Here is a 55,831-nt window from a genome sequence, read left to right as displayed (position 1 = left end):
TTTGGTAACGCGGGGCAGACGAACTATTCTGCGTCGAAAGCCGGCATCATCGGCTTCACCAAGGCCTTGGCCAAGGAGGTAGCGTTGCATGGCGTTCGCGCCAATGTAGTGGCGCCGGGCTACATTGAAACTGATATGACCTTGGATCTGGGCGAGAAGATCAAGACGGCGATGCTCGAGCGCATTCCGCTGAAACGTTTCGGTCGCCCCGAGGAGATCGGCGCGATGATCCGCTTCCTTGCTTCCCCGGACGCCGCATACATCACTGGGCAGGTCTTCCAGGTCGATGGCGGAATCATCATTTGATGCCACACGCGTTTCCCTCCCGGAAGATCAGATCATGAACCTGTTCCCCAACTCGGCTGCCGGCATGCGCTTGCACGATCAGGCCCACGCGCTGTCCGAACGGCATTGGGTTTTCATCTGGCATTTTTCCCAGACCGATGCCGTGTTCGACGGGCACTTTCCGCATCAACCAGTGCTTGCCGGAGTGTTCCTGATGGAAATGGCGCAACGTGCCATGGCGCATGCGGTGCTGGCGACGGATGGCCGGGCCGTCCGTCTACGGCGGGTGAGTCATCTGCGTTTCTTCAACGCAGTGTTTCCAGGGGAGACCTGTGCGCTTACCGTGACATGGGAGTCGGCCGCAGGTGATGATGGGCGAATCGTGGCCGAAGTACGCTTCGCCAAGGGAAGGACGAAGGTGGCCGCTGGGCTGCTGGAGTTGGCAGTCGTCGCGGAGCAGGTGTCGGCGAATGAAAGGGAGGGCGCAGATGCGGTTTGAGCCCATGGAGATCCTGCGTCAAATGCCGCATCGAAATCCGATGCTGCTGGTGGACGCGGTGGAATTGGGAAGCGATCCGGCCACGGCGCGCGCCTTCAAGAACATCACCTTCAGCGAACCCTGCTATCGCAGCGCCGACGCCGCGCAGCGTGCCGATCAACTCGCTTATCCGGTATCCCTGCTGGTGGAATCGTTCGGGCAGACGGCCGGCGTGCTGTTGGCGCGGCGCGGCTTCCTCGTTGCGGGCGACACCAGTCGCGCCGTCGTGTTTGGCGAATTCTCGGACATTGAGTTTCTCGGCGACGCCTTCCCCGGCGACCGATTGCAGCATCAGATCAGGCTCGATTTCATCGGCACCAGGCTGGTGAACCTGTCTGGGAGGACGGAAGTCGATGGCAGGCCGATAGCCACTTACACGAACCTGAAAGCGATCCTGGTGGACGTCACAGATCTTGCGAGGAATCCATGAGCGACGCCGTCAGACCGGATAGCGTGCGACATGGCCGGGCGGATGGCCGTGCGCGCGCTATTGACATCTATATCATCGGCCTGGGTGCGGTATCGCCGCTCGGGCACGGCGTCGCGGAACTCTGGCAAGCATTGTTCCGGCCGCCGCCGGCGCCTGCGCGCAACGCCATTGCCGGATTTCCTGATGGGGATGCTTCTTGGCGTCACGCCTATGCTCGCCCGGGAGAACTGCCATCGGCGCCCGGCGAAGCGCTCGGAACCTTCGAGAAAATGGCGCTGTCGGCAATTGAAGAGGCCTGCGCTGACTGCGAGTGCATGGACGACGGCCTGGCCGCGCTGCTGGATGAAGACTTGATAGTCGGGATGGCGATCGGCACTGCGGCGGGCGACTCCGAGCGCGCAGAGGCGCGTCGTCTCGCCGGCGGGTTGGACCGCTTGGCTGACTGCAATCCATATCGCGTGGCGGATGATCTGCCGAGGCGCACCGGTCTTCCGCTGAGTGGTCCGGTGTTGACCATCGCCAACGCATGCGCGGCGTCGCTGTACGCGCTGACCGAGGCAGCCGATCTGATCCGTGTCGGCGCGGCCGACGTCATGCTGGTGGTGGGGGCCGACTTGCTATCCCGCGTCACGCAAGCGGGATTCCAGAAGATGACGGCGCTTGACCCAGACCGTTGCCGGCCGTTCGACACCGAGCGCAATGGAACGGTCCTGGGCGAGGGCGCCGCGGCGCTGGTCCTGGCATCGGCCGAGGTCGTGGCTCGCTTGCCGCGATCGCCATACTGTCGACTGCTGGCATCCGGAACCAGTTGCGACGCTTTTCATCCCACGGCGCCGCAGCCGCAGGGGCGCGATATCCGCGGTGCGGTGAATCGCGCGCTGACGCACGCGGGTCTGGATGCGCGACAGATCGGCTTGGTCGTGCCGCATGGCACGGGTACGCCGATAAACGACCGAATCGAGGGCGAGATGCTGGGCGAGACGTTTGGCGCGGCGGCGGCGGCCTTGCAGGTCATGCCGATCAAGGCTCATCTCGGCCACAGCGCCGGTGCGTCCGGCGCGTTCTCGGTGCTGGCCGCGGCGAAGGCACTGGCCAGCAGACGCGTTCCGCCCGTCCTGTATCTGCGAGAGCTCGACCCGATGGTGCCGCTATGCCTGCACGCGGAGGCCGCCGATCTGCGGACCACCGCATGCGACGATCCTCCCCGGGCATTGGTGAGTGCCTACGGCTTCGGCGGCAACAATCTTTCGGTGGTGCTGGAGGGCATGTGCGATGGCTGATGCCTTCCTGACCGCCTTGACTACGCTCACGCCGAGGTTGCGCAGCGACTGGTTGCACGACGCTGGCATGCCGATGCGGCTACCGTTCCCGGGCCGACCCGTGGCTAACCTTGCCGCGATGGACCCATGGTTCGACGCCGCACGCGACCTGCCTGGGGTCAAGCATCGCTATCTGAACAACACCACGCGCTACGGACTGGCAGCGACGTTGGCCTGCCTGCGCATGTCCGGAAATACCCATTGGCGTGATGCGGACGAAGAGCGGCGCGGGGTGTATCTCGGCACCGCCGTGGCCGACTATGCGGTGCGCCGGCAGGTCGACCAGGCGGTGCTGGCGGCAGGCGCCAAGGCGCTCAACACGGTGTCCGCGCCGAATATCTCGGCCAACATCGCCGCCGCGCATCTAGCTATCGCCAGCCGCAGTCGTGCATTTGCCACAACCCTGCCATCGCCGCTGCTGGCGGGATTCGAGGGCCTGTACTTGGCCGTGCAGGCCTTGCAGATGGGCCGGATCGATACGGCGCTGTCGATTGCCGCAGAGGAAACGGTCTCCGACGCGGACGGCGCACAGGTCATGCCAGGTGCCGTGGTGTTGCAATTGCACTCGGGACATTCCGGCGGCGGCCGTCGCATCGCGGCGACAGCATGGGGTTCGCTGGATGATCCTGCCCTCGCCGCACGCGGCAGTACGGGCCGCCTGCTGAAGCAGGCAGGCGCGTTCGCGGGCATCGCGCAGCTCGTTGTGCTTCGCGATGCGTCGGAGACCGGCGCGGCTTGCGCCACCTGCTGGCTGCGCTGGCTGAACGCCGCTGGTATGTCCACTTCTTCCCGTGTCGAACTCGCGTTCAGCAGCATCGGTGCGGTCGAACCGCTGCTTTGGGCCGCATATTGGCTGACGCAGGATCGTCCAATCCTGTTGATCGCCATTCATCAACGCCGCTACCTGGCATTTTTATCCACTCCCTGAAGTCTTGTATATCGCCATGAACAAACTCGTCAGCAAAGAAGAACACCTGTCCCTGATCAAGCAGATCGTGTCGGACATCCTGGAGATCGAGCCGGCCGAGATGACGCCGGAAAGCCTATTCAAGGAAGACCACGATGCCGACTCGCTGCGCGCGATTGAGATCCTGGCCAGCCTGGAGAAGGCCTTCGGCGTCGAGATTCCGCAAGAGGCGCTGGCCAGAATGGTCAACCTGCAAGGCGTCTACCAGGTCGTGCAGGAAGCCGCCGGCTGGGAAAGCTGAGCGCGCTTGAGCCGATCTAGATACTGCAGGACCGTCAACCCATCATCCGTATGAATCCTCCCGCGCCACGGGAGCTATCCGATTAGGAGTCGAAGATGAACAAACTCGTCAGCAAAGAAGAACACCTGTCCCTGATCAAGCAGATCGTGTCGGACATCCTGGAGATCGAGCCGGCCGAGATGACGCTGGAAAGCCTATTCAAGGAAGACCACGATGCCGACTCGCTGCGCGCGATTGAGATCCTGGCCAGCCTGGAGAAGGCTTTCGGCGTCGAGATTCCGCAAGAGGCGCTAGCCCGAATGGTCAACCTGCAAGGCGTCTACCGGGTCGTACAGGAAGCCGCCGGTTGGTCGGAATAAGGAGTGATGACCGAAGATAAAAACAGGGCGAAAGGGAGAGCGTTCATGCGAAGAGTCGTCGTAACGGGCATCGGCGCCGTCACGAGTGTCGGCCTGGGTGTCGAGGCATTTGCCAAAGCCATGCGCGATGGGGTTTCGGGTGTCTCGGAGATTACCTCGTTCGATACTGCGGGCTTCGCCACGAACAAGGGGTGTGAAGTACGTGGTTTCGAGCCGCAGCAGTGGGTTCATCGGCTCAACCCGGCCTCGCTTGGTCGCAGCGCGCAATTTGCCGTGGCAGCCGCGGTCATGGCGGTCAAGGATGCTGCGATCGACCGGAAACAACTTTCCGCAGGGCGATGCGGCGTCTCGATCGGTACCACCGATGGCGAATCGCAGGTCATCGACCGCCTGACCGAACAAGCGGTCCGCGGCGGCTATGCATCGATCTCCTACGATCTGATTCGACAGGTGCCGTCGCACCACATCTCCTTCGCCATCTCCCGTGAGCTGGAACTCGACGGTGGCGCCGTGACCATTCCGACGGCCTGCTCGGCGGGGAACTACGCCATCGGTTATGCCTACGACAGCATCAGCCTGGGCGATACCGACTTCATGCTATGCGGCGGCGCCGACTCGATATGCCGCAAGACGTTCGCGGGGTTCTATCGCCTCGGCACGATCGCGCCAGAGGTCTGCCAGCCGTTTGACAGTGCCCGCAAGGGCATCCTGACGGGGGAGGGCGCTGGCGTGATACTGCTGGAGTCGCTCGACAGCGCCTTGGCGCGCGGCGCGCGCATCTATGCCGAAGTGCTGGGCTACGGCCTGACCTGCGATGCGGACCACATGGTGGCGCCCAACAAGTCCAGTATCGCGCGCTGCATCCGTCTGGCGCACAAGAACGCGGGCATCTCGGCGAACGATGTCGACTATGTCTGCGCGCATGGCACTGGCACGGTGGCCAATGACATCACGGAGGCCGGCGCGATCCATGAGGTGTTCGGCGAGCGCATGCCGCCAGTATCGTCGATCAAATCGATGATAGGCCACACCATGGGCGCGGCCAGCGCGCTGGCGAGCATCGCCTGTGCGGTCGCTGTCGAGGAAGGCTTCATTCCGCCGACGATCAATCACCGCGAAACCGACCCCAGCTGCGATCTGGATTGCGTGCCGAACCGGTCGCGCGAGGCGGAGCTGCGCATCGTCCAGAACAACGGCTTCGCCTTCGGCGGCAACAACGCCATCACCGTCTACGCGCGCTACGCACATTGAAAGGAATTCAATCATGGCATCACTAGGGATTGCCGTAGCGGGCTGGGAAGCGATCTCATCGCTGGGCATTGGCGCCAAAGCGTTCAATCAGGCCGAAACCCCGCTCTCCGAGGAAGCGGACGGGCATCCAATACATGACGCGGACGCAGCGTTTCCGCGCGACGTCGACTATCGGCCAGCCCACTTCAAGGTGGCCGCGCTGCTCGGCGGCAAGGGTATCCGCACCATGGACCGCACCACGGCGCTGGCGGTGTGCACGGCCAAGCTGCTGCACGAGCGCCGCCCGCCGATTGGTGACGAATCAGCATCGGAACGGGTCGGATTTGTGATCGGAACCAGCACCGGAAGTATTCGCAGTACCAGCGATTTCACCCGCGATTCGCTGGTGCAAGATCGCCCGTTCCTCGTGAACCCCGCACTGTTTCCCAACACGGTGATGAACTGCGCGGCTGGGCAGTGTGGCATTTGGTTCAAGGCGCGCTGCATCAACGCCACCATCTCCGGCGGTCGGCTGTCTGGCCTGCTGGCGATCAAGTACGCCGCGCAGATGTTGCGCCGGCACTATGCCGATACGTTGTTCACCGGCAGTGTGGAGGAGCTGTGCCCGCAGACCGCGTGGGCACACCGGATGCTGATCGAAAAGGGGCGCCGCCACGCGGTGCCGCTGGGCGAGGGTTGCGCCATGTTCACGTTGGAGCGCGCCGCCGACATGCAGGCGAGAGGCGAGACGCCGCTGGCGGAGATTGTCGCGCTGCAGTATGGCCGCTACTTCGATCCGCCAGACGGCGGCGAGGCCGACCAGGTCGAAGGAATTTCGGCATGCCTGGCGGAGGCGGTCGCGCAATGCGGAGTCGCGGCAGGCGACGTCGCCGTTTGCAGCTTGTGCGGCGCCGCGGACGTTGGCAGCCGGGAAGCCGAGTTGCGCGCGGTCACACAGGTATTCGGCTCGAACGTACGCGTCCACTGCGATGACCTGACCGAGTCAATGGGTGACACCTACAGCGCCACCTTCTCCCTGGCGCTTGGCCGCCTGCTGGTGAGCTTGAGGGACGGTGCGGACCGGCCGCGCATCGGGATCGCGCTGGTCAGCGGCGATGACGGGCATGTCGGCTGCCTCGTGGTGCGCGCCTGATGCTTAGGCCACCATTCCTGCGAAACTTTGGAGAAAGGGTATGAAACTAGCCGTTACCGGTTCGGCGATGGTGACCAGTGTCGGGGAGGACAAGCACCGCTCGTTCGAGGCGCTCTGTGCAGGTCAGTCCGGCAGAAAGCCGCTGCAATCGTTCGACGCCGACAGGTTCAACGTCAGCTATGCCTACGAGATCGCCGACCGTCCGAACCGGCAGGATCGCGTGTTGCGGGCTTCGGAAATGCTGGCGAAGGCGGTTGCTGCCGCGGTCGAGGAGGCACGCCTGTCAGTAAGGGACGCCGCGATCGGCATCATCGTTGGCACTGGCCTGCGTGAGCTGCGCTCGCTGGAGTTGTTCTGGACGACGGGTGAGCCGCTGACCATCGACCAGCTTCACTTCGAGCGGATACTGAACGAAACATTGGGCAGCGCACTGCCGGTCATCACGGTGTCGAATGCGTGCTCCGCGTCGAGCTTCGCATTGGCGCTCGCCGAAGACTTTATCAGCGATGGCACGTTCAGCCACGTGATCGTTGGCGGTTGCGACGCGATTACTGAAAGCATGTTCGGTCTGCTGGATCGCGTGAATCCGCTGCACCCGGACCGGGTCCAGCCATTCGAACGAGACCGTAAGGGTGTGCTGATGGGCGACGGTGCGGCTGCAGTGGTGGTGGAAAGTGTGGAGCGTGCCGCCGCGCGCCAAGCCGACCTGCTTGCCGTCGTGCGTAGCGTAGGCACCAGTTGCGATGCCATTCATGAAACGGCTCCCGACACGGGCGGCCTCGTCCGCGCAATTCGGGACGCCTATGCACGAGGCGGCGTGGCGGCCAATGAAGTCGATCTGGCGATGGTGCATGGCACCGGTACCAGCCTGAACGACGAGGCGGAGGCCCAGGCCATGCACGAAGCGATGGGCGAGGCGGCCAATGCGGTGCGCGTCTCGGCGCTTAAGTCGATGACCGGGCACACCTCCGGCGCATCCGGACTGGTGGGTGTGGTGACGGCGATCGAAGCGCTGAACAACGGCGTGGTGCCGCCCACGATCGGGCTGGTGAACGTCATGGACGGGGCACGCACAATGAACTTCGTCCGCGAAGGATGGAATTCACTTTTCAGCGGAACGATTGCGCAGGTCAACGCCTTCGGCTTCGGTGGCGTCAACGCGGTGGTGATCCTGGAGAAAGAGGCATGAGTACGAACCGCGCACCGATCGCGATTACCGGTTTCGGCTGGGAGATCCCCACCTTTGGCGTTCAGCCGTCGCTGACGGAGGCGTTGCAGCACGCACAGGTGGACAACCCCGTGTTTTCCCCCGAATTGACGCTGGGCAAGAAGGGATTGCGCTACAAGGAGCGCTCAACATTGATGGCCATGTGCGCGGCAAAGCTGGCGCTGCAGCATGCCGGTCTGGTCGATGATGCCAGTCGGAAGCTCGATGACCCGGGCTTCGGTGTCGCTGTGGCGTCGAATACGGGCAATCTGGATACGGTCTGCCGCGCAGCGGAAACGATCCGGCGGGAGCATGTGAACGCGACCAGCTCGATGGATCTGCCGAACGCGTCGAGCAACATCGTCGCTTCAACGATCGCTATCCGATTCGGCCTGAAGGCGTTGAATCTGATGATCTGCTCCGGGGCATCGGCATCGCTGGATGCACTGATCGTCGCGGCCAACGCGATTCGCAACGGCCGGGCCCAGCGGATGCTGGTGGCCACGGTGGAATCCGGCGGCAGCGCGCTTTGCAGCTTGCTGGCCGGGGGGCGGCAGGAGCTGGACGAGGCGGAGGCGCCGTTGCTCGAAGGCGCGGGCGCCGTCGTGCTCGAGGCTCGCGACTATGCGCTAGACCGTGGCGCCATCATTCACGGCTATCTGTCGGATCACATGTACGCTCATGCGGATGCGCACGACGCACAGCCCGCGAGCGACTGGTTTGCACGCCAGCAGAGCAAGTCCATATATCTGCCAGGTGGATCCTTTCTTTCCCGAATGGCGAGTGGGCACGATCAGGTGATCGACCTGGGCGGGCCGATCACCCGTTCGTATGGTTCGGCGGCATTGCTTCAGCTCATACATGCGTGCGAGCAGCTGCGCGGCGCCGCGCCGGTCAGGGGCTTCGAGCCCGCCGGGGACGGTGTTGTGATCGTGGGCGGCGGCAACTGGATGGATCGTCGCGGCGGGGCTGTGGTGGTCGATGCCCCTGGGCGCGCCGATGGGACGGCGCGATGAGAGATGGTACCTGCCATATTCACGGCTTCGAGGTCACCGCGCGCGTCTATGGCCCGGACGACGACGCGCCCGTGGTGGTGCTGGTCCACGGCATGATGGAGCCGCCGGAAGTCTGGAGCGGTGTGCTGGCACGGTTGCGCGACCGCTACCGCTGCGTGGTGCTGGATTTGCCGTGGAATGGCCGGCAGGGCGGATTCTGGGGGGAGATCCTGCGCTCGGAAGACTGGTTGCGCGAGGCGCTCGACGCCTTCCAACTGCAGCCCGATGCCTGGGTCGCCCATTCCTTCGGTGCGAGTACCGTGCTGGCACTGCTGGCGCGGGATGCTGCGTTCGACCGTGTGCCGGTGGCGCTGATCTCGCCTTTCTACAAGGTCTCGCCGCAGGACGTGACATGGCCCTTGTTCCAACGCTATGTCAACGAATTTACCGACTTCGTCGAGCTGAGCATCCGCCTGCGCAGGCGCCGCGCGGCGCTAGATCCAGACGTTCTGCGCCGCATGACCGAAGCCGCGCGCGATAGCTTCGGCTGCTATGTATGGATGAACTTCTGGCAACTATTCGCCCGCATGCCGTTCCTGCCGTTGCGCCATCTGACGCAGCCTGTGCTGGTACTGAGCGGTGATGAGGACTTCTCTTCGCCGCTGGCCGATGCGCAGGCGCTGCGTGCCGCATTGCCGAACGCAGCGTTAGAGGTGCATCGCGGATGCGGTCATTTCTTGCTCAGTTGTCGCGAGCAGGAAAGCGCCGTCGCGATCGATCGATTTCTGGTCCGCACATGCCAGGCGCCTGAGGTGTTCTCCGCTGCGGCCTAGCCGGACCATGTCCAACCCGTTTTGTTCAATCATCCTTAATAGGAAACCACATACCATGAATGATGTGACCGCCACCTACCAGATCGCGATGGAACGCACGACCCATTTGGTCAAGCCTCGTTTCGAGGGATCGAATATCTGCACCTGGATCGGCTTCAAGCACGTGATGTATTGCGTCGAAGAGGCCGTTCTGGAGCATTTCCGAACCCAGGGATTGTCGCCGCGCCCGCTCTACGAGGAGAGCGGTCTCTGCCTCGAAATCGTCAACTCGAACGTGCGAATCCTGCACGCGCTGCATATGGACGACAGCGTCAGCATCCACGTTATCCCGAAGACCAAGCCGGCCGATACGGAAATGGTGATGGGCATCGAGCTGATGGTGAATCGCGACGGCAAGGAGATCAAGGCGCTGACCGGCACGGTCAACGTCATCTTCCGGCTCGATGACAGCGTCGTCACCGCGCACGCCGGCACGGCCCGGCACGATGCGCGCATCGAACGCTACACGGTCTCGCGCATCCAGCGTGGCGAACGCAAGTCGATCGACGGCCTGAACTTGACTCGGGAACCCGGCGTGGTGCCGCCGGACGTGCTGGCCGCGCTGGGCGCGGACCAGACCAATTCCTTTGTCTGGAAGTGGCACGTGCCGTATTTCTACTGCCATTTCAACGACCGCATGCAGCATTCCGGCTATCTGCGATTGATGGAGGAGGTGCTGGATCTGTTCGTCGCCGACCGCGGCATATCGATCCGCACGTTGCTCGAGAACAAGAAGTGGATTCCGGTCGTGCCGGCCGCCAATCTGCAGATGATCGACGAAGCCATGATGGAGGAGACCATCTACACGGTATTCACGGTCGAGGACATCTGCAAGGACACTACCTACAAGTCTCGGATGGACTGCTATGTGGAACGGCATGGCCGCCTTGTGCACACAGCTACCGGCCATATTACCCACGGTTACGCGGTAGTGAACAGTCGCCGCGACTGGTCACTGGTGCAGTTCGATGCCGAAGTCGTCGCCGCCATCCGCGGGGACAAACGGCTTGGCAAATGAGGGGACTCCTTACGTGCCCGGACGGTTCGCGAACGGCACCGCCGGGTGTCGCGCGCGCGCCGGATTCCGATCAAAGCACGATGCATATGTCCGAGCCGGTCTTCTATTTTTCCCTGCGCAGCCCGTACTCCTGGCTGGCGATCCACGACCTGAAGACGCGATATCCGAAGTTGCTGGAGCGGCTTGCGCTAAAGCCGTTCTGGGAGCCTGACGAAGAGCTCCGGGGAGCGTTGGGCAAGCATGGCGAAGCGTTCTTATACACCGCCATGTCCAAGGAGAAGCACCTCTACATCTTGATGGATGTCAGGCGTCTGGCACGCAAGCGCGGCCTGACGATCGCCTGGCCTCAGGACAAGTCGCCGCGCTGGGAGGTGCCGCATCTGGCCTACTTCGTCGCCGAGCGGGCGGGCAAGGCACTGGAGTTCATCGAGGCCGTCAAGGATATGCGATGGAAGCTCGGCCGTGATATCTGCGATCCCGGAGCGATGCAGGAGGTGGGCTGCGTGCTCGGCCTGGACCCGATCGAACTGCGCGATGCACATCTGGATCCGCAGATCCGCGCCGAGGGCCTGCAAGCCCTGCGCGCGTGCATCCGCGCCGGCGTGTTCGGCGTACCGTTCTTCACGGCCGGACGGGAGAAATTCTGGGGCATCGATCGTTTGCACGAGTTCGCCGGTAGCGTCGGGCAGGAGGCCGCGCCCGTTGAAATGCCCACCGCGATGACGGGCAGCGCCCTGCTGGACCACGCCGGAGGCTGCGGATGAACACCGTCTCGAACGCACGCCCGGGGACGGGTGAGTCGCCGCTGATGCTGCTGGTGGAATCCCGCTCGCCTTGGGAGTCCGGCGACGTTGGGGATTTTCTCGATATGGCGCGCTGCCTGCTTGCCAGCGGCAACGCGGTGCATCTGCACCTGATCCAGAACGGCGTGCTCTGGCTGCGACGCGACGCCAACGCGCTCCAGATGCTACGGAGCGACTCTGCCGGGCGTGTGCGGATCTCGTGCGATGAATTCTCTCTGGCGCAGCGTGGAATCCCGCTCGATCTGGCGCAGCAGCATGGCGACGTGTGGGCCACCGACGCGCTGGTGGCCGAGATGGCGGGCCGAGGCGTCAAGACCATATGGCATTCGTGAGCGGGAGCCCCTAATCCAATGATCCAAACGCATCTAACCGATACCCGGGCGGTCTGCGATGACGAATCGTCATGCGCGCCTCGGGAGTCCGTTGGCGGACGCCCCAGCTTCTTCTTCGGCATGATGGGTACGCCGTTTCAGACGGACACCGTGACGTCGCTGTTCCGCATGGTCGAGTCCGCGCTGCGGCAGGGCCACAATGTCACGGTATGGAACTGCGGGCACGCGACAGGCCTTTCGCAGAGCACGCTGGTCCGGCCTCGGGATTTCTTCGCGGCGAGAGATGCCGGAGACATCAATCCGACTACTGCGGAGCTGATCCAGGCCCTGTTCCGCCGTTACCCGGGTAGCGGCCAGCTCGAATGGCTGGTGTGCCGCTACTGCATGGAAGAACGTGGAACGACCGCTCAGATTCCGGAGATCAAGGTGAAGATTCCCTTCTCATTCCAGCACTACCTCAGTGCCGCCGATGTGTCTCTCGTACTGGGGGTCAAATCGTGAGCGCAGGAGCGAAGACGAAGAGCGCCGGGAAGGCGGGCGGGCCGCGCAAGGGCCGCTCCAAGAGTTCGCTGACCATCATCGAGCGCGCCTACCGCGGCGGCCTGGAGGAGCAGTACGGCCATATCCTTTGGCTGACCCGGATCATGAAGGCGATGGGTGCACCAACCGCGCTGCTGCTGAAGGGAGATACCGTGAACTTCGCCCTCCGCGAGCAACCCAGGCTGGTACTGCGGATCGGCGATGCGAACGTGAGCGGTCTCTCCCACCACGAAAGCGGAGTGGTGGCACTGCTCGAAGCCGGCGTTCCGTTGTACGCCTGGCATGCCGACATCGAACGCTTGCATCTTGCTGCGGATGACTTGCTGCCAGGCGTCTCGGTGCTGCACGAGGCGGAATTGTCGCCCTTGATGAACCAATTCGATTGCGTCTGGTACTGGTAACCGTTATGAACACGACACTGCAACTTCCAACTAAGGCCCGGGACGCCGCTGTCGGCAGCGAAATCCACGACCACTTTCTGGTCAGCGGGACCGACATCTTCGCGCTTGGGCACTATCCGGGCAATCCGATCTATCCGGGGGTCTTGATCGCAGAGCGGCTTTGCCGCCTGGCCGAGACGCTGCTGCATGGCGAGACCGGCGAAGTCATGTCGGTGGATGCCATCAAACGCATCCAGTATCTCGATGCGGTGCTGCCGGGAGACCGTGTCGAGCTATCCGCCAGCCTCAGAACGATCACGGAGTCCGGGATGGAAATAAGCGCGACGGCCCGCGTCGGAGACAAGCTCAAGGCACGGGCGACCCTGCGCTGCATCGCAAGGGGCAAGGCCGCCGCCGACGGGGGCGAGGCACAACGATTGGATCCGGGCGGGAAGGCCGGCAGGGCGATGAGCCATCGGCAGATAGCAGGCGTGCTGCCACATCGCTACCCGTTCCTGCTGTTGGACACCATTGAGGACTATGAACCGGGCGCCTGGATCCGCGCCCGCAAGGTGGTGAACCGGGCATCGCCACTATTCCTCGAGCAGCCGCCGCCGTGGTATCCGCAAGGCCTGATCATCGAATCGATCGGGCAGGCCGGTATCGCCCTGTTCTTCATGTCGCGGGACGCGTCGGAGCCCCAAGACATTGTGCTGGGCTCGGTTGGCGATACGACCCTGCAGCACCACGTTCCGTTCGACGTGGCGCTGACTATCGAGGCCAGGATCGACCGCATGCTGCAGAACGGCGTCGTGTTCAGTGGTGAAGCGCGAATCGGGAACCAAATCGTCACTCGGGTTGGCAGTCTGGTTGCCATGATCGATCCGCGCTGATCCCGGCCAGACCAGCGCCTTAATGGGCCCTCCGGGTCCTTCTAGTCCCAATCATTCAGGACAACTGCTATGCGTATCGAAGGCATTTCGTTTCTTCCGGCCTCGCGGAAGATGAGCAACGCCGATGTGCTCGAGGAAGTGAGAAAGAACAGCGCCCAGCGCTTCGAAGGCGATCTCGACAAGGCGCTCAACTACATCAAGTGGATGCTCGATGGCACCTCGATTGAGAGCCGCTACTGGTTCGCCGACGATGAGCGCCCGCTGGATCTGATGGTGAGGGCCTGCCGCGACGCGATGAATCAGGCGGAATGCGGGCCCGAGGACATTGACCTGCTGATCTACACCGGAAACTGCCGGGGGTTCATCGAGCCGGGGGATTCCTACTTCGTTGCCAATGCCCTGGGCATGGACCGGGTGGACTGCTTTGACGTTCTGGACGCCTGCATGGCGTGGACCCGGGCCTGCGACATTGCGCAGAGCCACTTCGTGTCCGGACGTTACAAGCGCGCGCTGATAGTCAACGCCGAGTCGTATTTCGTACCGGGTGGAGTCGCCTATCCCAGCAACTTCCAGCTCACGAATCTGCGCGACATCGCCTACTGTTTCTCCGCCTACTGCGGCGGCGATGGCGCATCGGCGACGATCCTGTCGGCGGACGATGACAACCGCTGGTTCTTCAAGTACCTGTCGGTGAAGACCGGGGTCGATCTATGCACTATTCCGCTAGGCGGTTACGAGAAACGTTCGCCGCCGAGCAACAAGATTGGTCTGAACGGCATCGGTGCGTTTACATCCTTCAGCTCGCAGGTGTTCAACTACTCTGCCTATATGGAGGAAAGCCTGCGGCTACTCACGCCATACCGCGACCAGATCAAGATGGTCTTCCCGCACACCGGTGGATCGGTGCCTGCTTACCAGAAATGGGCGGATACCTGCGGTTTCGGCGACCGTATGCGCTACATTTTTCCGCAGTACGGAAACGTCGGCTCGGCGTCGATCCCGGCAGCGATCGCCGTGCACGCCAGCAACGGCGAACTGCAGCGCGGTGACCGGATCGGGTTCTGGGTCGGCAGTTCAGGCATGTCCTTCGTTGCCTCGACGTTCCATTTCTGATCCGCTCGCCAGCATACTCACCACTACGGAGCTTCACGATGATTGCAGGTATTTCCCTGGTGCCGGTCGGATTATGGAATGCGGCCGCCTATTACATCAAGTCTGCGGGCAAGCCGCAGGCGGCCCGAGACCAGCTCCTGGGCAAGCGCATCGTCAGCTTCTGCACTGCGATGGGACCGCTGTATGTGAAGTTCGGTCAGATCATGTCGACGCGTTCCGATGCCTTCAGCGAGGAGACCATCAAGGAGCTGCAGCGTTTGCAGGACGATGTGCCGGCGACTTCGCAAGCAGAGGTGCGCCGCGTCCTGCGCGACGAATTCGGTGACGGGTACGAGAGCATCTTCGCCGAGTTCAACTACACGCCGCTGGCCAGCGCATCGATCGCGCAGGTTCACGAGGCCCGTCTCAAGACGGGGGAGCGGGTAGCGGTCAAGATTGTCAAGCACAATGTGCCGCGCCGCCTGCAGGCCAACCTCAACTTCCTGGGTGGCATGGTTGGCCTGATGCATGCGCTGGTGCGGCCGATTCGGCATTTCAACGGCCCGGCGCGGATCGCCGAGCTGCGCAATCTGCTGCTGCCGCAGCTCGACATGCGGCAGGAAGCACGCAATATAGAGAACGTTGGCAGAAATTTCGCCAATCATCCCTTTGTCGTTATTCCCAAGGTGTATGGCGAATACACCCGGAACAGCGTGCTGGTAATGGAGTTTGTCGACGGCATACCGGGCAAGCACTTCCATAAGGTTGACCTGCCGCGACCGCAGTTGTCGCGGCGCCTGCAGGATGCCGTCTACACCATGCTCTACATGCACGGCGTGGCGCATGGTGATCCGCATCCGGGCAACGTCAAGTTTACGCAGGATGGCAAGATCGTCTTTCTCGATTTCGGCATCACCGTCTACGTCACCGAGGCGGAAAAATGGGGACTGGCGTCGTTCTTCTTTGCATCGATCCGGCAGGAATGGGATCTGGCGACGGAGCGATTCCTGACGTACTTCGTGCTGAAGAAGGAGCGTGCCAAGGACTATGGCCGCTTCTTCGGAGAGGTGAAGGCGGTGATCTACCGATATTTCTTCGAGATCGCCGACGAATGGAAGACGGCCGATTTCTTCCGCGACGTCACCGCTGTTCTGAAGAAGCACGGCGCGGAGTACACGCCGAACTTCACCAAGGTCGAACTGACGTTGGCGTCCTGCGAAGGCTTCGGCACGCAGATCGACCCTGATATCGACGTTTGGGAGAACTCCCGCCGCTTCTCGGACCGCTACTCGCCGTACATGAACGAGGACGTGCGGCAACGGTTCGACGACCATTTCAAGCGCGAGACTCCGCAGGCGCTCGCAATGCGCAGCGATGCCGAGCGTTTCATGATCGCGTCGATTCATATGAACCGCTACTTCTTCCCCTGCACCTATCCGATGTTCGCGCAGAAAGGGCAGGGGTGCCGGATCGAGGATGTCGACGGCCATTCGTACATCGATTTGACGGGCGGCTACGGGCCGCACATTCTCGGCTACGCGCATCCCGAGATCGTCAAGGCGCAGCAGGCGCTGGTAGCAGATGGAAGCCTGAATGCGATGGGCAACCGCTCCGAGGTGGAGCTTGCGCGCCTGCTGGTGTCGGCGTTCCCCGGGGCTCACTATGCCTGTTTGTCCAACTCGGGTACGGAGGCGGTCATACATGCGCTGCGGATCTGCCGGGCTTATCGCCGGCGGGGCAAGGTCGCCAAGTGCGAGGGCCATTATCACGGCTTCTCCGACCAGGCGATGGTCAGTTCCTGGTTCCAGCAACGGGGCCCGCTCGAGCGTCCCGAACCGGTAGCCGGCTGCCCGGGGACGCCGCAATCGACGGTGGACAACACGATCGTGCTGCAGTACGGCCACCCGGAAAGCCTGAAGATCGTACGCGAGCGCGCGGAGGAGATCGATTGCGTCATCCTGGAGCCGCTGCCTTTCTCGATGGGGCGCCTGGATGTCGATTTCCTGCGGCAGATGCGCGCCTTGTGCACGGAATTGGATATTCCCCTGGTCTTCGACGAAGTCGTCAGTGGTTTCCGTGTGTGCTATGGCGGTGCGCAGATCCTGGCCGGCGTCGTGCCGGATCTGACCGTGCTTGGGAAGATCATTGGCGGTGGTATGCCGTGCGGCGCGGTGGTTGGTTCGAAGAAGCTGATGGAGATCGCGCGAAGCACCACCGATCCGTTCCGTGACTATGAAACCCGCGTGTTCCTCGGCGGCACGATGAGCGGAAACTCGCTGTCTGCTGGCTCTGGGGTCGCGATGCTGAACTACCTGAAGGCACATCCGGAGGTCTATACCTCGTTGCACGAGCATACCGAATGGCTGCGTACGCGCCTGGTAGAGATTGCGCAAAGACTGCAGGTACCCGCCAGGATCAAGGCGGTCCGCTCGATCTTCACGGTCAGCTTCTCGCATCGCGAAACCCGTTTCTATCGCGAGATCCAGGGGGGCAGCGACTACAAGTCAAGCATTGCGCTGGCGTACTACATGCGCAAGCAGGGCATATATATGCCGGAGCTTCATTTCCTCGCACTGTCGTATGCGCATACGCGAGAGGATCTGGAGATCGTCTGCGATGCGTTCGAGAAGTCACTGGGTGAGATGAAGGCGGATGGATTCTTCGTCAACTAATGGTACGCCCTGCGTATGTCTCGAGTATTTGGCAATCAACCAGAAGGGCATGAATCCGGTGGCTTTGGTGAACATGGAAAGAAAACGGAGGGACTGCGTCTCCGACGCTACGAGGAAACAAGGCGGTGGGGAGAGGCAGTCGCGCACCGAGTGCAAGGGCGGTGCTTTTCCCTATGCGATCGGCGAGGTCTATCTCGCGGCGTTGCCTGAATTGCGGGAGGTCGAAATCGAGGACATCGCCCCAGCCGCCTCGGCAGTGAAGATCAAGCGCGAGGGATGGATGGATCTGGCCGCGCTCCGCGATGTCGTCAAGGCGAAGCTTGGGCGAGCGGAGTACTCCGGTGGCTTGCTTGGCAATCAGCGCAAGGTGGTGCGCGAGATTTGAGCAAGGCAGGTTCTTCGGTGGCGCATGTCTCGATAGGCTGGCGCCGCCATCAGATTTTGGAATGACAGGCAAGGGAAGATTATGGTGAAGTATGCAGACTGGATTATCCGCTGGCGATGGTGGGTCATCGCCGGCTCGGTATTGGTGACCCTGGCATTCTGTGCGGGTCTGGATAAAGTCAGGTTTAGCGGCGACTACCGGGACTTCTTCAACAGGAACGATCCGCAGTTGAAGGCTTACGAGCTGGTGCAGAACGCGTATTCGAACGACAGCACTGCCTTGGTGGTGTTCGCCCCTAAGGGGGGGACGGTGTTCGAGCCGCGCACGCTCGAGGCCATCCACCGGTTCACCGAGGCTGCGTGGACGTTTCCGTTCGCGCGTCGGGTAGATTCGCTGACCAACTTCCAGCATGCCGAAGTGCGGCAGGATGACCTGGTGGTGCGCAACCTGGTAAAGCACCCGGAGCGACTAGGTCCGGCGGAACTGCAGACGATCTCCAAGATTGCGTTGAATGAACCTTTGCTCGTCAAGAAGCTCGTGTCTCCAAGCGGCCATGTCGCTGGCGTGAGCGTCAGCTTCACCTTGCCCAAGAAGTCTGAGAGCGAGATCCCGACGGCGGTCAAGGCCCTGCGCGAGCAGATCTCGACGATCAAGGCGGACTTCCCGGAACTCCAGATCACCGCGACCGGCAGCCTGTTATTGGACAATGCGTTCGACGAACAGGCACAGGCGGACATCCAGACGCTGACCCCTGTGATGTACCTGTTCATGATGGTGGTGATCTTCTTGTCACTGCGCAGCGTGCTTGGCATGCTGACGACGCTATTGGTGCTGACCTTCTCGGTGCTGGTGGCGATCGGCGCGGCCGGTTTGCTGGACGTCAAGCTCACGGCGGTGTCAGTGACTGTGCCGACCATCCTGATGACGATCGCCGTTGCGAACTGCATGCACATCCTGCTCTACGTCGTGCAGAAGATGGGGGCGGGGGAGAGCCGTCGGGATGCGGTCCATCAGGCGATCACGATCAATCTGCCACTGATCGTTGTCGCATGTGGTACGGACGTGCTTGGCTTCTTCAGTATGATGCTGACCGACGTGCCGCCGATCGCTAACTTTGGCCTGCTCCTGGGTATCGGCTCGATCGCGGTGTTCGTCTTCTCGGTTACCTTGCTTCCTGCACTGGCCGCGGTTCTGCCTCTGAAGGGGCGCCCGGAGTTGCATGAAGGCGGCCTGTGGCTAGGCAAGGCGGTGGTGCGGCTGGTGGATCGGCGTTACTTGATCTTTGGCATCACGCTGTTGATCAATGCGGCCGCTGTCTACTTCGTGCTGCAAAACAAGTTCGAGGACAACTTCGTCAACTACTTTAGCGAGAAAATCGCATTCCGCAGCGATACCGATTTCATCTCACATAACCTGTCGGGCGTTCACGAGGTACTGTACTCCGTGCCTGCGGCGAAGGGGTCATCGGTCTCCTCTCCGGAGTACCTGCGTAATCTGGACAAGTTCTCAACGTGGCTGCGTGCCCAGCCCGAGGTCTTCAATGTCACTTCCTTGAGCGATATCGTCAAGCGCATCAATCGGACGATGAACGGCGGGGACCCGGCCGCATTCCGGGTCCCCGCGGCAGCGGATGCTTCGTCGCAGCTCCTGCTGCTGTTCGAGATGTCGTTGCCGCCCGGGTTGGAACTGAACGACCAGATTCGCATCGATCGCTCTGCCAGCAAGCTGTCGGTAGTGGTCAAGGATATCTCGTCGGCCGAGTTGCTTGCGTTTGACCAGCGCGTCCAGCAATGGGTGGGGCAAAACATGCCGGCTTATATGAAGACGGAAGGCACTGGCCCATCGATCATGTTCTCGCGGATCGGCGAAATGAACGTATCTGGGACGATGGAAGGTTATGTTCTCCAGATCCTTCTGATCTCGGTTGTGATCGGCGTGCTGCTGAAGAGCTTTAAGATGGGGGTGATCTCTCTGATCCCCAACGTGATCCCGAGCCTGCTCGCCTTTGGACTCTGGGGGGCATTGGTCGGTCAGATCGGGCTGTCGGTGTCTGTCGTGGCGGTGCTGACCTACGGGATCATCGTCGACGACACCGTTCACAGCATCTTCAAGTATCACCGCGCCCGATGCGGGCTCGGCATGGAATCGCGGCGGGCGATCGAGTACGTGTACAGCACATCCGCGATCAGCATCTTCGCAACCACGCTAGTGCTCGTGCTGGGGTTCGGCGTACTGATGTTCTCGAACTTCGATCTGAACGCCGATCTCGGCATCATGTCCGGGCTGACGATCGGTATTGCTGCCTTGGTCGATCTGCTGCTGGTGCCGCCGTTGTTGTTCGCGTTCGACAATGAGTGGCAGCAACGCCGCGCGCAGCCGGACGGCAAGATGGCGGTTCCTTCGATCGATTGACGGACGGTTGGCCCGCATCATCGCTAACGCTCACGCTTTTTTTAACTATGCACCCATGAATCCTATGAAACGATTAGTCAAGCTTTGGTCGGCCATTGCCTGCGTCTGCGCGGCGACTGTGGTCGCCGCCTCCAACGACCCGGTACAGCGCGGCTTGCAGATTGCCGAAGAGATGAAGCGCCGTGATAAGAGTTTCCAGAACTACAAGATGAACATGGAAATGGTGCTTCGTGACAAGCAGGGCCAGACCAGCACCCGCCAGATCCGTGGGTCGGTGCTGGAGGTGGATGGCGATGGCGACAAATACCTGATGGTGTTCGATACGCCGGCCGACACGCGTGGCACGGCATTCCTCAGCTACTCCCATTCAACCAAGCCGGACGACCAGTGGCTGTACCTGCCGTCGCTGAAGCGCACCAAGCGGATCGCGTCGGAGAGCAAGGCCGGTTCTTTCATGGGCAGCGAATTCGCATTCGAGGACATGACCTCGCAGGAAGTGCAAAAGTATGACTACAGGTATCACGGCGACGACAAGCTCGGCGATCGGCCGACTTTCAAGCTGGAGCGCGTACCGAAGTATGAGGGGTCCGGATACACGCGCCAGATGGTCTGGGTCGACAGCGAGAACTATGTGCCGTTGAAGATCGAGTTCTACGACCGCCGCAGCGAGTTGCTGAAGACGCTCAAGTTCGACGGCTACAAGCCATACGTCAACAAGTTCTGGAAGGCGGGCAGCATGACGATGGAAAATCACCAGAATGGCAAGTCCACCGTCATCACCTTTTCCAGCTACCAGTTCCGGGCGGGCGTCTCCGAACAGGATTTCGACCCGCAGCGTCTAGAGTATGTCCGTTGACGCGGAGTATGGTCTGGCATTTTTTCCGCTCGCAAGCGGTCGCGCGCGCAACGGGATGGGATTGAGGGAAAGGCGATGTCATTTTGCCTCGCGGCGGCACGGATGCAAGGAGCACGGGGCGCCCTCCGGCACCCGTGGTGGTGCTTGCCTCGCCTGGGTGCTGGCGCTGTGGTCCGGCGCGGCAAGCGCCGACCTGCCGGCGTTGCAGGGATCCGTTGCCGTCGAGACACGCGTGTTTGCCGAATCGCCGGAGGATCCGAACCAGGCGCGCGATACAGCGGCAGTGCTGTTGAATCCGGTCTGGAAGGCGCGTTTCGGCAGCGAGGAAGCCTGGGAGCTGGAAGTGTCTCCCTATGCGCGCATTGATGCACGCGACAAGGCGGCGCGCTACGTGGACCTGCGGGTGGCGAGTCTGGAGTTCCGCGAGCGTAGCCAGATGTTCCGGGTGGGTTTCGACAATGTGTTCTGGGGCGTGGCGGAGTCCAACCATCTGGTCGACATCATCAATCAAGTTGATCCGCGTGCGGATGTCGAACTGGAAGCCAAGCTCGGGCAGCCGATGGTGTCATACACCCGCTTCCTGGACAGCTATGGCCGGGTGGAGGTGTTCTGGCTACCTTACTTCCGTCCTCGGCCGGGGATTGGCGAGAAGGGGCGGCAACGGCTGGAGGTGATCCCCGAGAGCCAGCAGACCCATGGGCTTGGCCGACTTCTTCGCAGCGACGATTGGGCAGTTCGCTGGTCGGGGCAGATCGCCAGTGCCGACGTTGGCCTGTATTTTTTCAAAGGCGTTGGGCGTGAGCCGGACTTCAGCCGGAGCACGGAAGGCGACTACCATGCGACCCGGCAGCTCGGGATGACCCTGCAGCTGCCGCAGGGCAGCATGCTGTGGAAGCTGGAGGCATTGCGGCGTTCTGGGCAAGGCAGGACTTTCAACGCCTATGTGGCGGGAGGCGAATACACCATTGCGCGCCCGTCGGGCGACCTGGGACTGCTGCTCGAATGGTCGCAGGATTTTCGCGATGGATCGGCGCCACCCTCACGATTCGCCCGCAGCTTGTTTGGCGGGGTCCGGTACCGGGTCAGCGAAAGCGGCGATGGCGAGATCCTGTTTGGAGTTCTGCACGATCTGCGCCACAACACTCGGTCGTATAAGGTCGAGTTCAGCCGCCGCCTGAGCGACCATGTCAAGCTGGGAATGGTGGCGCGCAAGTTCGTTGCACCCGCCGACAGTCCCTTTGCGGCATTGCGGCGGGATGCGAATGTGCAGATGACATTGAGCTGGAGTTTTTGAGATCGGTGCCACGCTTGACGGGCATCGTTGGAAACCTTATCGAAAGGAGTGGGTATGTTGATGAGTATTTGGGCACCGTTCGCTGCATGGTGCAGCGTCGCGGTTGCGTTGCTTCACGTCTATGTCATTGTTCAGGGCCCCTGGGCGTATCGATTCTTCGGTGCTGGCGAGCAGCTCGCTACGATGGCGGAGCAGGGTTCTTGGGTTCCGACCTTGCTCACATCCGGCATTACCATTGTCTTCTTCGCCTTCGCCGCGTACTACTTCGCGGCCGCCAGTTGGATTCCGAGACTGCCTTTCTTCAAATGGGCATTGATCGGTATCGCAGCCGTCTATACCTTGAGGGGCGCCATGGTGATACCTGCATTGCTTGTCGGCATGAAGATCTCGCCGTTTGATCTCTGGTCGTCGCTAACATCACTGGCCATTGGCCTGATTCATTGCCTGGCGGCCTGGCAAGCCTTGAGGCGCGCGCTCTGATCAACCGGTTGCGGCCCATTCGTGGCGTGGAGAGAGTCATGGAATTTCGGATTGCACATGTTTTCCCGGGACAGGGGTCCCAGGCAGTGGGCATGCTCGACGCTTGGTCGGAGTGGCCTGTCGTCAGGCACGCAATAGAGGAGGCGTCCGACGCGCTAGGCTTCGATATGTGGAAGATGGTGGCTTCTGGCTCTTCCGCACAACTTGCTGATACGGTCAACACGCAGCCGATCGTTGTCGCCGCGTCGGTCGCATTGTTCCGCGCCTGGTCGGATTTGGGTGGTCAGATTCCGATGCTGTCTGCCGGTCACAGCGTAGGTGAAATCGCCGCGCTCACCGCTGCCGGAGCGATGACGCTGACGGAGGCGATGCACCTGGTGCGGGTGCGGGCCAGAGCGATGGCCGAAGCCGTTCCGCATGGCGGCGGAATGGCTGCCGTCATCGGCCTGGAGGATGCCGTGGTTAGGCGACTGTGCGAAGAAGCCGCGCTTGACGACGTGCTAGAGCCGGCCAATTTCAACGCGCTTGGCCAGGTCGTCGTTGCCGGGCATCTTCGGGCCATTGAGCGTCTGAAGCCCAGCGCCAAAAGGGAAGGGGCGAAGATGGTGATGAATCTGCCTGTCAGTGGCCCCTTCCACAGTTCAATGATGGGCAAGGCTATGACGACGGTCCATGCCTATCTCAGCCATGTCTCCTTCTCGAAGCCCGCGTTTCCTGTGATTCACAATGTCGATCACGCGCCTGCCGACACCAAGACGATGGTGCGGTCGCTATCGCTTCAATTGATCCGACCCGTAGATTGGGTAGGGACGATGACTGGCTTCCAACGCCGAGGCGTGACTCGGGTATTCGAGATCGGTCCGGGCGAGGTACTGACGAACCTGAACAAGCGGATATCTCCGACCATGCTTTCGGTGGCATTGAACACGCCTGCAGCGATGGAGAAAGCGATGAAAACACTCTTGTAAGTGTATGCATAGACACGAGCGCAGCCGTGCTGCGCCAAGATTGATTCCATCACATGGCCGAAAGTGAGATAGCTGGTTGGAAATCGGCACGATATGGTAGCTATGAATGCCGAGATTGCGAAGGTTGTTGCGATGGAACCACCGGATTTCGGTTCAGAGGCATGTGTCCCGGTAGGCCGGGATACATGTCGGACCGTCGACCATCAACGCCGCGGCGTAATCGGGCGGCATGTCGAGAATGGCAAGTGCCCATCGGCCGGGGGCTGTTTCGCCATAAGCACGCAGCAGGGTAGGTGGCCCTTCTGAGCCGGCATCGAACTCGATCTGATCCGGCGGTAGCGATAGGCCCGCGCCGATGGCCTTGACATAGGCCTCCTTGCAGGCCCACAGGCCAAAGAACATGCGTTTTCGGCCTGCATCATCGAGCGCCAGGAATCGCCTTCGCTCCGCTGCGGTCATGATGCGCTCGGCCAGCAGCGCAATCGTTGTCCGCTCATTCATATACTCCACGTCCAGACCGACATCCTGGCCACGCGCGATGGCGATCAGCACCCATGCACCGGAATGCGAAACGTTGAAACGCAGCGTATTCGCGTGCTCGGGCCGCGCCAGCTCAGGCTTACCGTGCGGGCCAAAGCGGAAGACCACGTCACGCCCATCGATTTCGAGGCGTTCGCCAAGGAGCTTGCGTAGTATGCCGCGCGCGAGGATGGACTGATGGCGGCCAGCCGCGCTGCGGAGGCGCGCGACACGCGCCTGCTCCTCGGCGGAAAGCAGGCCATGCAGGGCGTCGAGCCAGGGGAGGGCGTCGGGGACATGCACGCGCCACACTTGTGGATGGTCGGTTTCGGGTAGGTCTTTCATGTTTCTAATGTCGTTGAAATGGGGGTGACGAACGGGAAATTAAAGTGCGCCAGATAGGTGACGATAAAAATGAAAATCAGATGACGTCCGGCCATCTCACGACCGCAGTCCCCCTCAGCCCGCCCGCAATTCCGCCCGCACCGAATGCGCCCGCCGATGCGCGCCCGGCGTCTGGCCCGTATGGCGGCGCACTAAGTTGCGGAAGGCGGACATATCCTGGTAGCCGCATTGTTCGGCAATGGCGGTCAGGCTGAGCGTAGAGACTTCCAGCAGATGGCAGGCACGCTCAACCCGCAATCGGTGCAGGAACTGCAGCGGCGACATGCCCACTGTCTTCATGAAATGCCGCAGCAGCGTGCGTTCGCTGGTGGACGCCACCGCTGCCAGCCGCGGCAGGTCATAGGGCTCGGCCAGATGCTGCTGCAGATAGCGGCGCGCGCGCAGCACCACGCTGAGGCGCGGGGCATCGCCGGTCTTCAACCAGATGTTGACTGCCTCGCCGCGCTCGGGCTGGTCCAGCAGGACGTTGCCCAGCGTGCGGGCCAGGGGGGTGCCGGCGATTTGCGCCACTGCCTGCAGCAACAGCGCATGCATGCGATCCAGCGCGCGGGAACTGAGCAGGTTGCCGCTCTTGACCACTGGCTGGTCGGCCTGCAACCGTCGCGCGGGTTCGCTCAGCTGCAACCAGTTGGCAATCAGCCACGGCACCGCCAGCTTGCGCTGCGCCGGCAAATCGATGGCGACCAGAAGTGCCACTGCCGTGAACGGCGCGACCACCAGCGCGCCGCGCGTAGCAACTGCCGCAATGGCCGCGCGTTCGCGGCCCAGTTGCGACAGCGCATGTTCGAGCCCGGCGATGTGGTCAAACGACGGTGGCGCGATCACCACCATGGCGTCCTTGCCTGCGCCGGCCAGTTCTTCCAGTGGCACGCACGGGCAGCGCAGCACGCTGGCCAGCGCCTGCCAGCGTTGCGGCTCGGCTACCGCCAGCCGCCAGCGAAAAGGCGCCGCCGTGCCGCGCCGCCGGCTTTGCATAGAGGCCAGCATGTTGGCCATGTCCAGCATGTCGACCGCGGTGGAAAGGGGGGAGACAACGGCCGAGGGGTAGCACAGCAGATAGACGTCAGACATGGCGTGGCGGGTTGTTGTTGGGAAGGTGCCTGCCCGATGGCGGGAACGCCGCCAATTGTGGCGGAATCCGCTCTACCTGTCACGGGCCCGATGCCCGACCATGTCAGCGGCACAATGGCGCGTCGCCTGTCGGCGCGCAACATTCCATGGGCCCACAGACACAAGGACGAGGAGACAACACAATGAAGCAACGCATCGTGCGCGGCGCGACCGCACTTGGCGGCGCCGTGCTGGCGGCAGCCACCCTGGGCGGCTGCGCCACCGCAGGCAGCGACAGCGCCAACTGGAGCGAAAGCGGACTCAATGCCGAGATCCGTCGCACCGCCTACGGCATTCCCCATATCAAGGCAAACGACTACGCCAGCCTGGCCTTTGGCATGGGCTACGCATACGCGCAGGACAACGTCTGCCTGATGGCCGACCAGGTCGTTACGGTCAGCGGCGATCGCTCGCGCGTGTTCGGCCCCGACGAAAGTACCGAGGTGTCATTCAAGCGCATCAAGAACAGCGAATCCGACCCATTCTTCCGCGCCATCATCGACGACGACGCCCTGCGCGCCGGCTACGCGCAGGCCTCGCCAGAGGCGCGCGAACTGCTGCGCGGCTATATCGCCGGCTACAACCGCTACCTGCGCGATACCCCGCCGGCCCAACGCCCGGCTGGCTGCCGCAACGCTGACTGGGTGCGGCCCATTACCGCCATCGACATGTTCCGCCTGGCCGAGGAGAAGAGCATCCAAGCCAGCGCCGGCGCGCTGGCAGCGGGCATTGTCGCCGCTGTGCCGCCCAGGGCCGCGGGCAGTGCCAAGACCGCGCAACAGGCGGGGGCGGTGGACGTAGCCAGCATCGACTTCGAAGCCGTCAACAACGACCTGCAACTGCTGGATCCGCCCATCGGCAGCAACGGCTGGGCCTTTGGCAAGGAAGCCACAACGAACGGGCGCGGCCTGCTGCTGGGAAATCCGCATTTTCCGTGGACCACCACCAATCGCTTTTTTGAAGCGCACCTGACCGTACCGGGCAAGCTGGACGTCATGGGCGCGTCCATTGCATCGTTTCCCATTATCAGCATCGGCTTCAACAAGGACGTGGCTTGGACACACACCGTGTCCACCGCCCGCCGCTTCACGCTGTATGAACTGAAACTGGCCGAAGGCGACCCCACCACCTACCTGGTGGACGGCGCGCCGCGCAAGATGACCCCGCGCACCGTCAGCTATGCGGCAAAACTGCCCGACGGCCGTACCGAGCAGCGCTCGCACACCTTCTACATGACCGAATACGGCCCGGTGCTGTCCATGCCATCGGCCGGCCTGCCGTGGTCCGCGCAAAAGGCCTACGCGCTGCGCGACGCCAACCGCAACAACACGCGTTCGGTCGACACCTGGCTTGATATCGGCCGCGCGCGCGACGTGGCTGGCATCCGCACCGCCATTGGCCGCCTGGGCATTCCTTGGGTCAACACCATTGCCACCGACCGCGAAGGCCGCGCCATGCTTGCCGACGTATCGGTCGCGCCCAACGTGTCGGCCGCCATGCTCAAGCAATGCGCGCCGGCCGGCGACAGCGCCGCGCTGGCCGCCAAGCTGATGCAAGGCACGGGCATGGTCCTGCTGGACGGCACGCGGGCTAGCTGCAACTGGACGGTGGACGCGGCATCGCCAGTACCGGGGCTGGTGGCCCCCAACGCCATGCCCGTGCTGGTACGCGATGATTATGTCGCCAACAGCAATGACAGTTCGTGGCTGTCCAACCCCAGCCAGAAGCTGACCGGCTTCTCACCGGTGCTGGGTCCCACCGAAGTTGCGCAACGCCTGCGCACACGCGTTGGCCTGATGGAAATCGGCCGCCGCCTCTCGGGGGAGGACGGCCTGCCCGGCAACCGCTTTGACGTGCCCAGCCTGCAGGCCGTGCTGTTCCGCGACCGCAACCTCTCCGGCGAACTCGTGCTGGATGACCTGCTCAATGCCTGCCTCGACACCAAAGACGCCGACCTGAGCGACGGCTGCACGGCGCTGCGCAAGTGGGACCGCCACAGCAACCTCGATAGCCGCGCCGCACCGCTGTTCCGCGAGTTCTGGATGCGCGCCAGCAAGATCCCCAAGGTCTATGCCATCGAGTTCAACCCCACCGATCCGGTCAACACCCCACGCGGACTGCGCATGCGCGATGAGTCTGTGCGCACCGAGGTCTTCAAGGCACTGAAGGACGCCGTGCGAGCCATGCGCACTGCCGGCTTCGCGCTGGATGCGCCGCTGGGCCAAGTGCAGGCCGCCGCGGCGCCGACTGGCCGCATCGCCCTGCACGGCGGTGAGGAGTACGAAGGCGTGCTCAACAAGCTGCAAAGTACCCCGGTGTCGGACAAGGGTCTGCAGGTCTACTTTGGGACCAGCTACGTGCAGACCGTGGGCTTTGACGAGCAAGGGCCGGTCGCTGAGGCGCTGCTGGTGTACGGCCAGTCGGTAGATCAGCAGTCGCCGCACGCCTTTGACCAGATGGCGGAGTACTCCGCCAAGCGGTGGGTGCGGCTGCCGTTCAGCGAGCGGGCAATTGCGGCGGACCCGCAATTGAAGGTAACGCGGCTGAGCCAGTAAGCCGGCGGCGTTGGGAGCGGGGCCGCCAGCCCCGCGCCGCCATCGATAGGCGATGTCCGCCGCCCGTCTGTCGACGTAAGACGGCGATGCCTGTCCTGTCCGCTGGCAGGACAGGCTGACCGGCCAGAGACGTAAAACAAACTGACGAATGCCGGCTGCCGAGCAAGCCCCCGACCCGCCAGTTGCTCATGTCGAACGTTAGGCGTCTCACGCAATGCCCACTATGACCACTGCCACGGTCGGCGATGCAGTGTAAGCGTGCCCCGAAATCCACGCATCCAGCGCTTGATTTTGATCAGGGAACCGCTGCCTCGCAGCCCGTGCAGTGGATGTGAAAATGGAGCTTCCAAGAACTATATAGGCTCCCTCCAGGCCGAGGGCCTGATGTTCTGGTTCAGGTGAAAGAAATTGGCCGGGTCGTACGCAGCTTTGAGCGCGGCGAGGCGCGCGTGGTTTTCACCATAGGCGGCACGCACGCGGTCCTCGCCCTCGTCACCGAGGTTGTTCGCATAGACGCCTCCGGTCGAAAAGGGCTTGACGGCGCTCCACACGTCGCGCGCCCAGCGGATGGCCGCATCTTCCTCTGCCGGAGCATCCCAGATCGAGATGGGGAAGCAGTCGTAGCGCGCATCGCGATTCGCATAGGGCGTTGCCGATGCGGGAACGCGGGCAATGGCGCCGCCGACGTGCTGGAACACCAGCAGCGAGGAAGCCGAAGGCGCACGCGCATAGGTCTCGAGAAGGGTGTCGATCGCGGCGTCGGTGAGCGTGTGCAGATACTGCGCCTTCCAGTAGTAGCGGCGTCCGCGCGGAAAGAGACTGTCGCCGCCGGACTGGATCTGAAGGTATGGAACCCGGTCTAGCTTGCTCTCGAGCGGGGCGCCGTGCTCCAGGAGTGGACGGATGACGCGCTCGCCGGCCTCGTTCGCTCCGCAGTAGCAGGCCGAGATGTTGAAGAAGCGCTCACCCGACGGGGCCGTTACCAGGGCGGCGTCCACACTGAGTTCGTCCGGGGCCTGGGCGCAGAAATCATCGTAGAACCGCATCGCATCGCGCGCGCGGCCGTAGGGGTGGAGCACCGACCCGACCAGCAGTACCGGCCCGACCGGGTGAAGCTGGTATTCAAAGGTGGTGACAATGCCGAAGTTGCCGCCACCTCCGCGTAGTCCCCAGAACAGGTCCTCGTTCTCGACGGCGCTGGCTTTCACGAGCCTGCCATCCGCGAGCACGACTTCTGCGGCCAGAAGGTTGTCACAGGCCAGGCCGTGTTTGCGCCCCAGCTTGCCGAACCCGCCGCCCAAGGTCAGTCCGGCAATGCCCGTGTCGCTATTGACGCCCATTGTGGTGGCCAGTCCATGGGCCTGTGTGGCGGCATCGAACTCGGCGAGGCTCAGGCCGGCTTCGGCGCGGGCCACGCGCCGCGCCGGGTCGACGGCAATGTGCTTCATGCGGGACAGATCGATGACGATCCCATCGTCGCAAACCGACAGGCCCGCCACATTGTGTCCGCCGCTGCGGACCGCTACAAGGTGGTTGCCCGAGCGGGCGAAGGTCACCGCTTCGATGACATCGGCCGTGCTGGCGCAGTACACGACCATGGCTGGCCGCTTGTCCACCGCGCCGTTCCAGACCTTGCGCGCTTCCTCGTAGCCGGGATCGTCCGGGAGGACCACATCTCCATCGAGTTTGCGCCGCAAGGTATCGAGAACTGCGGCCGGCCGATCGGCCCAGAGACGGCTGACCCGTTGTCCAGTGTCCATACTTACCCCCATTTTTCGGTTCGATCGGGGGGGGCAATCCCATCCGACTGGGAGCATACTGTCACGCGCCCTTTCGCATGGCAAAATCAAAGAACTCAGCTCCAGGTGAGGAGAATTCATCTACATCCATGAGAAAGCTGCCTCCTCTGCGATCGCTGCAGGCCTTCGAGGCTGCCGCCAGGCTTGGCAGTTTCAAGGCGGCGGCCGCTGAGCTCCATGTGACGCCCACGGCCATCAGCCATCAGATCCGACTGTTGGAAGAGACGTGCGGGCACCGCCTGTTCCAGCGCCAACCGCGGCCTCCGGTGCTTACGGGTGCGGGTGCGAGGCTGTATCCGGCGCTGCGCGATGGTTTCGATGCCCTCCTGGGCGCGGTGGCCGGGATGGCTGAGTCCAGGGCGCCGAATCCGCTGCGCGTCACGAGCCCCAACGCGTTTGCGAGCCGATGGCTGGTTCCGCGTCTGCCGCAGTGGCGGGAGCGATACCCCGACATCGCGCTTGAGATCATCGGAACGGACGCGATCCTGGACCTTCGGGCGGGTGACGCCGATGTGGCGATCCGCTATGCCCGGACCATGCCGGCAGGATTCGTCGTGCGGGAAATCTGTCGGGACACGTTTTTCCCGGTCTGCAGCCCGGCGCTACTGCTCAAGGATGGACACGCCATCGAGCGCGCCTCAGATTTGATGCGCTTCCCCCTGATCCATTTCGACTGGATGACCCGGGATCCGAACGCCCCCACATGGCAGCAATGGCTGGCGACCGCGAGCCTGATCGATCCGAGCTTGAAGGCGGCCGACAAGACGTGGGCGCTGAGTTTCCGGGAAGAACTGCATGCCATCGACGCCGTGGTCGCCGCGCAGGGGATCGCGATCTGCAGCGACGTCGTGGTGGGCCATGAGCTGAGATCCGGGACACTCGTCAAGGCCCATCCGCTGTCGCTGCCAGGCTATGGCTTCTACCTTGTCGCCATGGCCCAGAACGTGAGGCAAGCGGACATTGAGGCTTTTGCAACTTGGATGCGGGCCATGGACTGAGCGGAGCCTGCATTCTTCCTGTCATTTCTGCCGCGCGTCGGCGCGGGGCGATGGAGCGGCAGGGGCAGCCAGGCGCGGTGATTCTCGACGGACGCACGCTTCAGTCCACGTGCGGGAGCGGGCCAAGAGCGGGCTACGACGGGTACAAGCGCACGCGAGGAAGCAAGGTGCATATGGCCGTCGATGGCGATCATCTGCAAGATCGCCAACGCGCTGGAGTGCAACGTGGCCGAATTGATGGCGAGCGTGGAAGCACTCGTCGAAACGAATCAGCCTTGATCGCCAGCGCGGATGTAAGCCGCCAACCCGGCCGCCAGCGCCGCGAAAGTTACCGCGCAGCGCGCGCTGGCCCGCAAATCCTCATGCATGGCGATCCAGGTATCCATCGTCAGCGAGAACTGGCTACGTAAGACCCGAACCAACTGCTTGTCCCTGGCGGCCAGCGCCGACTGGCAGATACCGATGCCGAAGCCTGCGCGGATCGCACCCAGTTGCGCCAGGTCGCTGTCAGCCCGAAACGCGAAGCGATCCCGCGACAAAGCCGGAACTTTCTCCTGAAGCCGGCGAATGTAGGCGTTCTCGTGGTCGAAGCCGATGACCGCGTGGCGGGACAAGGCGTCCATCGAATTGGGCATACCTCGAGCGGCCAGATAGCGCTCGTGTGCATGCAGACCCAGTTCAATCCCTCCCACGCGCTTGACCACCAGCGCCTCTTGCACCGGCTGGAACATGCGCACCGCGATGTCCGCCTCGCGATGCAGCAGATCGTCAGCCCGGTTGGACAGCATCAGTTCGATGACCAGTTCGGGGTGCTCGCTGTGCAGCGCCGCCAGGATCGGCGGCAGAACCTCGACGCCGATGACCTCGCTGGCCGTCAGCCGCACCGTACCGCGAACACCTGATCCGTGGCTGCTGGCAGCCCGGCGCAGAGCGGCCGCCGTGGCGGCGATACCGGCGGCATAGGGCCGCAGCTCCCGCGCGGCGTCGGTGGGCGCGAAGCCGTCGAAGGAGCGGGTGAAAAGCTTCAGTCCCAGTGCGGCCTCCAGGCTGTCGATGTGCCGGCCTACGGTCGGTTGCGTCAGGCCCAGCGCCCGGCCCGCAGCGGACAGCGAGCCCGTCTCCAGGACTTGGAGAAAGCTCCGGTACCACTCCCAATTCGGTTCGTTGTCGGCCATGGTATGCAAATTTCTATAGCTGCTAGCGGATTCTAGGCAATTTCCTTATTGCCTGTCCATCCGCAAACTGCAGCCATTCGCAGCAAAACCGCTCAACGCAACGGAGTCCACGATGCATCGAGCCGCCGCCATCGCCCAGCCTCGGGCGGGCGGCCTGGCTTGCCGCAGCCCTTCGCAAGTTGTTCCTCTGACCCTCTCACTGAAAAGAAACCACCATGTCCAAAGTCGCATTGTTCGGCGCCGCTGGCGTTATCGGCCAGAGCATCGCCGCCGCGTTCGGCAGCCAGGGCCGCCCCTACCGCGTCGTGGGCCGCAGCGAAGCCAGCCTGCGCAAGGCCTTCGGCCACGACCCGCTGGCCGAGATCGTCACCTGGAATCCGGACTCGCCGGCCTCGGTACGCGCCGCGGCTGAGGGTGTGGACACGCTGATCTACATGGTCGGCGTGAATTACTGGCAGTTCGAGCTGCACCCGGAGCTGATGCGCAAGACGCTGGATGGTGCGGTGGCCGCCGGGGTCAAGCACCTGATCCTGATCGGCACCGTGTATCCCTACGGCCGGGCGCAGTCCAACCCGGTGCGCGAAGACCATCCCCGCGAGCCGCACACTTTCAAGGGTCACATGCGCAAGGCCCAGGAAGACTTGCTGATGCAGGCCCACGCCGACGGCCGCATTCGCGCGACCGTGCTGCGCCTGCCGGATTTCTACGGCCCCGGCGTCGAGGCCAGCCTGCTGCACCGCGCCGCGCAGGCGGCAGTGAACGGTGGCACCGCCGACATGGTCGGCCCGCTCGACCGCCCGCACGAGTTCGTCTTCGTGCCAGACGTGGGGCCGGTGGTGGCGCGGCTCGTCGAGACGCCGGCCGGCTTCGGCAAGATCTGGCATCTCGCGGGTGCCGGCGCCACGAGCCAGCGCGAGCTGGTCGCGGAGATGGAGCGCCAGACCGGCGCGAAGCTCAAGCTGCGTGTCGCGGGCAAGACGATGCTGCGCCTGATCGGCCTGTTCAACCCCTTCATGCGCGAGATGGTCGAGATGAACTACCTGATGACCGAGCCGCTGGTCATGGACGACTCGGCGTTGCAGCGGCTGATCGGGCCGATCCACAAGACGCCGTACGTGGAAGGTGTCCGCCAGATGCTGGCGGCCATTCCGAAGACGCGCATTCTTTCCGCCGCGATTGCCTGAGGAAGATGGCCATGAACCACCCCACCTCCATCGCTTTCCAGCGCCGCATCATCAACGCTTGCGCTGTTGCCGGTCTCGTGCTCGGCGCGCTGTCGAGCGCAGGACAGGGGTCGTGCGTGCCGTTCTCGCCTTCGATCAGGCGGGCATGGACGGCGGCCGGGAACGAAGGATCGCCGCCGGACAGTAGCCAGCCGATTCCCGGCCGGAATCCGGTGACAATTGGCGTTTGTTCGACGGTATCGCAGTCGACGAACTGGCTATCGTCGCGTAACTCGCGGCACTGCGTGTACCAGGGGAAGCGCGTTGGAAGAGGTGAGCAATCCGGCTCTTTCCAGCCCATTCGCGATGCGAGCCAGGTCCGCCGGAATCCTGAAGGGCATGCAAGCAATTCGATCGGCGAACGAGTAGCTAGGGTTGATGGCGATGAGCTCGTTCCAGACGCCTCGCGCTTCGTCGAGATAACCAAGATTTCCCAACGCTGAAGCAAGATAGGCCCGGCTCATGTCTGTCTCAGGGACCAGCAGAATGCGTTCTCGCAGGATCGCGACAGCCGTCTCGTAGTCGCCGGAAACAATATGGGCTACGCCGAGGTGGTGCAGATAGCCCTGGGTGAAATACGGGTCAAGCTGCATGGCCCGCTCCAGATCGCGAATCGCCGACCGGGGGTGCCCCGAATAGATGTTCAGCGTCGCCCGCAGAGACAGCGCCGGGGCGAAGTTCGGGTTGAGCGAGAGCGCTTCTTCGACTTCGAGCGCCCAGCGACTGAAGTCCTTCCGGTACATCGCGACCAACGCAGCCACGCCATGCGAGAACGGTTCACCCGGATCACGCTCGATGGCTTTTTCGACCAGCGCTTCGGCTTCGGCGAGCGAGCGTTGGGGGTCGTCACTCCAGCGGTTGTAGTAGGCTTGGGCAAGGGCCATGCCCAGAGCGGCATAGGGCGACGGATAGTCGGGATCGAGAGCGATCGCCTGTCGGAACAGCTCGCACGTTCTCTCAAAGACGGCAATGTTCTGCGTCGCGCCCCGCTGCATCGCTCGGCCTCGCAGAAAGCACTGGTAGGCTTCCATATGCGTCGTCCCACCGGATACATCGCGAGGCCACAGCGCAACCTCAACGGGGTTCAACGCGGCGCTTAGCTCGGCAACGATCTTGCGAGCGACCTCGTCCTGCACCGTGAATATGTCATTGAGTTCCCGGTCATATCGTTCGGTCCACAACTGGCTACCGCTGATCCCATCACTCAATTGCGCGACCACGCGAATGCGGCCGCCGCACGTCCGAATACTCCCTTCGATGATGTAGCGGGTGCCGAGCTTGCTTGCGATACGTCGCACGTCCACGGACATGCCCTTGTAGGCAAAGCTGGAGCTTCGGGCAATCACGATCAGGCCCGGGACCTTCGACAACGTCGTTATGATCTCGTCCGCCAGCCCTTCGGCAAAGAAGTCCTGACCGGTATCGTTGCTGAGACTGGCGAACGGCAGGACCGCCAGCGACGGCTTGGGTGAATGCAGGCCGGCTGCCTCTTTAGGCGTTGCAACAGGGCTCTTGAAACAATATCCGATGCGCGGAACGGTGGCGATCCATGCGTCGCCATCGGGCGCGAGGCCAACCGCTTTTCGCAGTAGAGCGATCTGGACCGAAAGATTGCTCTCCTCGACAGGGGTCCGGGGCCAAGCCGCGTCCATGAGATCCGCCTTGGTGACGATCTCGCCCTGCCGCTTGAGCAGAGCGGCCAGAAGCAGGATGCCCCGGCGCCCGACCGCCACGCGCTCCCCCTGCCGCTGGAGCGTCCCGTCGTCGAGATTGAGTAAGAACGGACCGAAGGTGAAACGCTGTCCCTGCATATGGCTCCGTGCGGCAACGGTTCGGGAATTATTCGGACTTTATTCGGCAGCCCTTCAATACTCCAGCGCTGGCTATCACGATACTGCTCCCCACTGCAGCCCTTTGGTCCATGCTGCAGCCGCACAAAACCGGTCACCGTACAGGAAGGAGGGCAGCTGAGATGACAACATTATCATCGCCTACGCCGTCAGTCGAGAGCCAGGCGGCCATCGTGCTCGTGCACGGCGGCTTCGTGGATGGCTCCGGCTGGGAAGGCGTGTACAAGATCCTGAAGAGGGACGCCTACGACGTCCATGTGGTTCAGAACGCGACCCAGTCGCTTGCCGATGACGTGGCGGCAACCCATGCCGCCATCGACGCGCAGGGGAGGCCGGTCATTCTGGTCGGCCATTCCTATGGCGGCGCAGTCATCACCGAGGCAGGCAGTCATCCTAAGGTGGTGGGCCTAGTCTATGTCACGGCGTTTGCGCCGGACAGCGGCGAGTCCGTCGCGACGCTCATCGCCAACCCCGCGCCGGGCGCACCGGTTCCGCCGATCGTGCCCCAGCCCAACGGGACGCTCCTGCTGGACAAGGCGAAATTCGCCGAGGCTTTCGCAGCGGATCTCGACCCTGCCAAAGCAGCCTTCATGGCCGACGCCCAGAACCCGTGGGGCCTGGATGCGCTGAATGGCGTGGTCACCGCCCCCGCCTGGAAGACGAAGCCGAGCTGGTATCTGGTCGCCAAAGATGACCGGATGATCCCACCCGATGCGCAGCGCGCCATGTCAAAGCGCGCGGGTTCCACCACCGTGGAGCTCGAGGGAAGCCATGCGATCTACGTGTCTCAGCCCGGTGGCGTGGCCGAACTGATCGAGGCGGCCGCCGAAGCGGTCACAGCTTGCGCGAACTGAGTTCCACCGTGCACTTGACCGCTGGCAGCTGCCATACCCTGGGCGTACTCCCTTCCGTTGCACTTCATAGATGAGGTATCAGATGCAACCCACTACTTTCATTTCCTGGCGCGCCATGCTGGGCTTTGCTTCGCTGGCCATCGGCGTCATGGCACCGAACGCCGTTGTCGCCGCCGAGCGCATCAAGAACGTGGTGCTGGTCCACGGCGGCTTCGTCGATGGCGGCGGCTGGGAGCCGGTGTACAAGCTCCTGAAAGCCAAGGGCTTCAATGTCAGCATCGTCCAGAATCCCACGACCTCGCTCGCGGCCGACGTAGCCGCCACCAAGGCGGTGCTGGATGCGCAAGACGGCCCGGTGGTTCTGGTGGGCCATTCGTACGGCGGCGTAGTCATCTCGGAGGCCGGGAACGACCCCAAGGTCTCGCGCCTGGTCTATATCGCGGCGTTCGCTCCGGACAAGGGCGAATCCGTCCAGAAGCTGATCGCCAATCCTGCGCCCGGCGCCCCGGTTCCCCCCATCCTGCCGCCGGTCAACGGCTTCCTGATGCTGGACAAGGCAAAGTTCGCCGCGGCTTTCGCTGGCGACGTGAAGCCTGAACGTGCCGGCTTCCTGGCAAACGCCCAGGTACCATGGGGTGTGGACGCCCTGGCGGGTGAAGTCAGCACGCCGGCGTGGCGTTCGAAGCCGAGCTGGTACCTCGTCACCAAGGACGACAAGATGATTCCGCCGGACGCCCAGCGTGCCATGTCCAAGCGCGCCGGTGCGATCGTGGTCGAATCCGCGGGCAGCCATGCGGTGTACGAGTCGAAGCCGGCTGCGGTCGCGGCCCTCATCGAGAAGGCTGCGGTGTCGACAAACTAGGCGGCGCCGCGAAGCGCATGACGCCCTCCGGGCTCAGCCTGGAAGGGCGTTTTTCCGCGGACTGCCTGCGTCTCGCTCCAGGCAATCCTGCGGTCGACCGACAGCGATCATTTCGCTAGACTCGTCGACTCGGGCGCTCGTCGGCCACGCGATGCCATCGATGGTGCGAAGGGCCTCTTGAATGCGGGCCTGTGCCTGGAGCAATTTGTCGCGCAGCTCGTCAGGGTCATGGTGGATCCCATGTCCGTTTGTGCTCACCGAGCCCGGATGAGGCGTTGTAAGCAGCGTGCCAAGCCGTCTCGGCCGTCACACAACCCAAGTGGTGCCGGCAACTGAGAACCATTCTCCGTTACGTGAATGGTTTTCCTATTCACTCGGCCGGCGCGGCATCGCCCGCACGCCCCAAGAGGAAGCCGCCGAAAGCCGCTAGCGCGACGCCGAGAATGCGGCCGGCTGGAGGAGAAGCTGGATGGTGGACGATCGATCCCATTTTTCCCAGTTGTTCCAAGATTGTCGCAGTTCTAAGCTTCATATACGTCAACACACCGCGGAGCATGTCATGAACACCCCCCAATCCCACGAGCGCCTGACCCGCGACAACGCCGTCCTGCTGCTGGTCGACCACCAGGTCGGCCTCTACACCGGCGTGCGCGACATCGATACCCTGGCGCTGCAACACAACGTCGTCGGCTTGGCCAAGGCGGCGCTGGCGCTGAAGCTGCCGGTGATCGTCACCACGACCACCGAGGGCATGTGGGGGCCGCTGATCCCCGAACTCGCCGCTGCGCTGCCGGGCACGGAGCGCATCGAGCGCACCACCGTCAACGCCTGGGACGAGCGCCGCGTCGTCGATGCGGTCGAGGCGACCGGCCGCAAGCACCTGATCGTCACCGGCATCTCGACCGACGTCTGCCTGGCCTTCCCGGCGATCTCGGCCCTGGCCGGCGGCTACACCAGCTATGCGGTGATCGACGCCTCCGGCGGCTTCAGCAAGACCCAGGTCGAGATGGGCGTGGCGCGCATGCTGCAGGCCGGCGTGATTCCTGTCGGCTACTCGAACGTCGCCGTCGAGATCCTGGCCGACAACGCCGCGCCGGAAGCCGAGGCCGTCTACGCCGCGCTCGGCATTCCCTTCGCCGGCCTCGTGTACGGCCTGAAGCAGTACTTCTCGCGTGGCTGAGCCGGCGCGCCATGCGACGCATGCGGCCCTTTCTTTCCACCACCTGACCCATTGGAGAAACTGCGGGTGGCACCATCACCGTGCCGGCATGGAAGAGCAAACCGGGCTGGTACCTGGTGGCCACCGGCAATTGCATGATCCCGACACCGGTGCAACGCACGATGGCGCGACGGGGTAGCCCGCTGCGCTTTCCCTTGGAGGGCACGCGTGCAGCGCCGGAGGTACGAACATTCTCTGCCTGGCGTAGCAAAGCAAAGGGACGTCTTTCGACGCCCCAGGCAGGATCAGACCGCGAGTGGCTCGTGAAGCGTTCTTTCTATCCTTTGACGTACACCGATCAAATGTCGAGCTGACGCTCACTCATCCACTTGACCATGGCCGGGTCACGGTGTGAGAAGAAGCTGCTTTTGCCAGTTTCAAGCTGTGCGATGCGTGCCATGTCGGAGTCGTCTAGGGCAAAGTCGAAAACCTTCAGGTTCTCCTCCATCCGTTCCTTGCGCACCGACTTGGCGAGCGCCACGATGCCCCGCTGCACCACCCAGCGCAGTACGACCTGGCCGACCGATCGGCCGTGCTTGTGGCCGATGTCCGCCAGCACTTCGTTCTGGAACAGGTTGTTGCGGCCCTCGGCAAAGGGAGCCCAGGCCTCGGCCTGCACGCCGTTCTCGCGCATGAAGGCCACGCTTTCCTCCTGCTGGTGGAAGGGGTTGACCTCCACCTGGTTCACAGCCGGAACGACGTCATTGAAGCCGATGATGTCCATCAGCCTGTCGGGGTGGAAGTTGCTGACGCCGATGGCCCGCACCTTGCCCGCCTTCAGGGCGTCCCCCATCGCTCGCCACGACCCATGCACGTCGCCGAAAGGCTGGTGGATGAGATAGAGGTCGAGATAGTCCAGTTGCAAACGGCGCAGTGATTTGTCGATAGCTTGCTGAGTCCGTTCGTACCCGGTGTCTTGCACCCACAACTTCGTGGTCACGAAGAGATCGGTGCGCGGCACGCTGGCATTCTTGATGCCCCTGCCAACCGCTTCCTCGTTGAGGTAAGAAGCCGCGGTGTCGATCAGCCGGTAGCCGTTGCCGATGGCTTCGGCAACGCAGCGCTCGCACTCCTGGGGATCGGGGATCTGAAAAACGCCGTAGCCGAGGATCGGCATCACGACGCCGTTGTTCAGTGTGACTTGTTGCATGGTGTGTTCCTATTCAAGGCAAGGGGAGGGGGGGCGCCTCATCTGGCGGTGATGCCATTGAGCCAGTTCGTCACCTAATCGGCTATGTCGGCTACCCTGGATTGCAGGGCGGGTGCATACCCGGTTTCGCGCTCCTCGCGCGCCTGCTCCACTGTCTCCAGGTAGTCTTCGGGGTAAGCCGCCGCCGGCACGATCTCGAACAGATCGGTGCGCCGTGCGCGGCGGATCAGTCCGGCAACGACGCGCGTATTCCCCGATCGGGGGAAATATGCGAGGAGCGTCTTGGCGCACTGGCGTCGCATGTCGCCGCTGACAGGAAGTGCGGCGAGTGCCGTCTTCGCTGCACGTCGAGTCGAGTCGTGATCAATCGTGTGCGCTTCGCTGCGTTCTGGTTTGGGTTGCTGCATGGATGTCATACCTCGACCCAACAGAGGAGTTGCCAGACTTGGCGCCAGCGAATGTCCGGGCGATCAGTGCTGGAAACAGAGCGAAGAGTCGCTTGGTTCATGTTGGCGACTTCTTCCAATGCCAGTCGCTCGCGAGCAGCTCATAAGCACGGTCTGCTATGGGCAGCTATGAGTGTAGTCACTATCCAGGCATCTGATTAGATGCTAAATTCAGCAAGAACTTGTGAATTGGATTCAGTAATGCCGCGCGATAGCTACAACGACCTGCTTGCGTTCATCCAGGTGGCACAGCAAGGCAGCTTCACGCGAGCGGCTGCGCAAATGGGCGTGTCTCCATCCGCGCTCAGCCATGCCATTCGCGCGCTCGAAGCACGCTTGGACGTCCGCCTCCTGGCACGGACCACGCGCAGCGTATCCGTGACAGAAGCAGGCGAGCGGCTTCTGGCCAGTGTTGCACCGCACTTCGAAGACATCGATGCCGAGCTGGCGGCAGTAAGCGAGTTGCGCAAGAAACCATCGGGGCTGGTCCGCATCACGGCGGCGGAGTTTCCTGCCACTTACCTGATATGGCCCAAGCTATCCCAGGTTCTGCCGGACTATCCCGATATCACCGTGGAGGTGACGGTGGACTACAATCGCACGGACATCGTCTCCGAACGCTACGACGCGGGCGTGCGCCTGGGCGACGAGATCGCCAAGGACATGATCGCGGTGCGCATCAGCCCCGACATGCGCATCGCAGTAGTGGGCTCACCTGCCTACTTCGCAGGCAAAACGAAGCCAAAGAAGCCCCACGACCTGGCCGAGCACAACTGCATCAACCTGCGGCTACCCACCCACGGCGGGCTCATGGCCTGGGACTTCCGCAAGGGCAAGCGCGAACTCAAGGTGCGCGTGACCGGGCAGTGGATCTACAACAGCATCTCGCCCATCGTGCGCGCAGCGCTGGCAGGGCAAGGCCTGGCATTCCTGCCCGATGATGCGGTGGCCGAGCACATCGCCGAGGGGCGGCTGGTCCGTGTGCTGGACGATTGGTGCCAGCCCTATACCGGCTACCACCTGTACTATCCGAGCCGCCGGCAATCGTCGGGGGCCCTGGCCGTCATCGTCGAGGCATTGCGGCATCGCGAGCCTCCGCGCAAGACGGCGAAAACGAAGCGCCGCTCGGCTTCGTAGTCCGCATCCAGGCACCGGTTGCTCGCATTGCTGAATTCAACTCAAAACCGCATGCGGGATTCGGGACTTAATCAAAACAGTCCAGCCCTCTACGATTTCCTTCACTGACCCAGATTGGGCGCAGGCCATCCGCATGTTCATGCGGCAATTGGGTCTGTACAGATCACAGGAAGGAATCCCATGAGAAAGAACCTTGTCGCCGCAGGCACATCCCTGCTAATGAGCGCCACTGCCGTGCAGGCCCAGGGCATCCAGATTACCCCCGCGGGCACCCTCCCCACCACCTTGGGCGCGGCGCAGAACTTCAACGGCCACGTGGCGGTGGACATCAAGTCGGCGGGCGACAGCGGCAAGCACGGCAGCGTGGGCATGGTCGATTTCGCGCCCGGCGCGCGCACCGCATGGCACAGCCACCCGGTCGGCCAGTTGCTCATCGTCACCGACGGCAAGGGCTGGGTGCAGGAAGACGGCCAACCCAGGCGCGAGATCAAGACGGGCGACGTGGTCTGGATCGAGGCCGGCGTCAAGCACTGGCACGGCGCGGCGCAAACCAACGGCATGCGCCACCTGGCCATCGCCTACGTGCAGGGCGGCAAGAGCGCGGACTGGAAGGAACTGGTGAGCGATGAGCAATACAACGCACGCTAAGCGCGGTGCCACCGCGATCGCCCTGGCTCTTGGCGTGGCCGTGACCGGCTGCGCCTCACAGAGCATCGCGGAGCCGCCACCCATGGCGCACGCCCAGGCCCCTTCGGAAACGCTTTCGGCCAAGCAGCAGGCCATTCCGCTGATCGCCTCCTTCATGGCCGCCAGCGACATGCCCAGGCTGGGCGCCGCCCTGAACCAGGGGCTGGACGCGGGCCTCACGGTCAGCGAGGCGCGCGAAGCACTGGTGCAGCTCTATGCCTACGTTGGCTTCCCGAAAAGCCTCAACGCGCTGGGCGAGCTTTTGAAAGTGGTGGCGGCGCGCAAGCAGCGCGGCATCCAGGACGCGCCGGGGCGCGAGCCCAGCCGCACCATTCCCACCGGCGACGAGTTGCTCGCAGTGGGCAAGGCCAACCAGACGACTATTTCCGGTGCGCCGGTCAAGAACGCCGTGACGGACTTCGCCCCGGTCATCAACCAGTTCCTGCAGGCGCATCTGTTCGGCGACATCTTCGAGCGTGACAATCTCGACTGGCAAAGCCGCGAGCTGGCCACGGTCGGGGCGCTGGCTGCGGTGCCGGGCGTGGAGGCGCAATTGCGCTCGCACATGCGCGCCAGCCTGCGCGTGGGCCTCACGGCCGCGCAACTGAGCCAGTTGACCCGGGTATTGGCCGAACGCGGCGATGCAGGTGCTGCCAGGCGTGCCGGCGATGCGCTGGCGCAGGCGCTGGCTGCTGCCTCCGGAGGCCGGCCATGACCCCCGCAGGAACGCTGCCGGCTCTCGTCATGACTGCTCTACTTTCCGCCTGCGCCACCAGCCCCGGTGGCCCTGGCCATGCAAACGGCCCCCCCATGATTCAGGAGCAGGTCGGTTTCGCCGCCGGCGGCGCCATGACCACCGCGCCGGGCACGTTCGATGCGCGCAAGCCCATGGCACCGGACGGACAGACCTACCGAGGCGACCATGCCTAGGCCTTCATCTCGGCCGAGCTGGACTGACGCAATTCACCCCAAGGAGTATTTACATGAAGCGCACCGTACTGAAAGCCACCCTCATGGCCGCCATCGTTGGCGCCGCTGGTGGCGAGGCCCTGGCGGACGACTACCGGAAGAACCCGTTCACCTTGACCTACCAAGGCGCCATCACCAAAAACGAGCCGGGCAAGGTCCATATCCACCCGGTCAAGTACAAGCTGGGCGGCCTGGACATTGCCGCTAACGTCTACACCCCCGCGAACTACGACCCGAAAAAGACCTATCCCGCCATCGTCGTAGCGCATCCGAACGGCGGAGTGAAGGAACAGGTCGCGGGCCTGTACGCCCAGCGCCTGGCCGAACAGGGCTACATCACGATCGCGATGGACGCGGCGTACCAGGGCGGAAGCGGCGGCGAACCGCGCAACACGGACAAGCCCGCTTACCGCACCGAGGACATCCACGGCGCGGCGGACTTCATCACCCGCTACGCGGGTGTCGATGCCGAGCGCCTGGGCCTGCTGGGCGTCTGCGGGGGCGGCGGATACTCGCTGGCGGCAGCGAAAACCGATAAGCGTTTCAGATCGGTTGCGACGCTGAGCATGTTCAACTCGGGACGCGTTCGCCGCAATGGCTTCGCGGACTCGCAACTGGCCACCATCCAGCAGCGCCTGCAGCAGGCGTCGGCGGCCCGCGCGCAGGAAGCGGCAGGCGGTAAAGTCCTCTATATCGGAGGCGGCGCCGCAGCGACAGATGCGCAAATCGCCGCGATGCCGTTCGAGATGTACCGCGAGGGAACCGCCTACTACGAACGCACCCATGGCCATCCCAACTCCGGCGCCTACCCCGGCTCCGGCGGCGCCTACACGGTGAGCAGCTTGCTCGACCTGATGCGCTGGGATGCCACCGACCAGATCGCCCTGATCAGCCAGCCGTTGCTGATGATCGCGGGCAGCAAGGCCGACAGCCTGTACATGACCGAAGATGCTTTCGCCAAGGCCACCGGCACGCAGGACAAGGAACTGTTCAAGATCGACGGCGCCACGCACATCGAGACCTACTGGGTTCCCAAGTACGTGGATGCCGCGCTGGGCAAGCTGACGGCGTTCTATATGAAGACGCTGTGATACACGAGCGTCAATAGCACCATGCCACTCAGCCGTCGCCGACTGAGTGTGCTCCTGCCCAGCTTCGAGAACCCGCGACGCACCAACTCAGTTGCCGCTTAAGCAACGCCAATCGTTGCTCGTCGGCGTGCGGCAACCTCACCAGTGAAGCCAGGCGTTCCATCCTGGAATCGCGAATGCCGCTGGCTTGCAAGCTGTCATAAGTTCGGAAAAGGTATTCGGCAAAGCTTCCAAGTCCACCAGATGCTGTCGCCCGTCGACAATGAAGGCGATTGCCCAGCCGAAGGATTCCCCGTTGCGGTTCTTCAGCTCGACCCATCGCGGCACATACGCGCCGCACACCATTTCTGTCCGCCAAAAACAGATGCAGTTCTCTGCAGCAGACCGCGCCCTCGCGGCCGGGCATAGCTCACCGAGCTGGCTCCACCCGGCAGTCAGAGGTTGTCGTAGTGATGCAAACTGCAATCGAGCAGCTCTGGATCAATCTCGCGTTCGAGCAAATCGAACATCCCGTCGACAAAATCGATCAGCTCGTCGGACGCCTTGATCGCCTCCTCGACGTGACAGTTCGCCACCGCATCCAGCAACGCAAGGTGGACTTGGATGGTCTTTGACAATCCCACCTTCGGATCGACCTTTGTGTGATACAGCCAGCCGATGCGGCGAAAGATGGTGTGCAAGGGTTGCAGCGCCTTTTCGACGAATGGTTCACCCGCTGCCGCCAGGAAGAGTCGATCGAGCCTCCGGTCAATCAAGTTGAACTGATCGATCGTCATCGTTGCCTGGCCCTCGCGCAAATGGCGTTTCAGATGGAGCATCTGGTTACGATGAGAGGAGCTCGACTTCTCTGCAGCCAGCCTGATGACGAATCGCTCCATGTCGCGCCGTAGGCGCAGCAGCACGCGCTCACGGGCAAGGTCGATCGGTGAGACCTGTAGCCCACGGCGAGGATGGATGCGAAGGAGGGTGTCTTCGGCTAAGCGGATCACCGCCAGGTGGACAGGCGTGCGTCCCAGCTGGACCGCATCTTGAAGCTCCTGCATCGATAGGTAGCGGCCGGGCTGCAATTCGCAAGTCACCAGGCGATCTTCGATCGCTTCATACGCACGCTCGGAGAGATTCCGCGGATTGCGTCCACGCGCCGAGTCGTCTATCTGGGCGGGCTCCTCCGACTTCGCTGCGACAACTTGAATCAATTTGGGACGTTTTTGTGCAGTGCGGGGCACGGTGGATTCCAAGGTCAGGGTTGTATGCACTGATATTTTAGGATCAATTCCCTTCGAGCTGGTAGGAAAAGGATGACAAGCGTGCTGGCTGCTCCGAGATCCAGCATCCTGGGGTAAGGCCTCGCTCTCAAGGGATCTGTTTGGTTGAGTACGGGTAAACACCTGAGGAATTTGGTGAAATATCACGACATACTACGCGTCATGCATGCCTCTCATGGCGTGCTGCAGTGGCCGGAGCGCCAGGACGAGCGTAAGGCTTCTGAATCGCAAGCGCGCCTGGAAGCGCGCTGCTTCCCGACAAGGAGACAACCATGCAAAGCCGCAGTAAGCCGTCACGCCGTCGCTCTTTTTTCTTAGCCGCAGTGTCAGTTGTCGCTGCATTCAGTGTCGGCCATTCAAATGTGGTTCTGGCCCAATCCAGGGCGACTCTGACGTTTGCTGCCGTCACGTTCAGCGAGGCTGGCCGGGGCGACCGGCTCAAGGCCTGGGTGGAAAAGTTCAACAAGAGTCAGGGCGCGGTCGAAGTGCAGCCGATCGCCATTCCTTTTGGGACCTTTGCCAAGACGGTCTTCACGCAGATGGGTGGTGGGGCGGGGCCGGATCTCGTGCGCATGGACGTGATCGACTACTACGCGGCAGTGCAGAGCAAGCGCGTCTTGCCTCTGGACGACCTGCTGAAGGGCGGGGACTACAAGTTCTCGGCGGCCGACAAGTACATGGCCATCAGCGGCAAGCGCTACGGCGTGCCTTTCGAGATCAGCAACTACGTGCTGCTGTACAACCCGGCGCTGCTAAAGGGTGGCAAGCCGCCAGCGAACTTCGATGAGTTTCTCGCCAGCGCCAAGGCGGCCACCGGTAACGGCGTCTATGGTTTTGCCTATCGCGCCACCATGGCCGAAGGCACAGGCTTCTGGCAAGACTTGTGCAGTTTCGTCTACGGCTTCGGCGGCCGCTGGAGCGACGCGCAGGGCAAGCTGAGCTTGAACGATCCGAAGGTCATCGAAGGCGTGGCCGCTTACAAGAAGGTCTATGACGCAAGCGTGATCCCCAAGGGGGCAGACGCCGCCACCTATCGCCGCATGTTCTGGGAGCGGAAGGTGGCGATGGAGGTCGACAACGGCGGCGTCGCCGGCATCTTCAATCAGCAAGCGCCGGAATTGCCGTTCGCGGCCGTGCCCGCGCCCTTTCCGACGCGTGCGCAGGGCATGGTCTTGACGGCGCTCACGATCAACGCCAATACCAGGAACAAGAGCGCCGCCGAGGCATTCGTCAAATGGACCCTCCGGCCGGAGAACCAGAAAGAGCTCCAGGAACTCCTCGGGGCCAGCAATGTGGCGACCGTGGTCGAGCGCAGCCCGCAGGATCTGGCGAAGAAGCCATGGTTGACGGTGTACGACGACCAGTCCCAGTACGGCGTGCCGCACGTCGTAGCGGGTCTGGAGGTCAAGACGCCGGAGATCCAGCAGATCGTCCTGGAGCAGGTGCTCAAGGTCCTGCAGGGTGGCACGGATCCGAAGAAGGCGATGGACGATGCGCAGCGCCTGGCGATGTCGCGCGTGCTGCGTAAGTAAGCGTCCAGGAGATTTGCCCATGCATGCCTCTACATCGCAGGCGGCCGCCGTGGCGCCGCCGAGGACGGCGCGCGACTGGACGCCGTACTGGTTCGCGGCTCCGGTTGCCATCTATTTGCTTCTCTTCCAGGGCTATCCCCTGGTGCAGGAGCTGTACCTGAGCTTCACCTCGACCGCATTGCTGTCGCCCGACCAGCATACCTATGTCGGACTGCAGAACTACATCGATCTCGTGACGCAAGACGAGTTTCGGCAGGTTTTCCTGATCACCGCCGTCTATACGGTGATATGCGTGGTTGCCGCGATCGGCCTTGGTCTCGGCGCGGCGCTTCTGCTCGATGCACCCTTCCGTGGCCGTGGCCTGGCGCGTGCACTGGTCACGATCCCATGGGCCGCGCCGCCGGTGGCCGTCGCGCTGATCTTCATCTGGATCTACAACGGGCAGTACGGGGTGTTCAACCACCTGCTGGGTGCGCTCGGATGGCAGGTCGGCATGGAGAGCTGGCTCGACAGTCCGGCGCTTGCCCTGCCCGCCGTCCTGCTGACCACCGTCTGGCAGATTTTCCCGTTCGCCTCAGTCGTGATCCTGGCCGCGCTGCAAGGCGTCTCGTCGGAGCTGCGCGAAGCGGCCACGATCGATGGGGCGGACCGGCTCAGCATCTTTCGCGCCGTCGTATGGCCGACCATCCAGCCGTCGGTGGCGTTGCTCTCTCTGTTTCTGACGATCTGGTCCCTGCGCCGCTTCGACCTCATCTGGCTGATGACCCAGGGGGGACCGATCGGTTCGACCAACACCATGGTGATCGAGCTGTATCGCCGTGCGTTCGTCTACCGCGACCTGGGGCAAGGTGCCGCAGTGGGCATGGTGGGGCTGTCGATCGCGCTGGTCATCACGGTGGTCTATTTTCGCTATACGCAACGTGCCGAGCGGGCAAGGGGGCAACGATGAGCCGAACCGTTACCTGGAACCACGCTCTGCGCATCGTCCTGGTGCTGGCACTGCTTGGCGTCGCCGCCTTCCCGTTGTACTGGATGCTAGTGACGTCGCTGACGCCGTCGTCAGGCCTGTTCGCGGCGTCGCCCAGGCTGCTTCCTGACTTGTCGCAGTGGGCGGTCTATGGTCACGCCTTCAGTGCCACGGCGGTTGCCACCTGGCTGAAGAACAGCGCCATCGTTGCCTTCGGCACGGCCGCCCTGAGCATCGGTCTTGCGATCCTGCCCGCATACGTGCTGTCGCGCTACCGCATGCGGGCGGTGGCGGTGCTGGGCGTCGCGCTCTTCGTCACGCAGATGCTGCCCGAGGCGATGCTGGTCGTGCCGCTGTACGCGATCTTTGGCCAACTATCACTGCTCAACAGTCTCACCGGGCTGATCCTGGCCAATACGGCGTTCACGGTGCCGGTGATCACCCTCATCCTGAAGGGTGCGATCGACGGCGTGCCGATCGACATCGAGGAAGCAGCCGGCATTGACGGATGCTCGCGGCTGGGGATCGTGCTGACCGTGGTGCTGCCGCTCGTGGCGCCGAGCCTGGCTGCCGCCGCCGTGATCGCGTTCTTCCATGGCTGGAACGAGTATGTGTTCGCCCAGACGCTGATCAGCGATCAGGGGCTTCAAACCGCGTCCGTTGGCCTGGCCGGCTTCGTGGGCGAGCTCAGCACACCGATGCACACCGTGATGGCCATCGGGCTGATGTACACCTTGCCCGCCGTTGTCTTCTACCTCTTCGTGCAGCGCTACGTCGTCTCCGGCATGACCGCGGGCAGCGTCAAGGGCTGATTTATTTCGGAAACCCCACTATGGCATCGATTTCCCTCAAGGGCGTGACCAAGATCTTTGGCGGCAAGACCGCCGCCAACCGGATCACGTTCGACGTCGCTGACCGCGAGTTCCTCGTCCTGCTCGGCCCCTCCGGTTGCGGCAAGTCCACGCTGCTGCGCATGCTGGCCGGCCTGGAGCAGGTGACAAGCGGCGAGATCCACGTCGGCGCGCGTCGCGTCGACACGCTGCCGCCGAGCGCGCGCGACATGGCATTCGTGTTCCAGTCCTACGCGCTGTACCCGCATATGACGGTGCGTCGCAACATCACCTTCCCGCTCATCATGCGGCAGCACCGCTGGTGGTTCCACCTGCCGGTGATTGGCGCAATTGCCAAGCGGCGCATCGAGCAGGCACCGGCCGTTCGCGAGCTGGCGGAGCGCACTGCGAAAACGCTGGCGCTCACCCAGATGCTGGACCAGTACCCGCGCACGCTGTCGGGCGGCCAGCGCCAGCGCGTGGCGCTGGGTCGCGCAATGGTGCGCCAGCCGGACGTCTTTCTGATGGACGAGCCGCTGTCCAACCTCGATGCCAAGCTGCGTACCTCGATGCGCGCCGAGATCATCAAGCTGCACCGCGAGGTTGGCGGCACGTTCGTCTACGTCACCCACGATCAGATCGAAGCGATGACCATGGGTACCCGCATCGCGCTGATGCGCGACGGCGTGGTGCAGCAGTTCGGCACGCCCCGCGAGATCTACGCCGACCCGGCCAACACCTTCGTGGCCCGCTTCATCGGCACGCCGCCTATGAACCTGCTCGAAGCGGGCATCGAGCCCCAGCGAGGTCTCGTCGTCGGCGAGGCCGTCCTGCCATTGCCACCGCATCTGGCGGCAGCGGGCCAGGCGTCCACGCGCCAGGTGCTCCTTGGCATCCGGGCCCACGCGCTCGGCATTGGCGGCAGCGGCGGGCTGGCGGGGCAGGTGGCGCTGGTCGAGCACGTCGGGGCCGAGTCCATCGTGAGCGTCAGGCTTGCCCACGCCAACACGGCCCACCGGGACGACGGCGAAGGCAGCGCTGAAGTCATGGTCGTGGTGCAAGGCTACAGCGACCTGCGCGCGGGCCAGCCGGTGCGCCTGTCCCTCGACCTGAGCGAGGCCGTCCTGTTCGACCGAGATGGGCAGCGCATCGCCGTCCCGGCGCTCTCGCGGGTGGCCTGAGCCGCCATGACCACCCCGAACCGAGTGACACCATGAAGACAATCAAGATCGCCTTTCACGGCGAAAATGCCGCCAACTTCCGCAAGGGCTTCGACACGATGGTCGATCGCCGGCACCGGATCGTCGACCTCAGCGACACCCTGATGGGTCCGGGGGAGCGCGAGCACTATGAAACCGCCGACGTCATTGTTGGCATCAAGCTGAACGAGACCTTGCCCTCCCCAAGGCAAGTGAGGCTGTTCCATGCGCCGGCCGCGGGCACCGACGCGATCGACACGGCGTTGCTGCCGTCCGGTGCTGTCCTGTGCAACTGCTTCGGGCACGAGCATGCGATCGCCGAGTACGTGATGGCGGCGCTGCTGCAGCGCCATGTTCCCTTCGCCCAAGCCGATGCGGACCTGCGGCGCCAGCGGTGGACCTACTGGGCCGGCCGTCCCACCGCGCTGCGCACCGAGCTGGGCGACCAGACCATCGGCCTGCTCGGCTTCGGCCACATCGCCCAGGCCATCCTGCCACGCGTCAAGGCATTCGGCATGCGAGTCACGGTGGCCAATCGAAGCCCGGTCACCGATGCGCGGGTCGATCAGTGCTTCGGGCTGGACCAGCTGCCGGCCTTCATGGCATCGGCCGATGCCATCGTGGTCTCGTTGCCCCTGACGGCGCAGACGACAGGCATCGTCAGTGGCGAGGCGTTTGCTGCCATGCGGCCCGATGCCGTCATCATGAACGTCGGCCGTGGTGCGGTGATGGATGAACGGGCGCTTTTCGACGCCCTGGCGAGCCACCGCATCGGCGGCGCCATCATCGACACCTGGTACCGCTATCCGACGCCGGACCGGCCCGAGTGTGCGCCGTCCCATTTCGACTTCGCGTCGTTGCCGAATGTCGTGATGACCCCGCACATGTCGGGATGGACCGCCGGCACCGTGCGGCGCCGGCAGGAAACCATTTCCGACAACATTCGCCGCTGGCTCGGCGGCCAAAACCTCGTCAACGTGCTGTGGCCCGTGTCGAACTGACCCGGTGCCCCAGGCTTCAACGCATTCCAAGGAGTCGATGAAATGACCGAACGCTATCTTGCCCTGGTGCTGCACGCCCCCAAGGACCTGCGACTGGACAAACGGGAGGTGGGAGATCTCGGGCCCGGCCAGGTACTGGTGCGGGTCGGGATGGGCGGCATCTGCGGCTCCGACCTGCATTACTTTCACCAGGGCGGCTTTGGCGCCATTCGTATCCAGGAGCCGATGGCCCTGGGACATGAAGTGGCGGGCACCGTCGCCGCCGTGGCGCCGGATGTAACCGCGGTGCAGGTGGGCGAGCGCGTCGCGGTCAACCCGAGCCTGCCTTGCGGCCACTGCCGCTACTGCCTGGAGGGGCTGCCCAACCAGTGCCTGGACATGCGCTATTTCGGCAGCGCCATGCGCACGCCCCACATCCAGGGCGCGTTCCGCAACTTGCTGGTGTGCGGCGCCATGCAGTGCGTCAAGGTCGCTCCCGGGATCCCGATGTCAACCGCGTCGCTCGCCGAACCCTTCTCCGTCGGGTTGCATGCCGTCTCGCGTGCGGGTTCGCTGCTCGGCAAGCGCGTGCTGGTGTCGGGTTGCGGTCCCATCGGCGCGATGGTGGTCGCGGCCGCACGACTGCATGGCGCAGCCGAGATCATTGCGACCGATGTCGTTGATGAGCCGCTCGTGGTAGTCAAGGCCATGGGGGCCGACAGGACGATCAACGTGGCTACGGATCCCGGCTGGGTGCAGCGCTATGCAGCCGACAAGGGGCAGATCGACGTCATGATCGAATGCTCCGGGAACGAGCGCGCGCTGCGCAGCGGATTGGAGACGATGCGCCCGCGCGGTGTGGTGGTGCAACTCGGCCTGGGCGGTGACGTGAGCGTGCCGCAGAACCTGATTGTGGCCAAGGAATTGGCGATTACCGGCTCCTTCCGCTTCCATGCGGAGTTCGCCCTGGCCATGCAGCTCATCAACGACAAGCGGGTCGATCTGACGCCGGTCGTCACGTGCGCATTCCCCATGGATCGCGCCGTCGAGGCCTTCGAATTTGCCAGCGACCGCAAGCAGGCGATGAAGGTGCTGATCGACTTCGGTGCCGAGGCCTGAGATGGAGCGCGCCCCGGATATTGTTGATCGATACATGCGCCGATACCAAGGCATCGAAGCCAGCCCGAGGTCATGTGAGATGACGGCTCTCCCTTCAGAATAAATATCGACTCCTGCCGCCCATCACTCGCGATGAACGAGGCGCGCTCCCGCCTGCACCAGGCAGGGAGTCGGGGCGGGTTGGTTCCCTGGATAGTTCGCAAGTTCCCCTGCCGGGCCGGCGCGGGGAGGGGGGCGCACGTCCTCGAGACGGGCTTGTTTGGTTTTGCCGGCACCAGCAATGCATAAAAACACGACAGGAGAACTCTATGAAACAGAAACTGCTCTCGCTGCTCGCCCTGGGCGGTGCCAGTCTACCGGCGTTTGCACAGTCGGGGGTCACGCTATTTGGCCTGGTCGACACCAGCATCCGTTACAGCACGAATGAGAATGCGGCCGGCAACGGCAAGCTGCAGATGAGCGATGGTGCGCAGACGGGCAGCCGATGGGGGCTGCTCGGCAAGGAGGAGCTTGGCAACAACTACCAGGCGATCTTCGTGCTCGAATCCGGCTTTGCCCCCGACACAGGTCAGAGTCAGCAAGGCAATCGGCTCTTCGGACGCCGGGCATTCCTCGGTCTGCAAGGCGACTTCGGTACCGTTTCGCTGGGACGGCAATACACGGTAATTCACGAGGTCATGGGCAACTACAACGCGTTGGGGCTGCCCAATCTGGCGACGCTCGGGTACCAGGGGGGCAACTATACGGGCGGCGCTCGCCAGGACAATATGCTGAAGTACTCGGCCATCTTTGGCGGATTCAGCGTTGCCGCTCAGCACGCCTTCGGGGAGGTGGCCGGGAGCATTGCCCGATCCTCGTCGACAGGCGCCAGCCTCAGCTACGCGTCCGGCCCGTTCATGATCGGCGGCGGCTACCAGGTCATGCGAGACACGGCCAGCTTCTTCGGTGTTTCGGTGCCGAACAGCAACCAGAAGGTCTGGAGCCTGGGTGGCACCTATAGCGCAGGCCCCGCGAAATTCTTCCTGGGCTATACGGACAGCAACGTCGGCACCGCCGACTACCGCAGTCATTCCTTCTCTGCCGGTGCGACCTATGCTTTTGGCGGGGCATGGACGCTGACCGGCCTGGCCATCTACGACCGTCTGAAGCACAACGGGGATTCCGGCAATCGCATCACCGGCGGAGCCATCCTTGCCTATGCATTCAGCAAGCGCACGGATGTCTATCTGGAGAGCGACTATACGGGCATGTCGGGCGCCTGGCGCACGCTGGCCAGCCAGCCCAACTTTGTCACCCCGTTCTACGGCCATGGCAGCCGGCTCGGCGTGATGGCGGGGCTGCGCCACAAGTTCTGACGCCGCTCTCCCAACAATACACTGATGCCACGTTCCAGCGCGGATCGGATCAGGCCGAGCGGATCTCTCAGTCTTCGGTCTAGCCGATCTCGCTGGCATGCGAAGGCCAATCATTTCCATACACGGAGCACACGATGTCAACATTATTCGATCTGACCGGCCGTACCGCACTGGTGACCGGATCCGGCCGCGGCCTGGGTTTTGCTTATGCGCAAGGGCTGGCCGATGCCGGGGCCGCCGTGGTGATCAACGACCGGAGCGCCGAGCAGGCGAACGAGGCCGTGGCAAAGCTGCAGGCAATGGGCCACAACGCCCGCTGCTCGGCGTTCGATGTGACCGACGAGGCGGCCGTGGCCGCTGCCTTTGCCGCGCTGGATCGGGATGGCGTGGAAGTCGACATCCTCATCAACAACGCCGGCATCCAGTACCGCATGCCGATGGTCGAACTGGAACTGAAGGACTGGCAGCGCGTGATCGATACAAACCTGACCAGTGCATTCATCGTCGGCAAGGAAGCCGCCAGGCGCATGATTGCGCGTGGCCGCGGCGGCAAGATCATCAATATCGGTTCGCTGACCAGCGAAGCGGCACGCGCCACCGTGGCGCCGTACACCGCGGCCAAAGGCGGGATCAAGATGCTCTCGCGCGCCATGGCTGCCGAGTGGGCGCAGTTCGACATCCAGGTCAACTCCATTGGCCCCGGCTACATCCTGACCGACATGAACACGGCGCTGATCGAGAACGCCGAGTTCGATGCCTGGGTAAAGAGCAGCAATCCGGCCAAGCGCTGGGGAAAGCCGGAGGAGTTGATCGGAACCGCGGTGTTCCTGTCGTCTGCCGCGTCGGATTACATCAACGGCCAGATCATCTACGTGGACGGCGGCTGGTTGTCGGTGCTCTGACGCCGCCTCGCCCGCCTCCGGCCGATGTTCTTTTCCCGATATCCCGTTCGAATCCGACTACAGGAGACAACCATGAATTGCCTGCGCCGCTTCCTGCCTGCCCTGGCTCTGGCCATATCCCTTGTGGCCCCCGGCCTGGGCCTCGCAGCCGACTACCCGCAACGCCCTGTCGAGATTGTGGTGCCCTCGACCGCCGGCGGTGGCACCGACGTGATGGCGCGCGTGTTTGCCGACACCGCGAAGAAGTACGCTTCCCAGCCCTTCGTCATCAGCAACAAGCCGGGCGCGGGCGGAGGCATCGGCATGACCGAGGTCCAGCGTGCCCAACCGGACGGCTACAAGATCGGCGTGCTGATTGCCGAACTGACCATCCTGCCGCATCTGGGCATGACCAAGGTCACGGCCGCCGACTTCGTTCCCATCGCTCGGCTCAACGGCGATCCCGGCCTGATCGCGGTACGCGCCGACTCGCCCTGGCGATCCATCGATGACCTTCTGGCCCAGGCGCGCAATCAGCCCGGCAGCGTGGCGATGGGCAATGCCGGCAGCGGCACCATCTGGCATCTGGCGGCCGCGGCAGTGGAGGAGAAGACGGGTACGCGCTTCAACCACGTGCCTTTCCAGGGTGCGGCACCCAGCGTGCTCGCACTGATTGGCGGCCATGTGGACGCGATCACCGTCAGCCCGGCCGAGATCGGCCAGCATGTCGCCGCCGGCAAAGTCCGCGTGCTGGTGTCCATGGCCGACCACCACTTGCCGCCGCCGTACGACAAGGTACCGACCTTCAAGGAAAAGGGCGTCGACCTGGTGATGGGCACCTGGCGCGGTCTGGGCGCTCCGCTGGGGACGCCGCCCGAGGCGGTGCACTACCTGCGTGAGGTGGCCCGGAAGACTGCCGAAGACCCGGCCTTCCGGGACGCCATGGCGCGCGCCAACCTGCAGCCCGCCTATCTTGACGGCGAATCTTTCCAGCGCTTCATGAACGAGGCCTCGGCCAACTTCAAGAGACTGCTGGCCAAGATGAACCTGCAGAAGTAACCCTCCGTTTCTCCAAGCCTATCCAAGCGCACTCCATGACTATTCTGATCACTGACGTCCGCACCATTCTGACCGCCCCCGAGGGCATCAACCTGATGGTGGTGCGCATCGACACCAACCAACCTGGCCTGTACGGGCTGGGCTGCGCCACCTTTTCCTATCGGCAACTGGCCGTGAAGTGCGTGGTCGAAGATTATCTCAAGCCTCTCCTGGTAGGACGCGACGCGAGTGCCATAGAGGAGATCTGGCAGCTCGTGCACCAGAATGCCTATTGGCGCAATGGCCCGATCGAGAACAACGCCATGTCCGGTGTGGATATGGCGCTGTGGGACATCAAGGGCAAGCTCGCCAACCTGCCGCTGTACCAACTGTTCGGCGGCAAGTGCCGCGAGGGTGTCCCCATCTATCGCCATGCGGATGGCAGGGATGTCGAGGAGCTGAGCGACAACATCCAACGCTATCGAGAGCAAGGTATTACCCACATCCGCTGCCAGAGCGGGGGCTATGGTGGCGGCGGTTTCGGGCCGGCGCCGGCCTCGGCGCCCCGGGGCGCACCGGACGGGATCTATCTGGACAGCCGCAAGTACATGCGCGAGACGCTCAAGATGTTCGACGAGCTGCGCAGCCGCCTGGGCTTCGACATTGAACTGTGCCATGACGTCCACGAGCGGTTGAAGCCGGTCGATGCCATCCGCTTCGCCCGCGAGCTCGAGCCCTATGCGCTGTTCTTCCTCGAGGACGCGATGCCGTTGGAGGAGGGGGAATGGTTGCGTCAACTGCGCGCCAAGACGACCACGCCGCTGGCGCAGGGTGAGCTCTTCAACCATCCCTTCGAATGGCGCTCGTTGATCGCGGAGCGGCTGATCGACTTCAT

55 protein-coding genes and 1 pseudogene (2 of these 56 only partly in view) are annotated in these 55,831 nt (G+C 63.2%); 48 read left to right on the top strand and 8 right to left on the bottom strand.

Annotated features, from left to right (window positions below):
* From fabG to fabD, 26 genes are all read left to right on the top strand, one after another.
* Positions 1–306, top strand: the end of a protein-coding gene (fabG, locus tag AC3FOF_RS29950) for a 3-oxoacyl-[acyl-carrier-protein] reductase (RefSeq protein ID WP_276266150.1). Its footprint begins 450 nt before the window's first position; the window shows 306 of its 756 coding nt (coding positions 451–756); its start codon lies beyond the left edge, outside the window; the stop codon is at positions 304–306.
* Positions 307–340: 34 nt separating this feature from the next.
* Positions 341–784 (top strand): ApeI family dehydratase, encoded by a 444-nt coding sequence (locus tag AC3FOF_RS29945; RefSeq protein WP_017230184.1) that lies wholly within the window; start codon positions 341–343, stop codon positions 782–784.
* A 4-nt stretch (positions 785–788) separates the two neighbouring features.
* A complete protein-coding gene (locus AC3FOF_RS29940) occupies positions 789–1,253 on the top strand; it encodes a 3-hydroxyacyl-ACP dehydratase FabZ family protein (protein WP_017230183.1) in 465 nt (154 codons plus the stop codon).
* Positions 1,250–2,533, top strand: coding sequence for a beta-ketoacyl synthase N-terminal-like domain-containing protein (locus AC3FOF_RS29935; RefSeq protein ID WP_017230182.1), 1,284 nt, complete (start codon positions 1,250–1,252; stop codon positions 2,531–2,533). Before AC3FOF_RS29940 ends, AC3FOF_RS29935 begins: the two co-directional genes overlap by 4 nt.
* On the top strand, positions 2,526–3,500 hold the full coding sequence (locus AC3FOF_RS29930; protein WP_276266152.1) for a beta-ketoacyl synthase N-terminal-like domain-containing protein: 975 nt from the start codon (positions 2,526–2,528) through the stop codon (positions 3,498–3,500). The genes AC3FOF_RS29935 and AC3FOF_RS29930 overlap by 8 nt, the downstream gene beginning before the upstream one ends.
* Positions 3,501–3,516: 16 nt before the next feature.
* The gene (locus AC3FOF_RS29925; RefSeq protein WP_276266153.1) at positions 3,517–3,780 is read left to right on the top strand and encodes an acyl carrier protein; all 264 of its coding nucleotides are present in this window, start codon (positions 3,517–3,519) and stop codon (positions 3,778–3,780) included.
* Between the two features lie 95 nt (positions 3,781–3,875).
* Positions 3,876–4,139, top strand: coding sequence for an acyl carrier protein (locus AC3FOF_RS29920; protein WP_017230179.1), 264 nt, complete (start codon positions 3,876–3,878; stop codon positions 4,137–4,139).
* Between the two features lie 6 nt (positions 4,140–4,145).
* A complete protein-coding gene (locus AC3FOF_RS29915; protein ID WP_488728662.1) occupies positions 4,146–5,390 on the top strand; it encodes a beta-ketoacyl-[acyl-carrier-protein] synthase family protein in 1,245 nt (414 codons plus the stop codon).
* A gap of 190 nt (positions 5,391–5,580) precedes the next feature.
* Positions 5,581–6,522 carry a beta-ketoacyl synthase N-terminal-like domain-containing protein gene (locus AC3FOF_RS29910; RefSeq protein WP_488728661.1) on the top strand — a complete coding sequence of 314 codons (942 nt, stop codon included), beginning with the start codon at positions 5,581–5,583 and terminating at the stop codon, positions 6,520–6,522.
* Between the two features lie 40 nt (positions 6,523–6,562).
* On the top strand, positions 6,563–7,711 hold the full coding sequence (locus tag AC3FOF_RS29905; protein WP_488728660.1) for a beta-ketoacyl-[acyl-carrier-protein] synthase family protein: 1,149 nt from the start codon (positions 6,563–6,565) through the stop codon (positions 7,709–7,711).
* Positions 7,708–8,745, top strand: a complete 1,038-nt coding sequence (locus AC3FOF_RS29900; RefSeq protein ID WP_488728659.1) for a beta-ketoacyl synthase N-terminal-like domain-containing protein — start codon at positions 7,708–7,710, stop codon at positions 8,743–8,745. Before AC3FOF_RS29905 ends, AC3FOF_RS29900 begins: the two co-directional genes overlap by 4 nt.
* Positions 8,742–9,557, top strand: a complete 816-nt coding sequence (locus AC3FOF_RS29895) for an alpha/beta fold hydrolase (RefSeq protein ID WP_488728658.1) — start codon at positions 8,742–8,744, stop codon at positions 9,555–9,557. Before AC3FOF_RS29900 ends, AC3FOF_RS29895 begins: the two co-directional genes overlap by 4 nt.
* A 7-nt stretch (positions 9,558–9,564) precedes the next feature.
* Positions 9,565–10,614 carry a hypothetical protein gene (locus AC3FOF_RS29890; RefSeq protein ID WP_488728657.1) on the top strand — a complete coding sequence of 350 codons (1,050 nt, stop codon included), beginning with the start codon at positions 9,565–9,567 and terminating at the stop codon, positions 10,612–10,614.
* Between the two features lie 80 nt (positions 10,615–10,694).
* Positions 10,695–11,378 (top strand): 2-hydroxychromene-2-carboxylate isomerase, encoded by a 684-nt coding sequence (locus AC3FOF_RS29885; protein ID WP_488728656.1) that lies wholly within the window; start codon positions 10,695–10,697, stop codon positions 11,376–11,378.
* Positions 11,375–11,749 carry a hypothetical protein gene (locus AC3FOF_RS29880; protein ID WP_017230171.1) on the top strand — a complete coding sequence of 125 codons (375 nt, stop codon included), beginning with the start codon at positions 11,375–11,377 and terminating at the stop codon, positions 11,747–11,749. Before AC3FOF_RS29885 ends, AC3FOF_RS29880 begins: the two co-directional genes overlap by 4 nt.
* A gap of 18 nt (positions 11,750–11,767) precedes the next feature.
* Positions 11,768–12,250, top strand: coding sequence for a DsrE family protein (locus tag AC3FOF_RS29875; RefSeq protein WP_488728655.1), 483 nt, complete (start codon positions 11,768–11,770; stop codon positions 12,248–12,250).
* Positions 12,247–12,690: a DsrE family protein gene (locus AC3FOF_RS29870; RefSeq protein WP_017230169.1), complete on the top strand. Its 444-nt coding sequence runs from the start codon at positions 12,247–12,249 to the stop codon at positions 12,688–12,690. The genes AC3FOF_RS29875 and AC3FOF_RS29870 overlap by 4 nt, the downstream gene beginning before the upstream one ends.
* Before the next feature lie 5 nt (positions 12,691–12,695).
* Positions 12,696–13,562: an ApeI family dehydratase gene (locus tag AC3FOF_RS29865; protein ID WP_488728654.1), complete on the top strand. Its 867-nt coding sequence runs from the start codon at positions 12,696–12,698 to the stop codon at positions 13,560–13,562.
* Between the two features lie 69 nt (positions 13,563–13,631).
* On the top strand, positions 13,632–14,675 hold the full coding sequence (locus tag AC3FOF_RS29860) for a 3-oxoacyl-[acyl-carrier-protein] synthase III C-terminal domain-containing protein (protein WP_488728653.1): 1,044 nt from the start codon (positions 13,632–13,634) through the stop codon (positions 14,673–14,675).
* A gap of 38 nt (positions 14,676–14,713) precedes the next feature.
* On the top strand, positions 14,714–17,326 hold the full coding sequence (locus tag AC3FOF_RS29855; protein ID WP_488728652.1) for an aminotransferase class III-fold pyridoxal phosphate-dependent enzyme: 2,613 nt from the start codon (positions 14,714–14,716) through the stop codon (positions 17,324–17,326).
* A 28-nt stretch (positions 17,327–17,354) separates the two neighbouring features.
* A complete protein-coding gene (locus AC3FOF_RS29850) occupies positions 17,355–17,711 on the top strand; it encodes a hypothetical protein (protein WP_488728651.1) in 357 nt (118 codons plus the stop codon).
* An 81-nt stretch (positions 17,712–17,792) separates the two neighbouring features.
* Positions 17,793–20,123 (top strand): efflux RND transporter permease subunit, encoded by a 2,331-nt coding sequence (locus tag AC3FOF_RS29845; protein ID WP_488728650.1) that lies wholly within the window; start codon positions 17,793–17,795, stop codon positions 20,121–20,123.
* Positions 20,062–20,979, top strand: a complete 918-nt coding sequence (locus AC3FOF_RS29840) for an outer membrane lipoprotein-sorting protein (protein WP_488728649.1) — start codon at positions 20,062–20,064, stop codon at positions 20,977–20,979. Before AC3FOF_RS29845 ends, AC3FOF_RS29840 begins: the two co-directional genes overlap by 62 nt.
* The gene (locus AC3FOF_RS29835; protein WP_488728648.1) at positions 20,969–22,273 is read left to right on the top strand and encodes a hypothetical protein; all 1,305 of its coding nucleotides are present in this window, start codon (positions 20,969–20,971) and stop codon (positions 22,271–22,273) included. Before AC3FOF_RS29840 ends, AC3FOF_RS29835 begins: the two co-directional genes overlap by 11 nt.
* A gap of 54 nt (positions 22,274–22,327) precedes the next feature.
* The gene (locus tag AC3FOF_RS29830; RefSeq protein ID WP_017230161.1) at positions 22,328–22,753 is read left to right on the top strand and encodes a hypothetical protein; all 426 of its coding nucleotides are present in this window, start codon (positions 22,328–22,330) and stop codon (positions 22,751–22,753) included.
* Between the two features lie 38 nt (positions 22,754–22,791).
* The gene (fabD, locus tag AC3FOF_RS29825) at positions 22,792–23,721 is read left to right on the top strand and encodes an ACP S-malonyltransferase (protein ID WP_017230160.1); all 930 of its coding nucleotides are present in this window, start codon (positions 22,792–22,794) and stop codon (positions 23,719–23,721) included.
* A gap of 153 nt (positions 23,722–23,874) precedes the next feature.
* Here the strand turns inward: fabD and AC3FOF_RS29820 are convergent, their stop codons facing one another.
* Entirely contained in the window at positions 23,875–24,585 is a 711-nt protein-coding gene (locus tag AC3FOF_RS29820; RefSeq protein WP_488728647.1) for a 4'-phosphopantetheinyl transferase family protein, read from the bottom strand.
* 114 nt (positions 24,586–24,699) lie between these two features.
* Positions 24,700–25,716 (bottom strand): GlxA family transcriptional regulator, encoded by a 1,017-nt coding sequence (locus AC3FOF_RS29815; RefSeq protein WP_488728646.1) that lies wholly within the window; start codon positions 25,714–25,716, stop codon positions 24,700–24,702.
* Between the two features lie 182 nt (positions 25,717–25,898).
* Here AC3FOF_RS29815 and AC3FOF_RS29810 point away from each other — a divergent pair, with 182 nt between their 5' ends.
* The gene (locus AC3FOF_RS29810) at positions 25,899–28,310 is read left to right on the top strand and encodes an acylase (protein ID WP_017230157.1); all 2,412 of its coding nucleotides are present in this window, start codon (positions 25,899–25,901) and stop codon (positions 28,308–28,310) included.
* A 353-nt stretch (positions 28,311–28,663) separates the two neighbouring features.
* Here AC3FOF_RS29810 and AC3FOF_RS29805 read toward each other — a convergent pair whose 3' ends face one another.
* On the bottom strand, positions 28,664–30,070 hold the full coding sequence (locus AC3FOF_RS29805; RefSeq protein ID WP_488728645.1) for an FAD-binding oxidoreductase: 1,407 nt from the start codon (positions 30,068–30,070) through the stop codon (positions 28,664–28,666).
* Positions 30,071–30,198: 128 nt separating this feature from the next.
* Here AC3FOF_RS29805 and AC3FOF_RS29800 point away from each other — a divergent pair, with 128 nt between their 5' ends.
* Together AC3FOF_RS29800 and AC3FOF_RS29795 are read left to right on the top strand one after the other, a co-directional pair.
* Positions 30,199–31,107 (top strand): LysR substrate-binding domain-containing protein, encoded by a 909-nt coding sequence (locus tag AC3FOF_RS29800; protein ID WP_488728644.1) that lies wholly within the window; start codon positions 30,199–30,201, stop codon positions 31,105–31,107.
* Between the two features lie 56 nt (positions 31,108–31,163).
* A pseudogene (locus AC3FOF_RS29795) lies at positions 31,164–31,292 on the top strand (IS5/IS1182 family transposase); the annotation flags it as partial.
* Positions 31,293–31,376: 84 nt separating this feature from the next.
* On the opposite strand, the gene AC3FOF_RS29790 reads toward AC3FOF_RS29795, so the two are convergent.
* A complete protein-coding gene (locus AC3FOF_RS29790) occupies positions 31,377–32,282 on the bottom strand; it encodes a LysR family transcriptional regulator (RefSeq protein WP_488728643.1) in 906 nt (301 codons plus the stop codon).
* A gap of 215 nt (positions 32,283–32,497) precedes the next feature.
* Here AC3FOF_RS29790 and AC3FOF_RS29785 point away from each other — a divergent pair, with 215 nt between their 5' ends.
* Positions 32,498–33,466 carry an NAD-dependent epimerase/dehydratase family protein gene (locus AC3FOF_RS29785; protein ID WP_488728642.1) on the top strand — a complete coding sequence of 323 codons (969 nt, stop codon included), beginning with the start codon at positions 32,498–32,500 and terminating at the stop codon, positions 33,464–33,466.
* 257 nt (positions 33,467–33,723) lie between these two features.
* On the opposite strand, the gene AC3FOF_RS29780 is transcribed toward AC3FOF_RS29785, so the two are convergent.
* Complete coding sequence (locus tag AC3FOF_RS29780; protein ID WP_488728641.1) at positions 33,724–35,316, bottom strand: winged helix-turn-helix domain-containing tetratricopeptide repeat protein; 1,593 nt, start codon at positions 35,314–35,316, stop codon at positions 33,724–33,726.
* A gap of 161 nt (positions 35,317–35,477) precedes the next feature.
* Here AC3FOF_RS29780 and AC3FOF_RS29775 point away from each other — a divergent pair, with 161 nt between their 5' ends.
* The 3 genes from AC3FOF_RS29775 (at position 35,478) to AC3FOF_RS29765 (ending at position 38,251) form a co-directional block, all read left to right on the top strand.
* Positions 35,478–36,209 carry an alpha/beta hydrolase gene (locus AC3FOF_RS29775; protein ID WP_488728640.1) on the top strand — a complete coding sequence of 244 codons (732 nt, stop codon included), beginning with the start codon at positions 35,478–35,480 and terminating at the stop codon, positions 36,207–36,209.
* A gap of 82 nt (positions 36,210–36,291) precedes the next feature.
* The gene (locus AC3FOF_RS29770) at positions 36,292–37,071 is read left to right on the top strand and encodes an alpha/beta fold hydrolase (RefSeq protein WP_276266174.1); all 780 of its coding nucleotides are present in this window, start codon (positions 36,292–36,294) and stop codon (positions 37,069–37,071) included.
* 559 nt (positions 37,072–37,630) lie between these two features.
* Complete coding sequence (locus AC3FOF_RS29765) at positions 37,631–38,251, top strand: isochorismatase family protein (RefSeq protein ID WP_017230149.1); 621 nt, start codon at positions 37,631–37,633, stop codon at positions 38,249–38,251.
* Positions 38,252–38,588: 337 nt separating this feature from the next.
* Here AC3FOF_RS29765 and AC3FOF_RS29760 read toward each other — a convergent pair whose 3' ends face one another.
* Together AC3FOF_RS29760 and AC3FOF_RS29755 are read right to left on the bottom strand one after the other, a co-directional pair.
* The gene (locus AC3FOF_RS29760; protein WP_017230148.1) at positions 38,589–39,440 is read right to left on the bottom strand and encodes an aldo/keto reductase; all 852 of its coding nucleotides are present in this window, start codon (positions 39,438–39,440) and stop codon (positions 38,589–38,591) included.
* Positions 39,441–39,514: 74 nt separating this feature from the next.
* Positions 39,515–39,847: an NADPH-dependent FMN reductase family protein gene (locus AC3FOF_RS29755; protein WP_488728639.1), complete on the bottom strand. Its 333-nt coding sequence runs from the start codon at positions 39,845–39,847 to the stop codon at positions 39,515–39,517.
* Positions 39,848–40,087: 240 nt separating this feature from the next.
* Here AC3FOF_RS29755 and AC3FOF_RS29750 point away from each other — a divergent pair, with 240 nt between their 5' ends.
* From AC3FOF_RS29750 to AC3FOF_RS29730, 5 genes are all read left to right on the top strand, one after another.
* On the top strand, positions 40,088–41,023 hold the full coding sequence (locus tag AC3FOF_RS29750) for a LysR family transcriptional regulator (protein WP_488728638.1): 936 nt from the start codon (positions 40,088–40,090) through the stop codon (positions 41,021–41,023).
* Positions 41,024–41,203: 180 nt separating this feature from the next.
* Positions 41,204–41,671 carry a (R)-mandelonitrile lyase gene (locus AC3FOF_RS29745; RefSeq protein WP_488728637.1) on the top strand — a complete coding sequence of 156 codons (468 nt, stop codon included), beginning with the start codon at positions 41,204–41,206 and terminating at the stop codon, positions 41,669–41,671.
* On the top strand, positions 41,649–42,425 hold the full coding sequence (locus tag AC3FOF_RS29740; protein ID WP_488728636.1) for a carboxymuconolactone decarboxylase family protein: 777 nt from the start codon (positions 41,649–41,651) through the stop codon (positions 42,423–42,425). Before AC3FOF_RS29745 ends, AC3FOF_RS29740 begins: the two co-directional genes overlap by 23 nt.
* Entirely contained in the window at positions 42,422–42,640 is a 219-nt protein-coding gene (locus AC3FOF_RS29735) for a hypothetical protein (protein ID WP_488728635.1), read from the top strand. The genes AC3FOF_RS29740 and AC3FOF_RS29735 overlap by 4 nt, the downstream gene beginning before the upstream one ends.
* Positions 42,641–42,723: 83 nt before the next feature.
* Positions 42,724–43,770 carry an alpha/beta hydrolase gene (locus AC3FOF_RS29730; protein WP_488728668.1) on the top strand — a complete coding sequence of 349 codons (1,047 nt, stop codon included), beginning with the start codon at positions 42,724–42,726 and terminating at the stop codon, positions 43,768–43,770.
* Between the two features lie 434 nt (positions 43,771–44,204).
* On the opposite strand, the gene AC3FOF_RS29725 is transcribed toward AC3FOF_RS29730, so the two are convergent.
* Complete coding sequence (locus AC3FOF_RS29725) at positions 44,205–44,996, bottom strand: GntR family transcriptional regulator (RefSeq protein WP_488728634.1); 792 nt, start codon at positions 44,994–44,996, stop codon at positions 44,205–44,207.
* A gap of 401 nt (positions 44,997–45,397) precedes the next feature.
* Here AC3FOF_RS29725 and AC3FOF_RS29720 point away from each other — a divergent pair, with 401 nt between their 5' ends.
* The 10 genes from AC3FOF_RS29720 to AC3FOF_RS29675 form a co-directional block, all read left to right on the top strand.
* A complete protein-coding gene (locus AC3FOF_RS29720) occupies positions 45,398–46,567 on the top strand; it encodes an ABC transporter substrate-binding protein (protein ID WP_488728633.1) in 1,170 nt (389 codons plus the stop codon).
* Positions 46,568–46,586: 19 nt separating this feature from the next.
* Complete coding sequence (locus tag AC3FOF_RS29715; RefSeq protein ID WP_488728632.1) at positions 46,587–47,516, top strand: carbohydrate ABC transporter permease; 930 nt, start codon at positions 46,587–46,589, stop codon at positions 47,514–47,516.
* A complete protein-coding gene (locus AC3FOF_RS29710) occupies positions 47,513–48,346 on the top strand; it encodes a carbohydrate ABC transporter permease (protein ID WP_488728631.1) in 834 nt (277 codons plus the stop codon). Before AC3FOF_RS29715 ends, AC3FOF_RS29710 begins: the two co-directional genes overlap by 4 nt.
* A gap of 20 nt (positions 48,347–48,366) precedes the next feature.
* Positions 48,367–49,545 carry an ABC transporter ATP-binding protein gene (locus tag AC3FOF_RS29705; protein WP_488728630.1) on the top strand — a complete coding sequence of 393 codons (1,179 nt, stop codon included), beginning with the start codon at positions 48,367–48,369 and terminating at the stop codon, positions 49,543–49,545.
* Positions 49,546–49,577: 32 nt separating this feature from the next.
* Entirely contained in the window at positions 49,578–50,564 is a 987-nt protein-coding gene (locus tag AC3FOF_RS29700; protein WP_488728629.1) for a 2-hydroxyacid dehydrogenase, read from the top strand.
* Positions 50,565–50,606: 42 nt separating this feature from the next.
* Positions 50,607–51,662, top strand: coding sequence for an L-idonate 5-dehydrogenase (locus AC3FOF_RS29695; protein ID WP_488728628.1), 1,056 nt, complete (start codon positions 50,607–50,609; stop codon positions 51,660–51,662).
* A gap of 308 nt (positions 51,663–51,970) precedes the next feature.
* Positions 51,971–53,017 carry a porin gene (locus tag AC3FOF_RS29690; protein WP_488728627.1) on the top strand — a complete coding sequence of 349 codons (1,047 nt, stop codon included), beginning with the start codon at positions 51,971–51,973 and terminating at the stop codon, positions 53,015–53,017.
* 134 nt (positions 53,018–53,151) lie between these two features.
* On the top strand, positions 53,152–53,919 hold the full coding sequence (locus tag AC3FOF_RS29685; RefSeq protein WP_488728626.1) for an SDR family oxidoreductase: 768 nt from the start codon (positions 53,152–53,154) through the stop codon (positions 53,917–53,919).
* 72 nt (positions 53,920–53,991) lie between these two features.
* Positions 53,992–54,957 carry a tripartite tricarboxylate transporter substrate binding protein gene (locus tag AC3FOF_RS29680; RefSeq protein WP_488728625.1) on the top strand — a complete coding sequence of 322 codons (966 nt, stop codon included), beginning with the start codon at positions 53,992–53,994 and terminating at the stop codon, positions 54,955–54,957.
* A gap of 35 nt (positions 54,958–54,992) precedes the next feature.
* Positions 54,993–55,831: the 5' portion of an enolase C-terminal domain-like protein gene (locus AC3FOF_RS29675; RefSeq protein WP_488728624.1), read on the top strand. 409 nt of this gene lie beyond the right edge of the window; only the first 839 of its 1,248 coding nucleotides appear in the window; it begins with the start codon at positions 54,993–54,995; its stop codon lies beyond the right edge, outside the window.

The sequence above is a fragment of the Cupriavidus sp. 96C5-1 genome (assembly GCF_057798855.1).
The sequence above is the reverse complement of the archived record's forward strand: the minus strand, read 5'-3'. Positions and strand labels throughout refer to the sequence as shown.

What these genes read in the sequence shown, in the direction of transcription:
- AC3FOF_RS29945 (WP_017230184.1), top strand. Translation starts at nt 341, where the DNA reads ATGAACCTGTTCCCCAACTCGGCTGCCGGCATGCGCTTGCACGATCAG.
- AC3FOF_RS29940 (WP_017230183.1), top strand. Translation starts at nt 789, where the DNA reads ATGGAGATCCTGCGTCAAATGCCGCATCGAAATCCGATGCTGCTGGTG.
- AC3FOF_RS29935 (WP_017230182.1), top strand. Translation starts at nt 1,250, where the DNA reads ATGAGCGACGCCGTCAGACCGGATAGCGTGCGACATGGCCGGGCGGAT.
- AC3FOF_RS29930 (WP_276266152.1), top strand. Translation starts at nt 2,526, where the DNA reads ATGGCTGATGCCTTCCTGACCGCCTTGACTACGCTCACGCCGAGGTTG.
- AC3FOF_RS29925 (WP_276266153.1), top strand. Translation starts at nt 3,517, where the DNA reads ATGAACAAACTCGTCAGCAAAGAAGAACACCTGTCCCTGATCAAGCAG.
- AC3FOF_RS29920 (WP_017230179.1), top strand. Translation starts at nt 3,876, where the DNA reads ATGAACAAACTCGTCAGCAAAGAAGAACACCTGTCCCTGATCAAGCAG.
- AC3FOF_RS29915 (WP_488728662.1), top strand. Translation starts at nt 4,146, where the DNA reads ATGACCGAAGATAAAAACAGGGCGAAAGGGAGAGCGTTCATGCGAAGA.
- AC3FOF_RS29905 (WP_488728660.1), top strand. Translation starts at nt 6,563, where the DNA reads ATGAAACTAGCCGTTACCGGTTCGGCGATGGTGACCAGTGTCGGGGAG.
- AC3FOF_RS29900 (WP_488728659.1), top strand. Translation starts at nt 7,708, where the DNA reads ATGAGTACGAACCGCGCACCGATCGCGATTACCGGTTTCGGCTGGGAG.
- AC3FOF_RS29895 (WP_488728658.1), top strand. Translation starts at nt 8,742, where the DNA reads ATGAGAGATGGTACCTGCCATATTCACGGCTTCGAGGTCACCGCGCGC.
- AC3FOF_RS29890 (WP_488728657.1), top strand. Translation starts at nt 9,565, where the DNA reads ATGTCCAACCCGTTTTGTTCAATCATCCTTAATAGGAAACCACATACC.
- AC3FOF_RS29885 (WP_488728656.1), top strand. Translation starts at nt 10,695, where the DNA reads ATGCATATGTCCGAGCCGGTCTTCTATTTTTCCCTGCGCAGCCCGTAC.
- AC3FOF_RS29880 (WP_017230171.1), top strand. Translation starts at nt 11,375, where the DNA reads ATGAACACCGTCTCGAACGCACGCCCGGGGACGGGTGAGTCGCCGCTG.
- AC3FOF_RS29875 (WP_488728655.1), top strand. Translation starts at nt 11,768, where the DNA reads ATGATCCAAACGCATCTAACCGATACCCGGGCGGTCTGCGATGACGAA.
- AC3FOF_RS29865 (WP_488728654.1), top strand. Translation starts at nt 12,696, where the DNA reads ATGAACACGACACTGCAACTTCCAACTAAGGCCCGGGACGCCGCTGTC.
- AC3FOF_RS29860 (WP_488728653.1), top strand. Translation starts at nt 13,632, where the DNA reads ATGCGTATCGAAGGCATTTCGTTTCTTCCGGCCTCGCGGAAGATGAGC.
- AC3FOF_RS29855 (WP_488728652.1), top strand. Translation starts at nt 14,714, where the DNA reads ATGATTGCAGGTATTTCCCTGGTGCCGGTCGGATTATGGAATGCGGCC.
- AC3FOF_RS29845 (WP_488728650.1), top strand. Translation starts at nt 17,793, where the DNA reads ATGGTGAAGTATGCAGACTGGATTATCCGCTGGCGATGGTGGGTCATC.
- AC3FOF_RS29840 (WP_488728649.1), top strand. Translation starts at nt 20,062, where the DNA reads ATGAGTGGCAGCAACGCCGCGCGCAGCCGGACGGCAAGATGGCGGTTC.
- AC3FOF_RS29835 (WP_488728648.1), top strand. Translation starts at nt 20,969, where the DNA reads ATGTCCGTTGACGCGGAGTATGGTCTGGCATTTTTTCCGCTCGCAAGC.
- AC3FOF_RS29830 (WP_017230161.1), top strand. Translation starts at nt 22,328, where the DNA reads ATGTTGATGAGTATTTGGGCACCGTTCGCTGCATGGTGCAGCGTCGCG.
- fabD (WP_017230160.1), top strand. Translation starts at nt 22,792, where the DNA reads ATGGAATTTCGGATTGCACATGTTTTCCCGGGACAGGGGTCCCAGGCA.
- AC3FOF_RS29820 (WP_488728647.1), bottom strand. Translation starts at nt 24,585, where the DNA reads ATGAAAGACCTACCCGAAACCGACCATCCACAAGTGTGGCGCGTGCAT.
- AC3FOF_RS29815 (WP_488728646.1), bottom strand. Translation starts at nt 25,716, where the DNA reads ATGTCTGACGTCTATCTGCTGTGCTACCCCTCGGCCGTTGTCTCCCCC.
- AC3FOF_RS29810 (WP_017230157.1), top strand. Translation starts at nt 25,899, where the DNA reads ATGAAGCAACGCATCGTGCGCGGCGCGACCGCACTTGGCGGCGCCGTG.
- AC3FOF_RS29805 (WP_488728645.1), bottom strand. Translation starts at nt 30,070, where the DNA reads ATGGACACTGGACAACGGGTCAGCCGTCTCTGGGCCGATCGGCCGGCC.
- AC3FOF_RS29800 (WP_488728644.1), top strand. Translation starts at nt 30,199, where the DNA reads ATGAGAAAGCTGCCTCCTCTGCGATCGCTGCAGGCCTTCGAGGCTGCC.
- AC3FOF_RS29790 (WP_488728643.1), bottom strand. Translation starts at nt 32,282, where the DNA reads ATGGCCGACAACGAACCGAATTGGGAGTGGTACCGGAGCTTTCTCCAA.
- AC3FOF_RS29785 (WP_488728642.1), top strand. Translation starts at nt 32,498, where the DNA reads ATGTCCAAAGTCGCATTGTTCGGCGCCGCTGGCGTTATCGGCCAGAGC.
- AC3FOF_RS29780 (WP_488728641.1), bottom strand. Translation starts at nt 35,316, where the DNA reads ATGCAGGGACAGCGTTTCACCTTCGGTCCGTTCTTACTCAATCTCGAC.
- AC3FOF_RS29775 (WP_488728640.1), top strand. Translation starts at nt 35,478, where the DNA reads ATGACAACATTATCATCGCCTACGCCGTCAGTCGAGAGCCAGGCGGCC.
- AC3FOF_RS29770 (WP_276266174.1), top strand. Translation starts at nt 36,292, where the DNA reads ATGCAACCCACTACTTTCATTTCCTGGCGCGCCATGCTGGGCTTTGCT.
- AC3FOF_RS29765 (WP_017230149.1), top strand. Translation starts at nt 37,631, where the DNA reads ATGAACACCCCCCAATCCCACGAGCGCCTGACCCGCGACAACGCCGTC.
- AC3FOF_RS29760 (WP_017230148.1), bottom strand. Translation starts at nt 39,440, where the DNA reads ATGCAACAAGTCACACTGAACAACGGCGTCGTGATGCCGATCCTCGGC.
- AC3FOF_RS29755 (WP_488728639.1), bottom strand. Translation starts at nt 39,847, where the DNA reads ATGCAGCAACCCAAACCAGAACGCAGCGAAGCGCACACGATTGATCAC.
- AC3FOF_RS29750 (WP_488728638.1), top strand. Translation starts at nt 40,088, where the DNA reads ATGCCGCGCGATAGCTACAACGACCTGCTTGCGTTCATCCAGGTGGCA.
- AC3FOF_RS29745 (WP_488728637.1), top strand. Translation starts at nt 41,204, where the DNA reads ATGAGAAAGAACCTTGTCGCCGCAGGCACATCCCTGCTAATGAGCGCC.
- AC3FOF_RS29740 (WP_488728636.1), top strand. Translation starts at nt 41,649, where the DNA reads ATGAGCAATACAACGCACGCTAAGCGCGGTGCCACCGCGATCGCCCTG.
- AC3FOF_RS29735 (WP_488728635.1), top strand. Translation starts at nt 42,422, where the DNA reads ATGACCCCCGCAGGAACGCTGCCGGCTCTCGTCATGACTGCTCTACTT.
- AC3FOF_RS29730 (WP_488728668.1), top strand. Translation starts at nt 42,724, where the DNA reads ATGGCCGCCATCGTTGGCGCCGCTGGTGGCGAGGCCCTGGCGGACGAC.
- AC3FOF_RS29715 (WP_488728632.1), top strand. Translation starts at nt 46,587, where the DNA reads ATGCATGCCTCTACATCGCAGGCGGCCGCCGTGGCGCCGCCGAGGACG.
- AC3FOF_RS29710 (WP_488728631.1), top strand. Translation starts at nt 47,513, where the DNA reads ATGAGCCGAACCGTTACCTGGAACCACGCTCTGCGCATCGTCCTGGTG.
- AC3FOF_RS29705 (WP_488728630.1), top strand. Translation starts at nt 48,367, where the DNA reads ATGGCATCGATTTCCCTCAAGGGCGTGACCAAGATCTTTGGCGGCAAG.
- AC3FOF_RS29700 (WP_488728629.1), top strand. Translation starts at nt 49,578, where the DNA reads ATGAAGACAATCAAGATCGCCTTTCACGGCGAAAATGCCGCCAACTTC.
- AC3FOF_RS29695 (WP_488728628.1), top strand. Translation starts at nt 50,607, where the DNA reads ATGACCGAACGCTATCTTGCCCTGGTGCTGCACGCCCCCAAGGACCTG.
- AC3FOF_RS29690 (WP_488728627.1), top strand. Translation starts at nt 51,971, where the DNA reads ATGAAACAGAAACTGCTCTCGCTGCTCGCCCTGGGCGGTGCCAGTCTA.
- AC3FOF_RS29685 (WP_488728626.1), top strand. Translation starts at nt 53,152, where the DNA reads ATGTCAACATTATTCGATCTGACCGGCCGTACCGCACTGGTGACCGGA.
- AC3FOF_RS29680 (WP_488728625.1), top strand. Translation starts at nt 53,992, where the DNA reads ATGAATTGCCTGCGCCGCTTCCTGCCTGCCCTGGCTCTGGCCATATCC.